Source organism: Streptodolium elevatio, from assembly GCF_040649515.1.
In the GTDB taxonomy this organism is placed as follows: Bacteria; Actinomycetota; Actinomycetes; order Streptomycetales; family Streptomycetaceae; genus Yinghuangia; species Yinghuangia elevatio.
Genome location: NZ_JBEZFP010000027.1, coordinates 1 through 56,841, shown reverse-complemented (window position 1 = coordinate 56,841; position 56,841 = coordinate 1). Strand labels below are relative to the sequence as shown.

General features: G+C 71.9%; 55 protein-coding genes and 2 pseudogenes (1 of these 57 only partly in view). 15 read left to right on the top strand and 42 right to left on the bottom strand.

What is annotated here, in order from left to right:
• From AB0C36_RS13405 to hisI, 12 genes are all read right to left on the bottom strand, one after another.
• Positions 1–718, bottom strand: partial view of a DsbA family protein gene (locus tag AB0C36_RS13405; protein ID WP_358353194.1) — the 5' portion only. It extends 98 nt beyond the left edge of the window; only the first 718 of its 816 coding nucleotides appear in the window; it begins with the start codon at positions 716–718; its stop codon lies beyond the left edge, outside the window.
• 149 nt (positions 719–867) lie between these two features.
• Complete coding sequence (locus AB0C36_RS13400) at positions 868–1,413, bottom strand: MauE/DoxX family redox-associated membrane protein (RefSeq protein ID WP_358353192.1); 546 nt, start codon at positions 1,411–1,413, stop codon at positions 868–870.
• Positions 1,414–1,615: 202 nt separating this feature from the next.
• Positions 1,616–2,416 carry a tryptophan synthase subunit alpha gene (gene trpA, locus AB0C36_RS13395; protein WP_358353190.1) on the bottom strand — a complete coding sequence of 267 codons (801 nt, stop codon included), beginning with the start codon at positions 2,414–2,416 and terminating at the stop codon, positions 1,616–1,618.
• The gene (gene trpB, locus AB0C36_RS13390) at positions 2,413–3,654 is read right to left on the bottom strand and encodes a tryptophan synthase subunit beta (protein ID WP_358353188.1); all 1,242 of its coding nucleotides are present in this window, start codon (positions 3,652–3,654) and stop codon (positions 2,413–2,415) included. The genes trpA and trpB overlap by 4 nt, the downstream gene beginning before the upstream one ends.
• A 139-nt stretch (positions 3,655–3,793) precedes the next feature.
• A complete protein-coding gene (gene trpM / locus AB0C36_RS43215; protein ID WP_435839036.1) occupies positions 3,794–3,946 on the bottom strand; it encodes a tryptophan biosynthesis modulator TrpM in 153 nt (50 codons plus the stop codon).
• 19 nt (positions 3,947–3,965) lie between these two features.
• The gene (gene trpC, locus AB0C36_RS13385) at positions 3,966–4,775 is read right to left on the bottom strand and encodes an indole-3-glycerol phosphate synthase TrpC (RefSeq protein WP_358353186.1); all 810 of its coding nucleotides are present in this window, start codon (positions 4,773–4,775) and stop codon (positions 3,966–3,968) included.
• Positions 4,776–5,059: 284 nt separating this feature from the next.
• The gene (locus AB0C36_RS13380) at positions 5,060–5,527 is read right to left on the bottom strand and encodes a DUF2752 domain-containing protein (protein WP_358353184.1); all 468 of its coding nucleotides are present in this window, start codon (positions 5,525–5,527) and stop codon (positions 5,060–5,062) included.
• Positions 5,528–5,572: 45 nt separating this feature from the next.
• A complete protein-coding gene (locus AB0C36_RS13375) occupies positions 5,573–6,001 on the bottom strand; it encodes a CD225/dispanin family protein (protein WP_358353182.1) in 429 nt (142 codons plus the stop codon).
• Positions 6,002–6,214: 213 nt separating this feature from the next.
• A complete protein-coding gene (locus AB0C36_RS13370; RefSeq protein ID WP_358353180.1) occupies positions 6,215–6,421 on the bottom strand; it encodes an HGxxPAAW family protein in 207 nt (68 codons plus the stop codon).
• A gap of 566 nt (positions 6,422–6,987) precedes the next feature.
• On the bottom strand, positions 6,988–7,674 hold the full coding sequence (locus AB0C36_RS13365; protein ID WP_358353179.1) for a TIGR02234 family membrane protein: 687 nt from the start codon (positions 7,672–7,674) through the stop codon (positions 6,988–6,990).
• 26 nt (positions 7,675–7,700) lie between these two features.
• Entirely contained in the window at positions 7,701–9,242 is a 1,542-nt protein-coding gene (locus tag AB0C36_RS13360) for an anthranilate synthase component I (protein WP_358353178.1), read from the bottom strand.
• Positions 9,243–9,331: 89 nt separating this feature from the next.
• Positions 9,332–9,760, bottom strand: a complete 429-nt coding sequence (gene hisI / locus AB0C36_RS13355) for a phosphoribosyl-AMP cyclohydrolase (RefSeq protein ID WP_358353176.1) — start codon at positions 9,758–9,760, stop codon at positions 9,332–9,334.
• Positions 9,761–9,961: 201 nt separating this feature from the next.
• Here hisI and AB0C36_RS13350 point away from each other — a divergent pair, with 201 nt between their 5' ends.
• Together AB0C36_RS13350 and AB0C36_RS13345 are read left to right on the top strand one after the other, a co-directional pair.
• Positions 9,962–10,837: a septum formation family protein gene (locus tag AB0C36_RS13350; RefSeq protein ID WP_358353175.1), complete on the top strand. Its 876-nt coding sequence runs from the start codon at positions 9,962–9,964 to the stop codon at positions 10,835–10,837.
• A gap of 46 nt (positions 10,838–10,883) precedes the next feature.
• A complete protein-coding gene (locus AB0C36_RS13345) occupies positions 10,884–11,795 on the top strand; it encodes a septum formation family protein (protein ID WP_358353173.1) in 912 nt (303 codons plus the stop codon).
• A gap of 101 nt (positions 11,796–11,896) precedes the next feature.
• Here the strand turns inward: AB0C36_RS13345 and AB0C36_RS13340 are convergent, their stop codons facing one another.
• Positions 11,897–13,717 carry an ABC transporter ATP-binding protein gene (locus AB0C36_RS13340; RefSeq protein WP_358353172.1) on the bottom strand — a complete coding sequence of 607 codons (1,821 nt, stop codon included), beginning with the start codon at positions 13,715–13,717 and terminating at the stop codon, positions 11,897–11,899.
• Positions 13,714–15,561 carry an ABC transporter ATP-binding protein gene (locus AB0C36_RS13335; RefSeq protein ID WP_358353170.1) on the bottom strand — a complete coding sequence of 616 codons (1,848 nt, stop codon included), beginning with the start codon at positions 15,559–15,561 and terminating at the stop codon, positions 13,714–13,716. The genes AB0C36_RS13340 and AB0C36_RS13335 overlap by 4 nt, the downstream gene beginning before the upstream one ends.
• A 262-nt stretch (positions 15,562–15,823) precedes the next feature.
• Here AB0C36_RS13335 and AB0C36_RS13330 point away from each other — a divergent pair, with 262 nt between their 5' ends.
• Entirely contained in the window at positions 15,824–16,468 is a 645-nt protein-coding gene (locus tag AB0C36_RS13330) for a TIGR03085 family metal-binding protein (protein ID WP_358353168.1), read from the top strand.
• A gap of 12 nt (positions 16,469–16,480) precedes the next feature.
• On the opposite strand, the gene AB0C36_RS13325 is transcribed toward AB0C36_RS13330, so the two are convergent.
• Positions 16,481–17,929, bottom strand: coding sequence for an MFS transporter (locus AB0C36_RS13325; protein ID WP_358353167.1), 1,449 nt, complete (start codon positions 17,927–17,929; stop codon positions 16,481–16,483).
• 149 nt (positions 17,930–18,078) lie between these two features.
• Positions 18,079–18,717, bottom strand: a complete 639-nt coding sequence (locus AB0C36_RS13320; protein WP_358353165.1) for an ArsR/SmtB family transcription factor — start codon at positions 18,715–18,717, stop codon at positions 18,079–18,081.
• Between the two features lie 176 nt (positions 18,718–18,893).
• Between AB0C36_RS13320 and AB0C36_RS13315 the strand changes: the two genes are divergently transcribed.
• Positions 18,894–19,742 carry an undecaprenyl-diphosphate phosphatase gene (locus tag AB0C36_RS13315; RefSeq protein ID WP_358353163.1) on the top strand — a complete coding sequence of 283 codons (849 nt, stop codon included), beginning with the start codon at positions 18,894–18,896 and terminating at the stop codon, positions 19,740–19,742.
• Between the two features lie 76 nt (positions 19,743–19,818).
• On the opposite strand, the gene AB0C36_RS13310 is transcribed toward AB0C36_RS13315, so the two are convergent.
• From AB0C36_RS13310 to AB0C36_RS13265, 10 genes are all read right to left on the bottom strand, one after another.
• On the bottom strand, positions 19,819–20,190 hold the full coding sequence (locus AB0C36_RS13310) for a YbjQ family protein (protein WP_358353161.1): 372 nt from the start codon (positions 20,188–20,190) through the stop codon (positions 19,819–19,821).
• A gap of 139 nt (positions 20,191–20,329) precedes the next feature.
• Positions 20,330–21,100, bottom strand: a complete 771-nt coding sequence (gene hisF / locus AB0C36_RS13305) for an imidazole glycerol phosphate synthase subunit HisF (RefSeq protein ID WP_358353160.1) — start codon at positions 21,098–21,100, stop codon at positions 20,330–20,332.
• The gene (locus tag AB0C36_RS13300; RefSeq protein ID WP_358353158.1) at positions 21,097–21,501 is read right to left on the bottom strand and encodes a RidA family protein; all 405 of its coding nucleotides are present in this window, start codon (positions 21,499–21,501) and stop codon (positions 21,097–21,099) included. The genes hisF and AB0C36_RS13300 overlap by 4 nt, the downstream gene beginning before the upstream one ends.
• Complete coding sequence (gene priA, locus AB0C36_RS13295) at positions 21,498–22,232, bottom strand: bifunctional 1-(5-phosphoribosyl)-5-((5-phosphoribosylamino)methylideneamino)imidazole-4-carboxamide isomerase/phosphoribosylanthranilate isomerase PriA (protein ID WP_358353156.1); 735 nt, start codon at positions 22,230–22,232, stop codon at positions 21,498–21,500. Before priA ends, AB0C36_RS13300 begins: the two co-directional genes overlap by 4 nt.
• A 68-nt stretch (positions 22,233–22,300) precedes the next feature.
• A complete protein-coding gene (gene hisH, locus AB0C36_RS13290; RefSeq protein ID WP_358353154.1) occupies positions 22,301–22,930 on the bottom strand; it encodes an imidazole glycerol phosphate synthase subunit HisH in 630 nt (209 codons plus the stop codon).
• A 14-nt stretch (positions 22,931–22,944) separates the two neighbouring features.
• The gene (locus tag AB0C36_RS13285) at positions 22,945–23,097 is read right to left on the bottom strand and encodes a CG2302 family histidine operon protein (protein ID WP_358353152.1); all 153 of its coding nucleotides are present in this window, start codon (positions 23,095–23,097) and stop codon (positions 22,945–22,947) included.
• A gap of 80 nt (positions 23,098–23,177) precedes the next feature.
• Positions 23,178–23,774 (bottom strand): imidazoleglycerol-phosphate dehydratase HisB, encoded by a 597-nt coding sequence (hisB, locus tag AB0C36_RS13280; RefSeq protein WP_358353151.1) that lies wholly within the window; start codon positions 23,772–23,774, stop codon positions 23,178–23,180.
• Complete coding sequence (locus AB0C36_RS13275; RefSeq protein ID WP_358353149.1) at positions 23,774–24,904, bottom strand: histidinol-phosphate transaminase; 1,131 nt, start codon at positions 24,902–24,904, stop codon at positions 23,774–23,776. The genes hisB and AB0C36_RS13275 overlap by 1 nt, the downstream gene beginning before the upstream one ends.
• Positions 24,905–24,975: 71 nt before the next feature.
• Positions 24,976–26,304, bottom strand: coding sequence for a histidinol dehydrogenase (hisD, locus tag AB0C36_RS13270; protein ID WP_358353147.1), 1,329 nt, complete (start codon positions 26,302–26,304; stop codon positions 24,976–24,978).
• Positions 26,305–26,386: 82 nt separating this feature from the next.
• The gene (locus AB0C36_RS13265; RefSeq protein ID WP_358353145.1) at positions 26,387–26,860 is read right to left on the bottom strand and encodes an ATP-binding protein; all 474 of its coding nucleotides are present in this window, start codon (positions 26,858–26,860) and stop codon (positions 26,387–26,389) included.
• 144 nt (positions 26,861–27,004) lie between these two features.
• On the opposite strand from AB0C36_RS13265, the gene AB0C36_RS13260 reads away from it, so the two are divergent.
• From AB0C36_RS13260 to ybaK, 5 genes are all read left to right on the top strand, one after another.
• On the top strand, positions 27,005–27,886 hold the full coding sequence (locus AB0C36_RS13260; RefSeq protein WP_358353143.1) for a helix-turn-helix domain-containing protein: 882 nt from the start codon (positions 27,005–27,007) through the stop codon (positions 27,884–27,886).
• Between the two features lie 124 nt (positions 27,887–28,010).
• Positions 28,011–28,202 (top strand): DUF397 domain-containing protein, encoded by a 192-nt coding sequence (locus AB0C36_RS13255; protein WP_358353141.1) that lies wholly within the window; start codon positions 28,011–28,013, stop codon positions 28,200–28,202.
• Positions 28,199–29,728 carry an oxidoreductase gene (locus tag AB0C36_RS13250; protein WP_358353139.1) on the top strand — a complete coding sequence of 510 codons (1,530 nt, stop codon included), beginning with the start codon at positions 28,199–28,201 and terminating at the stop codon, positions 29,726–29,728. The genes AB0C36_RS13255 and AB0C36_RS13250 overlap by 4 nt, the downstream gene beginning before the upstream one ends.
• Before the next feature lie 165 nt (positions 29,729–29,893).
• Positions 29,894–30,580, top strand: coding sequence for an LON peptidase substrate-binding domain-containing protein (locus AB0C36_RS13245; protein ID WP_358353137.1), 687 nt, complete (start codon positions 29,894–29,896; stop codon positions 30,578–30,580).
• A 49-nt stretch (positions 30,581–30,629) separates the two neighbouring features.
• Positions 30,630–31,145 carry a Cys-tRNA(Pro) deacylase gene (ybaK, locus tag AB0C36_RS13240; RefSeq protein ID WP_358353136.1) on the top strand — a complete coding sequence of 172 codons (516 nt, stop codon included), beginning with the start codon at positions 30,630–30,632 and terminating at the stop codon, positions 31,143–31,145.
• Positions 31,146–31,232: 87 nt separating this feature from the next.
• Here ybaK and AB0C36_RS13235 read toward each other — a convergent pair whose 3' ends face one another.
• The 4 genes from AB0C36_RS13235 to AB0C36_RS13220 form a co-directional block, all read right to left on the bottom strand.
• Complete coding sequence (locus tag AB0C36_RS13235; protein WP_358353134.1) at positions 31,233–31,991, bottom strand: hypothetical protein; 759 nt, start codon at positions 31,989–31,991, stop codon at positions 31,233–31,235.
• Positions 31,992–32,076: 85 nt separating this feature from the next.
• Positions 32,077–32,895 carry an ABC transporter permease gene (locus AB0C36_RS13230; RefSeq protein ID WP_358353132.1) on the bottom strand — a complete coding sequence of 273 codons (819 nt, stop codon included), beginning with the start codon at positions 32,893–32,895 and terminating at the stop codon, positions 32,077–32,079.
• On the bottom strand, positions 32,892–33,950 hold the full coding sequence (locus AB0C36_RS13225; protein WP_435839037.1) for an ABC transporter ATP-binding protein: 1,059 nt from the start codon (positions 33,948–33,950) through the stop codon (positions 32,892–32,894). The genes AB0C36_RS13230 and AB0C36_RS13225 overlap by 4 nt, the downstream gene beginning before the upstream one ends.
• A 111-nt stretch (positions 33,951–34,061) precedes the next feature.
• Positions 34,062–34,730: a hypothetical protein gene (locus AB0C36_RS13220; protein ID WP_358353130.1), complete on the bottom strand. Its 669-nt coding sequence runs from the start codon at positions 34,728–34,730 to the stop codon at positions 34,062–34,064.
• Between the two features lie 567 nt (positions 34,731–35,297).
• On the opposite strand from AB0C36_RS13220, the gene dnaE reads away from it, so the two are divergent.
• The 3 genes and pseudogenes from dnaE to AB0C36_RS13205 form a co-directional block, all read left to right on the top strand.
• Entirely contained in the window at positions 35,298–38,858 is a 3,561-nt protein-coding gene (gene dnaE, locus AB0C36_RS13215) for a DNA polymerase III subunit alpha (RefSeq protein WP_358353128.1), read from the top strand.
• Entirely contained in the window at positions 38,855–39,268 is a 414-nt protein-coding gene (locus AB0C36_RS13210) for a DUF6300 family protein (RefSeq protein WP_358353126.1), read from the top strand. Before dnaE ends, AB0C36_RS13210 begins: the two co-directional genes overlap by 4 nt.
• 405 nt (positions 39,269–39,673) lie before the next feature.
• Positions 39,674–40,732: pseudogene (locus AB0C36_RS13205) on the top strand (mechanosensitive ion channel family protein); the annotation flags it as partial.
• 339 nt (positions 40,733–41,071) lie between these two features.
• Here AB0C36_RS13205 and AB0C36_RS13200 read toward each other — a convergent pair.
• From AB0C36_RS13200 to AB0C36_RS13170, 7 genes and pseudogenes are all read right to left on the bottom strand, one after another.
• Positions 41,072–41,545, bottom strand: a complete 474-nt coding sequence (locus tag AB0C36_RS13200) for a DUF4240 domain-containing protein (protein WP_358353122.1) — start codon at positions 41,543–41,545, stop codon at positions 41,072–41,074.
• A gap of 36 nt (positions 41,546–41,581) precedes the next feature.
• Positions 41,582–42,163 (bottom strand): dienelactone hydrolase family protein, encoded by a 582-nt coding sequence (locus AB0C36_RS13195; RefSeq protein WP_358353121.1) that lies wholly within the window; start codon positions 42,161–42,163, stop codon positions 41,582–41,584.
• A 311-nt stretch (positions 42,164–42,474) separates the two neighbouring features.
• Positions 42,475–44,079 (bottom strand): Na+/H+ antiporter, encoded by a 1,605-nt coding sequence (locus AB0C36_RS13190; RefSeq protein WP_358353120.1) that lies wholly within the window; start codon positions 44,077–44,079, stop codon positions 42,475–42,477.
• Between the two features lie 210 nt (positions 44,080–44,289).
• A complete protein-coding gene (locus AB0C36_RS13185; RefSeq protein ID WP_358353118.1) occupies positions 44,290–45,237 on the bottom strand; it encodes an RluA family pseudouridine synthase in 948 nt (315 codons plus the stop codon).
• A gap of 178 nt (positions 45,238–45,415) precedes the next feature.
• Positions 45,416–46,042, bottom strand: a pseudogene (lspA, locus tag AB0C36_RS13180) (signal peptidase II); the annotation flags it as partial.
• 145 nt (positions 46,043–46,187) lie between these two features.
• Positions 46,188–46,826, bottom strand: coding sequence for a TraR/DksA family transcriptional regulator (locus tag AB0C36_RS13175; RefSeq protein WP_358353226.1), 639 nt, complete (start codon positions 46,824–46,826; stop codon positions 46,188–46,190).
• Positions 46,827–47,147: 321 nt separating this feature from the next.
• Entirely contained in the window at positions 47,148–47,444 is a 297-nt protein-coding gene (locus AB0C36_RS13170; RefSeq protein WP_358353117.1) for a DUF167 domain-containing protein, read from the bottom strand.
• 386 nt (positions 47,445–47,830) lie between these two features.
• On the opposite strand from AB0C36_RS13170, the gene ileS reads away from it, so the two are divergent.
• From ileS to AB0C36_RS13155, 3 genes are all read left to right on the top strand, one after another.
• The gene (gene ileS / locus AB0C36_RS13165) at positions 47,831–50,983 is read left to right on the top strand and encodes an isoleucine--tRNA ligase (protein WP_358353115.1); all 3,153 of its coding nucleotides are present in this window, start codon (positions 47,831–47,833) and stop codon (positions 50,981–50,983) included.
• Between the two features lie 243 nt (positions 50,984–51,226).
• Positions 51,227–52,339 (top strand): helix-turn-helix transcriptional regulator, encoded by a 1,113-nt coding sequence (locus AB0C36_RS13160; RefSeq protein ID WP_358353114.1) that lies wholly within the window; start codon positions 51,227–51,229, stop codon positions 52,337–52,339.
• Positions 52,340–52,400: 61 nt separating this feature from the next.
• Complete coding sequence (locus AB0C36_RS13155) at positions 52,401–52,583, top strand: hypothetical protein (RefSeq protein ID WP_358353113.1); 183 nt, start codon at positions 52,401–52,403, stop codon at positions 52,581–52,583.
• Between the two features lie 277 nt (positions 52,584–52,860).
• On the opposite strand, the gene AB0C36_RS13150 is transcribed toward AB0C36_RS13155, so the two are convergent.
• The 5 genes from AB0C36_RS13150 to pgeF all read right to left on the bottom strand — a co-directional run bounded on the left by AB0C36_RS13150 (position 52,861) and on the right by pgeF (position 56,594).
• Positions 52,861–54,000 (bottom strand): DivIVA domain-containing protein, encoded by a 1,140-nt coding sequence (locus tag AB0C36_RS13150; RefSeq protein WP_358353111.1) that lies wholly within the window; start codon positions 53,998–54,000, stop codon positions 52,861–52,863.
• Between the two features lie 46 nt (positions 54,001–54,046).
• Positions 54,047–54,331 carry a YggT family protein gene (locus AB0C36_RS13145; protein ID WP_358353109.1) on the bottom strand — a complete coding sequence of 95 codons (285 nt, stop codon included), beginning with the start codon at positions 54,329–54,331 and terminating at the stop codon, positions 54,047–54,049.
• A gap of 81 nt (positions 54,332–54,412) precedes the next feature.
• Entirely contained in the window at positions 54,413–55,039 is a 627-nt protein-coding gene (locus AB0C36_RS13140) for a cell division protein SepF (RefSeq protein WP_358353108.1), read from the bottom strand.
• Between the two features lie 68 nt (positions 55,040–55,107).
• Positions 55,108–55,842, bottom strand: coding sequence for a YggS family pyridoxal phosphate-dependent enzyme (locus AB0C36_RS13135; RefSeq protein WP_358353107.1), 735 nt, complete (start codon positions 55,840–55,842; stop codon positions 55,108–55,110).
• 23 nt (positions 55,843–55,865) lie between these two features.
• Entirely contained in the window at positions 55,866–56,594 is a 729-nt protein-coding gene (gene pgeF / locus AB0C36_RS13130; protein ID WP_358353105.1) for a peptidoglycan editing factor PgeF, read from the bottom strand.
• Positions 56,595–56,841: the final 247 nt, after the last annotated feature.

The following is a 56,841-nucleotide window of genomic DNA, read 5'->3' as shown; positions in this document are numbered from 1 at the left end:
TCATGGCCAGCGTGGGCGTACCGGTGACCTGTTCGGTCCCGACCTTGGCGTTGTTGAAGTCCTCCTGGGACTGCTTCACCCAGGGCGCGTACGCGAGGTCGTTGACGCACTGGTCGAACGCCGGGCTGCGCAGGCCGTCCACCTTGCTCGCGAGGTCGAGCAGGTAGGAGTTCTTGCCGAACTTGTCGCTGCTCTCGTCGGGCTGGTTCGCGTACAGGACGTCGTGGTACGCCTTGAACTTGCCGGCGTCCTGCGCGCACGCGGCCGCGTTGGCCGCGTACTTGGACCCGTTGCCGCCGAGGTTGCGGTCCAGGAACGACGCGATGTGGAACTCCAGGCGGATGGTCCCGGCGTCGGCGAGCTGCTGGATGGTCGCGCCGAGCTTGGTCTCGACCTGCTCGCAGATCGGGCAGCGGAAGTCCTCGTAGATGGTGAGGACCGGGGCGTTGGGGTTGCTGCCGTACGGCACGACGGTGCCGGTGACGCCCGCGGGCTGCTTGAGCGGCTGGTCCGCGACCGAGGCCCAGTTGGACTCGTTCTTGTCCGACTTGTTGTTGCCGACGATGATCCCGATGCCCGCCGCGACGGCGAGGACCGCGACGACCGACCCGCCGATGATGAGGGCACGCTTGCGCTTGTCCGCCTGTTGCTGGCGGGCCCGCTCCGCCTGCATACGCTCGCGGGCGGTGCGCTTGCCGTCGTCGTTCTTCTTGCTCATGTCCTCAGGTCACCGTCTATCTGTCGGTCGGATCTCGGTCTTAGGCATGAAATGTCGGGCGGTCGATGGGCCGGCGGGTCCCTTGTCCAGTTGGTCGGACGCGGGTGCCGGGGAGTTCCCGCGGATTCGGCGGGACCCCGGGTGCCGGGTCAGTCCTCGTCGGTGTCGGTGTCGTCGTCGGCCGGGTCGTCTATGGCCAGCCACGAGTCCGCCGAGAGGCGCGTGCGCGGGAACAGCAGGAGCCACACGGCCGGGACCATGAAGGCCAGGTCGCGCAGGATCTCCTGGAGGTACTTGGTCTGGTCGGGCGCGATCGGTCCGCCGCCGCCGAAGCAGCCGCAGTCGATGGCCAGGCCGCGGGCCCACGCCTGGGCGATGCCGGCGATGAACACCAGCAGCAGGACCGCTGAGATGCCCGCGACGATGCGGGTGCCGAGGCCGATGACCAGGAGGGCGGCGAGGCCCAGTTCCAGGTAGGGCAGGGCGTACCCGATCGGCTCGACGAGGCTCTCGGGGAGCACGTCGAAGGCCCGGACCGCCTGGGCGGCCTGTGCGGGGTTGACGGCCTTCTCCCAGCCGGCCCACGCCCAAACGACGGCCAGGCCGAGGCGGGCGGCGACGCCGATCCACGGGAAGGCGCGCCTGAGGCTTGAGGGACCGCGGGTGGGGCGGTCCACGGCGACGGCCGCGTTCATGGGTCTGACCTCCATCACGGATGGGTGGGGTGCCCTTGTTTAACCGTTTTGGAGGGCCCGAGGTTCCTCGTTCGGAGTAACTCGTTGAGGTCAAACGGCGACGGGCGGCTATCACTCGAAAGCAACAGTCGCCCGCCATGATGCCATCTAGATGGCTATGTCCAAATTTCCGCAGTCCGGATTCCGGGACCGCCGACGTCGGTCAGCGCCCGGCCCGCACACCCTCCGCGAGCTCCGCGGCGAGCGCGCGGACCGCCTCGACCCCGGCTTCGGGGGTCGGGGCGTCCAGGAGCGCGCGGACGAAGGCGGAGCCGACGATCACACCGTCCGCGTACGCCGCGATCTCGGCGGCCTGGGCCGCGTTCGAGACGCCGAGGCCGACGCAGATCGGCAGTTCGGTGACCTCGCGGGTGCGCGCGACCAGTTCGGCGGCGCGGTTGCCGACGCTGGTTCGGGTGCCGGTGATGCCCATCGTGGACGCCGCGTAGACGAAGCCGCCGCACACGTCGGTGGTGAGCTTGAGGCGCGCGTCGGTGGACGACGGGGCGACCAGGAAGATCCGGTCGAGCCCGTGCTTGTCGGTGGCGGCGATCCAGTCGGCGGCCTCGTCGGGGATGAGGTCGGGGGTGATGACCCCGGCTCCCCCGGCGGCGGCCAGTTCCTCGGCGAAGCGGTCGACGCCGTACCGCTCGACGGGGTTCCAGTACGTCATGACCAGGGCCGCGGCCCCGGTCTCGGCGACGGCGCGCGCGTTGTCGATGACGTGGTGGGTGTTGACGCCGTTCGCGAGCGCGTGCTCGACGGCGCGCTGGATGACCGGGCCGTCCATCTGCGGGTCGCTGTAGGGCAGGCCGATCTCGATGACGTCGCAGCCGCCGTCGACCATCGCGCGGGCGGCCTCGGCCGAGCCCTCGGCGCTCGGGTATCCGGCGGGCAGGTAGCCGACGAGTGCGGCGCGGTTCTCCGCCCGGGCCGCGGCCAGGACTTCGGTAAGGCGGGTCACTGCTGGTCCTCCTCGCGGACACCGGCGTCGAACAGGTCGAAGTAGCGCGCGGCGGTGTGCATGTCCTTGTCGCCGCGCCCGGACAGGCTGACCAGGATGGTCGCGTCCGGGCCGAGTTCCTTGCCGATCTCGATGGCGCCCGCGAGCGCGTGGGCCGACTCGATGGCCGGGATGATGCCCTCGGTGCGGCACAGCAGGCGGAAGGCTGCCATGGCCGCGTCGTCGTTGACCGGGCGGTACTCGGCGCGGCCGGTGTCGTGCAGCCACGCGTGTTCGGGGCCGACGGCGGGGTAGTCGAGGCCGGCGGAGATGGAGTGGCTCTCGACGGTCTGGCCGTACTCGTCCTGGAGCAGGTATGTGCGGGCACCGTGCAGCACGCCGATGGCGCCGCCGGTGATGGACGCCGCGTGGCGGCCGGTCTCGACGCCTTCGCCGCCCGCCTCGAAGCCGTACAGGCGTACGCCTTCGTCGGCGATGAAGGGGTGGAAGATGCCGATCGCGTTGGAGCCGCCGCCGACGCACGCGGCCACCGCGTCGGGGAGCTTGCCGGTGAGGTCGAGGACCTGCTGCCGGGCCTCGACGCCGACGATGCGCACGAAGTCGCGGACCATCGCGGGGAACGGGTGCGCGCCGGCGGCGGTGCCGAGCAGGTAGTGCGTCGTGTCGACGTTGGTGACCCAGTCGCGGAGCGCCTCGTTGATGGCGTCCTTGAGGGTGCGGGACCCGATCGTCACGGGGATGACCTCGGCGCCGAGCACGCGCATGCGGGCCACGTTGAGGGCTTGGCGCTGGGTGTCGGCCTCGCCCATGTAGACGACGCATTCCAGGCCGAGGAGCGCGCACGCGGTGGCGGTCGCGACGCCGTGCTGGCCGGCGCCGGTCTCGGCGATGACGCGCGTCTTGCCCATGCGCTTGGTGAGCAGGGCCTGCCCCAGCACGTTGTTGATCTTGTGGGAGCCGGTGTGGTTGAGGTCCTCGCGCTTGAGGATGATGCGGGCGCCGCCGGCGTGCTCGGCGAAGCGCGGGGCCTCGGTGATGATGCTCGGGCGCCCGGCGTAGTCCTTGAGGAGGCCGGTGAACTCGGCCTGGAACTCCGGGTCGGTCTTGGCCTTCTCGTACGCGGCGGTGAGCTGGTCGAGTGCGGCGATCAGCGCCTCGGGCAGGAAGCGGCCGCCGAACACGCCGAAGTGGCCGGACGGGTCCGGCTGTGCGGTCTCGTGGGACGTCTCGGTAGACATGGTGGTGATCCTCTTGGGGAGGGATGGCTCGGACGCCGCCCGACACTCGGCGCACCCGGGTGGTGTGCGGCGCGCGGTCGGGGGGCGGGGCGGTCACCGGTACGGGTGACGGCCGCGGTGGACGGCACTGCTGACGGGGTCAGCGGTGACGCCATCGCCTCCCCTGGACCTGGCCGGGCTCGCAGCCGATCACGAACCGGACCCGCCGGCCGAGCACGCGGCGCGCGGGCGCGCGGCACCCGCGCGGCTTCGCGCCGCGGGCGAGGCGCCCGGCGAGGTCACGGCAGTTCATGGTGGCAGCGTCCTTCGGTTCAGCCGCGTCCGTGGCGCAGCGCGGGGTGCGCGCCGGCGGCGACGAGGTCGGCGACGCTGCTGCGCGGGTCGCGGCCGGTGACCAGGGACTCGCCGACCAGAACCGCGTCGGCGCCGGAGTTGGCGTACGCGATCAGGTCGTGCGGGCCGCGGACGCCGGACTCGGCGATGCGCACGACGGTGTCCGGGATCATCGGGGCGATCCGCGCGAAATTGGCGCGGTCGACCTCGAGGGTCTTGAGGTTGCGCGCGTTGACGCCGATGATCTGGGCGCCGGCCTCGAGTGCGCGCTCGGTCTCCTCCTCGTCGTGCACCTCGACCAGCGGCGTCAGGCCGATGGACTTGGCCCGCTCGATGAGGGAGACCAGGGCGTTCTGGTCGAGCGCGGCGACGATCAGGAGCGCCAGGTCGGCGCCGTGCGCGCGGGCTTCCCAGAGCTGGTAGCTGGTGACGATGAAGTCCTTGCGCAGCACCGGGATGTCGACGCGGGCGCGGACCGCGTCGAGGTCGTCGAGCGAGCCGCCGAAGCGGCGCTGCTCGGTCAGGACGCTGATGACGGCCGCGCCGCCCGACTCGTAGTCGGCGGCCAGGCCGGCCGGGTCGGCGATGGCGGCGAGTGCGCCCTTGGACGGGCTGGACCGCTTGACCTCCGCGATGACCGCGACGCCGCCGGCGCGCAGGGCGCCGAGCGCGTCCTTGGCGGGAGGTGCCGCCGCCGCCAGGTCCTTGATTTCATCAAGGGATACGCGGGCCTGTCGCTCGGCGAGGTCGGCGCTCACACCGTCGATGATCTCGTCGAGCACGCTCACGCTTTGCTTCCCCTCGTCACAGGTGACGGACTGGAGTGGTCCGACCGGGTCGCCCCGGGCCGGGCGGCGGACAACGCGTGGCGGTGTCCGATCGTTCCCGGCCCTTCGATGGTATCGGCCTGCCGAAGGGCTCGGCTTCCCGCGTACCTTCGAAGAGGTGGGGGCAGCATACGGCGTCGCACGGAACCCACGTCCCGCAGGTCCACAAGGCGGGCAATCCGGAGCAGATGTGCGGCGCGGGAGCGTGCCCCGGGGGCGTACCGGAGCCGCGGGCAGGGTGGGGCTCAGGGGGCGAGTGCCGCGCCGAAGGGCAGATTGCGCACGACGGTGAAGACCACGATGGCCGCGACGAGCAGGCGTACGAGCCGGGGGTCCGCCGCCGACATGCGCACCCGGCCGCGCGCCGAACGGACCGTCCAGCGCAGCCAGATGAGGACCAGCAGCGGCACCGTCGCGACGGCGAAGGCGTTGTACGCGAGCGCCTCCGGCACGTCGAGCCGGACCAGCGCGTTGGCGCACCGCAGTCCGCCGCAGCCGGGGCAGTAGGCCCCGGTGAACTTCAGGAACGGGCAGACCGGGTAGTGGCCGGGCTCGTTCGGGTCGACGGCCGCGACGTACGCGCCGACCGCGGCCACCGCGGCGGCCACCGCTACCGGGCCGGCCATGCGCCGCACGAGGCCGCGCGGCGGCGGGGGCGGGGCGGGATACGCGCCCCATCCGGGGGCGGTGTCGGGCGGCGGGGCGGCGGTCACGCCCTCATCCTGCACCGGCGTGGCGCCGGGCGGGCAGAGGACGGCTCACAGGTCGCCCAGCGTGTCCTTCCACCCGAGGACGAAGACCCCGACCATCCAGGTCGTCCAGAAGACCATGCCGAGCAGGACCGCACCGATCGTCCAGTTGCGGGCCCGCAGCGACGCCTCGCGCGCACCGGCCTGGTCACCGCGCATCCAGCGCTCGTTGACCGACGTCGCGGCCAGCAGCGCGGGGATCCCGGCCAGGAAGCAGCAGAAGACGGTGGCTATGACGGCCCAGGCCAGGTAGTTGTCCGGCGGCGGGGTGGGGACCGGGCCCTGCGGCGGCATGCCGAATCCGGGCGGCTGCGTCGGGCCCGGGTAGCCGTACGGCGTGGTGGGCGGCAGCGGGGCGGATCCGCCGAACGGCGGCGGCGCCCCCCAGCCGGGGGGCTGCCCGCCGGGAGGCGGCGGGGGCGGATAGCCCTGACTCATGTGCGTGCGATCCCCTTCGCGCCCGCCCGGCCGCCGAGCGGCGAAGGCCCCCGGCGCGGATGTCCCGCCGACTCGGCTCCCATATGCGGAGTGCCGACCGGCAGGCCCACAGTATCGACCACATCCAGCCCGCGCGGGGCTCCGGCCACCGCGAAAACGCGCCCGGCCTCCCCTGCGACACCGGGAAGGCGGGGCGCGAGGCCCGGAGCCGGGTCAGCGACGCGCGGTCGCGGTACCCATGCCGGCCATGCGCATGGCCTGGCCCGCGATGCAGCCGACGGCGACGACGGCGATGCCGACCCAGAACAGGACGGCGCTGGTGGCGATCAGCGCGACACCCGAGATGGTCGACCCGATCAGCGCGAGGATCGTAAGGGTCCAGGCGGCGGGGGTGTTCCCGTGGTCAACGCCCTGCGACATCGTTGCTCCTTGATCTGTGGTGACGGGCGGCGGGCCCGTGGCGTCCATTGTCCCCATGGCACCGGCCCCTCTTTGACGCGGGGTCGGGCACGACGTGCAACGAGCCCACCCACCCCCGATGCGGCCCCGCACAGGCGGGCCGACGGAGGGACGAGCCGCAACGCGGAGACCTGCGGCAAAGCGACGACCGACCCGCGCGGTGGTCGGCAGGGGACGAGGCTCCCGAAACGGACTCAGGTCCCAACACAGAGTGCCCGCCGAGCCCCGGCCGCGACGCGAAAGCCCCGGGTGGAGCGGCGACGACCCGCGCAGGGTCGGCAAGCGACGGCAGGGCGACGGTACGCCGAGGCGGGATCGGCCGGGCGCGGGGGTGTCCTACCAGTCCCGTCGGCCAGGTGGGGTGCGGGTTGGGCCGGGTTATTGGCGGCGCGGTCTGTGACGCGGCGAGTGGACGTACACGGTTCGCGTGATCGCGATGCCTGGCGTTGGGGGGTTGCCGTCGGCTGCCGGGCGGGCAGGCGGTGCCGGGGTGTTTGCGCGTCCTGGCTTGGCGGGGGTTGGTGGTGTCAGTGGGTGGGGTCTTCGCCTCGGTCTAGGGCGTTCCACATTTCGGCGGAGGTAGTCGGGCGCTTGGGGGTGCGTGGGCCGGGGGTCTCGTAGCGGCTGCCCATGCCGGGCCAGGTGCGGCCTCGGGCGATGACGGCGAGGCCGGCGAGGAGGATCAGCACGCCGCCGACGAGGGTCACCCAGGGCCACGCGGTGTGGGTGACGTCGACGGCACGCACGCCTTCGATCGCGGCCTTGGACGCCGCCTTGGAGTCGAGGGCGGAGCGGTCGCTCGCGCCGGAGGCGGCCGCCGCGGCGATGCCGGCGCCGGCGAGGGCCAGGAGCGCGCCGACGACGACGCGCCAGGCGCCGCGGGTGGCCAGGACGGCGACGGCGGCGGCGAGGGCCAGGAGGGCGAGGGCGGTGGGGAGCTTGGTGACGGCGGAGCCGGTCGCTTCGATCGGGAAGCGGGTGCCGTGCGCGACGGCGGCGCCTTCGGCCCACACGCGGCCGGAGAGCGACAGGACGAGTGCGGCGCCGGCGGCGACGAGCAGGAGTGCGGTGCCCAGTTCGCGGCGGGCCGCCTTGCGCGCGGGGTCGGCCGCGGTCTCGGCGACCTCGGGGGCGGGTGCCGTCGGGCCGTCGGCCGGCTCGGTGGTCGGCTGGGCTGCGGCCGACTGGGCTGCGGCCGGTTGGGCGGGGGGCATGGCGCGCTCCTCGGGAGCAGGGTCGGTCATCGGGCGGGGGTCAGGGTCGCGGCTGTGGCGACGGCCCGCAGGACGGCTGCCGCCTTGTTGCGGCACTCGGTGTCCTCGCCGACCGGGTCGGAGTCGGCGACGACGCCCGCGCCCGCCTGGACGTACGCGACGCCGTCCCGGATGAGCGCGGTGCGGATCGCGATCGCGGTGTCGAGGTCGCCGGCGAAGTCGACGTAGCCGACGCAGCCGCCGTACAGGCCGCGGCGGGTGGGCTCGAGCTCCTCGATGATCTCCATGGCGCGCGGCTTGGGCGCGCCGGAGAGGGTGCCCGCGGGGAAGCACGCGGTCAGGACGTCGAGGGCGGTGCGGCCTTCGTCGAGTTCGCCGACGACCGTCGAGACGATGTGCATCACGTGGCTGTAGCGCTCGACGGACATGAAGTCGACGACTTCGACGCTGCCGGGCGCGCACACGCGGCCGAGGTCGTTGCGGCCGAGGTCGACGAGCATCAGGTGCTCGGCGCGTTCCTTGGGGTCGGCGAGGAGTTCGGCGGCGAGTTCGGCGTCCTCCTCGGGGCCCGCGCCGCGGGGGCGGGTGCCGGCGATCGGGTGCAGCATCGCGCGTCCGGAGGTGACCTTGACCAGCGCCTCGGGGCTGGAGCCGACGATGTCGAAGCCGCCTTCGGCGCCGCCGTCGGGGCCGGGCAGGCGGAACAGGTACATGTACGGGCTGGGGTTGCTGGTCCGCAGCACCCGGTAGATGTCGAGCGCGCTCGCCGCGGTCGGCATCTCGAAGCGCTGCGACAGCACGATCTGGAAGGCCTCGCCGGCGCGGATCTCCTCCTTGGCGGCGTCCACCGCCTTGCGGTATTCGGCGCCGCCCCAGGGGCTGGTCCATCTCGGGTCCACGCCGCCCTGGACGTACGACGCGGTCCCCTGCGCGGGCCGGGCGAGGTCGGCGGTCATGGCGTCGAGCCGGGCGACCGCGTCGCGGTAGGCCTCGTCGACGCCCGACTCCAGGCCGTTCCAGTTGATCGCGTTGGCGATGAGCAGGACCGTGCCGTCCGCGTGGTCGAGCACCGCGAGGTCGGTGGCCAGCATCATCATCAGCTCGGGTACGCGCAGGTCGTCGCGCGTCAGCGAGGGCAGCCGCTCCAGCCGCCGGACGATGTCGTAGCCGAGGTAGCCGACCATGCCGCCGTGCAGCGGCGGCAGGTCCGGCAGGCCGGGGATGTCGTGCGGCGTGTGCAGCGCCTCGACGGTCGCGCGCAGCACGTCCAGCGGGTCGCCTTCGCGCGGGATGCCGACCGGCGGGTCGCCGAGCCAGCGGGCGGCGCCGGCGGATTCGGTGAGCGTGGCCGCGCTGCGTACGCCGACGAACGAATACCGCGACCAGGTGCGCCCGTTCTCCGCGGATTCGAGGAGGAATGTCCCGGGTCGTTCCGCGGCGAGCTTGCGGTAAAGACCCACCGGGGTGTCACCGTCCGCGAGGAAGCGCCGCGTTACGGGGATGACCCGGAGCTCCCGCGCGAGGTCGCGGAAGGCGTCGAGGTCGGGGGTGACGGTGCCGGTGGTCATGGTGCGGGCTCTCCCGGGACGCAGGTGGCGCTCGTACGTGCGGCGGCTGGTGCGGTGAACTGGGCCCCGGCAAGGGGCAAAAGCGTGCGCTACGCGGGAGCCGAGACCGGCAGCGCGCCGGCGTCGAAGCAGGTGCGGTCGCCGGTGTGGCAGGCCGCGCCCGCCTGGTCGACCTTGACCAGGACGACGTCGCCGTCGCAGTCCAGCGCCGCGGAGACGACCCGCTGGGTGTGGCCCGACGTGTCGCCCTTGACCCAGTACTCCTTGCGGCTGCGGCTCCAGTAGGTGCAGCGGCCGGTGGTGAGCGTGCGGTGCAGTGCCTCGTCGTCCATCCAGCCGACCATGAGCACTTCGCCGGTGTCGTACTGCTGCGCGACCGCGGCGACGAGGCCGTTGTCGTCGCGCTTGAGCCGGGCCGCGACCGCGGGGTCGAGGTCCGAGGGACGCACCGGGGGCACGGCCGAGGCGGATCCGGACGGTTCGGACGGCGGGTCGGAGGGTGTGGAGGCACCGGTCATCCCGGCATTCTCGCAGACCTGCCGGGCCGATCCCGAGGCGCTACCCGAGCGCTACCCGGGAGGCGTCCCGGCTGCCGCGCGGTGCCCGGCGGTCTCGGATCGGTGTGCGTTGCGGTACCGGCTCGTCACGGGGCTATCACGGCGGGGTGATTAAGGGAACCACCCGTGCGGGAGGTTCACCCGATCAGGCAAGCTTTGCGCATGACGATGCCGCCGCCGCCGGGGCAGGGAGGCTTCCCGCCCGGCTATGGACAACAACCCGATCCGGGTTACCAGAACAATCCCTCCTACCCGGGCAGCTACTCCGGGGGCTCCTACCCAGGGAGTCCCCAGTACCCGAGCGGTCCGCCCACCGGCGGTCCGCAATACCCCAACGGTCCGACGTACCCCGGGGGCGGGTACGGCGCCGGGGGTCCCGGTGGCCCGGGTGGCTACCCGGGCCCGCCCGGCCCGCCGCCCGGCGGCGGCCGCGGACCGCTGATCCTGACCGTCGTCGGTGCCCTCGTGGTCGTCGGCGGTGTGATCGCCGCACTCGTGTTCCTCCTGGGCGGCGACGACAAGAAGAACAAGACGGCCGCGACGACGTCGCCGCCCGCGCCGTCGACGTCGCAGAGCTCCTCGAAGTCGCCGACGCCGACGGAGACCGAGACGAAGACCTCGCGGCCGCCCACGCCGACGAATACCCGTACCAGCAGCCGTCCGACGGCGAGCCCGACGGACACCGACGGGGGGACCGTCGAGGACGTTCCGCTCAGCGTCGGCGAGTGCATCAACGTCGATGTCGGGGGCACCGGGGAGATCGACAAGGTCTCCTGCACGACGCCGCACGACATGCAGGTGCTCAAGAACTTCAACCTCACCGGCAGCACCTACCCGACGGACGCGGAGCTCCGCAGCCAGGTCGCGGCGGCCTGCGAGTCGGCGTTCAACTCGGCGGTCTCGAAGGAGCCGAACCCGAACAAGTACACGCTCCAGTACAGCTATCCGCAGGAAGCGAGCTGGGACCGCGGCGACCGCGAGGTCACCTGCCTGGTGCAGGACGTGAACGAGGCCAAGATCACCAAGAAGCTGGGCTGACCCCGCACGGCGGCCGAGCCATGAGTGGACGAAGCGAGGTGGGGGCGTGAGTACTCCGCAGAACCCCGGTTCCGGGTGGCCCCCGGGGCCGCCGCAGGGCGGCGGTTACGGCGGAGCGCCGTACGGCGGGGGTGGCGCGGCCGGACCGTACGGGAGCGGAGGCCCGTACGGCGGGGGCTATCCCGGCGGCCCGAGCGGCGGTTACCCCGGCGGCCCGAGCGGCGGCTATCCGGGCGGTCCCGAAGGCCCCTCCGGACCGGGCGGCTTCGGCGGCCCGCCCGGTTACCCGCCCGGTCCGCCGGGCGGCAGCGGAGGCAACAGCGGCAGGATCGTGGCCTGGATCGTGGCGGGCGCGGTCGTGGTGGCCGGCATCGCCATCGCCCTCGTGTTCAGCCTGGGCGGCGACGACAAGGACGACTCCGCGGGCGGCGCGTCCGGCTCCCCGACGAAGTCGTCGGCGTCCGGATCCGCGTCGAAAGGTGCGTCGAAGAGTCCCTCGAAGGACCCTTCCGACGACCCGTCGACCGAGACCCCGAGCGAGACGCCCACCACCCGTACGACGTCCGCCCGGCCGACGACTTCGTCGCCCGCGCCGAACCCCACGGACGACAATACGGTCGACAAGATCACGCTGGTGCCGGGCGACTGCGTGACGTTCCCGGCCGGGACGGGCGAGGTCAAGAAGGTCGACTGCACCACGCCGCACGACGCCGAGCACGTGCGCAACGTGTTCATGCAGGACGGCCCGTGGCCCGGCGACGACGAGGCCGAGCGTCAGGCGGGCGACCTGTGCGACGCGGCCATCGCCGGCGTCGTGGCCAAGCAGTCGAACGCGTCCAGCCTCACGTCGGACTTCATCTTCCCGTCCGAGGCAAGCTGGGACGAGGGCGACCGCGAGGTGCAGTGCATGGTGCAACTACGCGGCAGCGGGCAGCTGACCGCACCGCTCACGAAGTGACCGCCGCGGCATCGACAGAACCGGCAAAACCTGTGGGGCCCGGCCGAATCGGCCGGGCCCACACACGTTCCGGGCGGAAGCGCCGCGGCGGGGAGGCGTCGTCAGGACCCGGCGGGCCGCTGCTGCGCGGTCCACGAGGTGTGCAAGCGGCTGTAGACCCCGCCCGCGCCCGCCAGTTCGTCGTGTCCGCCCCGCTCCACCAGCACGCCCTGGTCGAACACCAGGACCTCGTCGGCCGATTCGGCGGTCGACATGCGGTGCGCGATGAACACCGCGGTACGCCCGCGCGTGAGGCCGTCCAGCGCCCGCTGGATCCGCACCTCGGTCGCCGGGTCCACCGCCGAGGTCGCCTCGTCCAGCACCAGCAGGTCCGGATCGGCGACGTACGCCCGGGCCAGCGCGACCAGCTGGCGCTCCCCCGCGGACAACGACTCGCCGCGCTGCCCGACCGGCGTGTCCAGGCCGAGCGGCAGCCCGCCCAGCCAGTCGCCCAGGCCGAGGTCGCCGAACGCGCCCAGCACCGCCGCGTCGTCGGCGTCGGGCCGCCCGTAGCGCACGTTGTCGCGGATGGTCGCGTCGAAGAGGAACCCGTCCTGCGGCACCATGACCACGCGCGCCCGCAGCGACGCGAACCGCACGTCGGGCAGCGGGATCCCGTCCAGGAGCACACGGCCCTCGTCGGGGTCGACGATGCGGGTCAGCAGCTTGGCGAAGGTCGTCTTGCCGGAGCCGGTCTCGCCGACGACGGCGACGCGGCTGCGCGGCGCGAGGCGCACGTCGACGTCGTGCAGCACGCGCGGGCCGCCCGGGTACGCGTACCCGACATGCTCGAACCGCACCTCGACCGGCCCGCGCGGCAGGTCGGCCCCGCGGTCCCCCGGGTCGGCGATGTCCGGTTCGGCATCCAGGATCTCCAGGACGCGCCGCCACCCCGCGAGGGCGTTCTGCGCCTCGTTGAGCACCTCGACGCCGAACTGCACGGGCATCACGAACAACGTGACCAGGAACAGGAACGCGACCAGCTCGCCGAGCGTCAACTGACCGTCCACACCCAGGAGTACGCCCACCACGACCACCACGGCGTTGGCCAGGCCCACCGCGACCTCGCCCATCGGGAAGGTCAGCGCGACCAGCGTCTGCGCCCGGGTCTGGGCGGCGCGATGGCCGTCGATCGCCTCGTCGATACGCGCCGCCGTGCGGTCCTCGATGCCGTGCGCGCGCACCACCGCGGCGCCGACGACCGGTTCGGAGATCGCACCCAGCATGCGCCCCGCGTGCACACGTACCGAGTCGGCGGCCGCGGCGACGCGCTTCTGGAACGACTTGAGCAGGAAGAACAACGGCGCGAAGCACACCCACACGAGCAGCGTGAGCTGCCACGAGTAGGCCAGCATCAGGGCCGAGACGACCAGGAGTTGGCCCGCGCTGATGACGACCATCAGGCCGCCCTGCTGGATGAACCGGGTGATGGTGTCGACGTCTCCGGTCACCCGGGAGACGAGCGAGCCGCGCCGCTCGGTCTGCTGGTGCAGGGTGGACAGGTCGTGCACGTGCCGGAAGGCGCGTACGCGCAGCGTGGCGAGGCCGCGCTCGCTGGCGTTGTACACGCGTACGTTCATGCCGTACGACGCCACCGCCGTCACGATCACCGCGACCGCCGCGCCGGCGACCATCCACCGCACCACGGCGAGGTCCGGGCCGCCGTCCGCGCGCAGGCCGTTGTCGATCGTCTGCTGCACCGCGAGCGGCACCACGATGCGGCCCGCGGTGGCGATCGCCGCGAGGAGGAGGGTGACCGCGATGCCCTGCTTGAACTCGGGCGACAGCGCGAGGCCGCGCCGCAGCACCGCCCAGCCCGACTCGCGCGGCTTGCCGGCGCCGACACCGACGTTCTTGACCTCCGGGGCAGTTGCCGTGCTCATGCCGACACCTCCTCGTCCTCGTCGGCGAGCGCCGCGGCGGCCGCCGCGGCCTGCTCGCGGTCGCGTGCGGCACGCTCGTACGCGTTGACCAGCCGGCGGTAGCCCACCGACGTGTCGATGAGTTCGGCGTGCGGGCCGCGCCCCGCGACCTTGCCGTCCTCGATGTAGACCACTTCGTCGGCGAGCGCGATCGTCGCCTTGCGGTACGCCACCACCACGACCGTCGACGGGCCCGTCCCGCCGTCGCGCAGCCCCGCGAGGATCGCGGCCTCCACGCGCGGGTCCACCGCCGACGTGGCGTCGTCCATGACCAGCAGGCGCGGCCGGCGCACGAGGGCGCGGGCGAGGGCGATGCGCTGGCGCTGGCCCCCGGACAGCGACGTGCCGCGCTCGCCGACCATGGTGTCCAGGCCGTTCCCGAGCCGGTCCACGAACCCGTCGGCCTGCGCGATGCGCAGCGCTTCGTGTACGTCGTCGTCCGAGACGTCCAGGCCCAGCGTGATGTTGTCGCGGATGGTGTCGTCGAACAGGAACGCCTGCTGCGGCACCAGCGCCGCCGCCGAGGCCAGCCCGCCGCGCCGGAAGTCGCGCAGGTCGGTGCCGTCGAGCAGGACCTCGCCGCTCGCCGGGTCCACCAGGCGGACCAGGAGCGAGACGAGCGTGGACTTGCCCGATCCGGTGGGGCCGACGACGGCGACGGTGCGGCCGGGCTCGACGTCGAAGGTGACGTCGGAGAGCACGTCGGCGCCGTCGAGGTAACCGAACCGCACGGCGCGGGCCTGGAGGCCGGCGGGGCCGGTCTTGTCGGCGGCGGAGTCGCCGTACACCGACTCGCCCTCGGCGTCGAGGACGTGCCGGACCCGGTCGTAGCCGACGATCGCGCGGGGCATGTCGCCGAGCAGCCAGCCGATCGCCCGTACCGGGAAGGCGAGGAGGGTGAACAGGTAGGCGATCTGCACGAGTTCGCCGGGGTTGAGGTCGCCGTGCGAGATGCGCACGCTGCCGGCGAGCAGGACCATCAGCACGCCGAGGCTCGGCAGTGCCTCCAGGAGCGGGTCGAACACCGCGCGTACCCGGCCCACCGCGACGTTCGCGTCCGCGAGTTCGCGCGAGGTCGCCTCGAAGCGCGCCGCCTCCTCGTCCTCGCGGCCGAGCGTCTTGACGACGAGCGCGCCGTCGAAGGACTCGTGCGCGATGGCGCTCACGTCGGCACGCAGCTCCTGGGCGCGCATCGCGAGCGGGCCCTGGCGGCGCTGGAACATGATGTTGAGGACGAAGATGGCCGGGAAGATCACGAACCCGACCAGGGCCAGCGCCCAGTCCGTGACCAGCATGGAGACCGCCGCGATCACCAGCATGACGACGACGCCGGTGGCCATCGGCAGCGGGGCGATGGGGTACCAGGCGGCCTCGACGTCGGCGTTGGCGTTCGACAGCAGCGCGCCGGTGGGGTGGCGGTGGTGCCAGGCGAGCGGCAGACGCAGGTACTGGCGGGTCACGCGGCGGCGGTACGTCGCCTGGAGCCGGTACTGCATGATCCCGGCCCACAGGCGGCGGCCGACGATGCCGAGCGCCTTGAGGAGGGCGATCCCGAGGACCACGAGGAAGGTCGCGGTCAGCGCGCCGGCGGTGGTGTCGCCGTCGCGGAAGGCGGGGACCACGACGCGGTCGGTGACCTCGCCGAGGGCCAGTGCGGAGGCGACGGTGGTGGCGCCGTAGAGCGCGCTCGCACCGACGGCCGCCGCGAAGACGCGCGGTTCCTCGCGTATCGCGACGGCGAGGACCCGCATGCCCCGTCTCAGGACGTCCTTCTCGTCTGTGTCTTCGCTCGCGCGGTCGGTCACGCGTTCTCTCTTTCGGCGCGGGGGCGATGCGCCCGATGGCCCGCATGGCGGTGGCCGGCGTCGGGTGACGCCGGCCGCGGAGGAGCGGGATGCCTGCTCGTCGGTCAATTCATCTGCTGTTCACAAGTGTGGCGGGCCTGCGGGCATTCCCCGGGAGCGGGGGCGCTCGGGCGCATGCGGGGGCGCCTCCGGCGCACGACGCGTGCGGTCGCGCGGCGGGCGTGCCTTGACCTCGGCACGCCGCGCCGGAACGATGCGGCGCATGGCCTCCTACGCCCGTACGGAACGCGCCGCACTCGCCGACCTGCTCTCCCAGGTCGGCCCCGACGCCCCCACGCTCTGCGCCGGCTGGACCACGCGCGACCTCGCCGCCCACCTCGTGGTGCGGGAACGCCGCCCGGACTCCTCCCCCGGCATCCTGTTCAAGCCGCTCGCCGGGTACACCGACAAGGTGCGCCTGAAGAAGGCGGCGCTGCCGTACGAGGAGCTGATCCACCTTGTGCGCACCGGTCCCCCGCGGCTGTCGCTGTTCGGCATCCCCGGCGTGGACACGGCGGCCAACACGATGGAGTACTTCGTCCACCTGGAGGACGTGCGCCGCGCGCAGCCCGACTTCAAGCCGCGCGACCTGGAGCCGGGGCTGACCGAGTTCCTGTGGAAGCGGGTGCGGACGGGCGCGAAGCTGATGCTCCGCAAGGTGCCGGTCGGGGTCGAGCTGCGGCGTACTGACACGGCCGAGGAGGCGCAGCCGGTGCGGGTGCGCAAGGGCGCTCCGCTGGTGACGCTGGCCGGCCCGCCCGCCGAACTGCTGCTGTACGTCTACGGCCGCAAGGGGCAGGCCCTTGTCACGGCGGAGGGCGACGCGGACGCGGTGCGGCGGCTGGAGGAGACCCCGACGGGGTTGTGACGGGGTATCCCGTCACCCGTACGTGCCGGGCCGGGGCAGTTCGAAGGTGCGCAGCGGCCGGCACACCGCCCCGATGACCACGCCCACCGCGGACACCGCGGCGCCCACCACGAACACCGCCCCGGGCCCGACCGCACCGGCCAGCAGGCCGGCGAGCGGGTACGTCATCGGGGCCAGGCCGATGGCGCCGAGCATCTGCACCGAGACCACGCGGCCGAGCATGGGGCGTGCCGCGGTGGTCTGGATGAGCGCGCCGCACAGCCCGCCCCACAGGCCGGAGCCGACGCCGAGGACGGCCGCACCGGCGGCGGCGGAGACCAGTCCGGGCGCGAGCCCCGTCGCCGCGATGCCGGCGGTGGACAGGACGAGGGCGCCCAGCATCACGCGTCCGGCGTGCGGCACGTGGCCGCGTACGGAGAGGATCAGGCCGGTCGCGACGGCGCCCACGCCCCACGCGCCGATCAGCAGGCCGAGGCCGCCGGGTCCCCAGCCGCGGTCGGCGGCCAGCAGCACGACGCCGATGTTCATCGGGGCGCTGAAGCCGAGTTCGGCGATGACCGCGACGATGAGGGTGTATTTGAGCAGGGGGATGGACCAGGCGTAGCGCAGCCCGGCGCGTACGCCGCTGTCCTCCGTGGGCTTGGACGCGTCGGTGCGCTCCGGTGCGTCGTCGCGGTTCGGTGTGTTTTCGCAGTCTGGTGTGTTTTCGCAGTCCGGTGTGTCGGCCGCCGCCGAGTCGGCGACCAGGCGTGGTGCGGGCCGCAGTTGCCACAGCAGCGCCAGTGAGACCGCGAAGAGCAGGGCGCTTGCCGCGAACGCGCCCGCAACGCCCCCGTGTGCGAGGGCAAGGCCGCTCACCGGTCCGCCGGCCACGGCCGCGCAGCGGTTGGCGAGGCTGCGCAGGCCCTGCACGCGGGCGTATTGGTCGGGTGTGGTCAGCGTCGCGGGCATCGCGCCGACGGCGGGCATGAACAGCGCGTCGACGGCGCCGAAGAGCAGCGCCACGACGGCGAGCAGCGCGATGCCGGGTGCGGTGAGGGCGACCGTCGCGGCGGCGGCCACCATGACGAGGCAGCGGACCAGGTCGCTGGCGATGACGACGCGGCGCGCGCCGAAGCGGTCGGCTATGGATCCGCCGGGCAGCATGAGGATCGCCCGGGGCACGGTGCCGAGCGTGACGACGATGCCCGCCGCGGCGGGTCCGGAGGCCTCGACGGCCTGCCAGGACAGAGCCATGAACCACAGTTGGTCGCCGACGAGCGAGACGCCGAAGGCCGCGAGCCAGCGGTAGACGGCGGCCCCGGGGCCGGTACGCCGCGGAGCGCCCGGCCCCGCGCCCGGCCCCGGCTCCGGCCCGACGCCCGCGTCCTCGCGGGTCTCGGTGCCGGCGGCCTGAGCCGCGCGGGCGGTCGTGGTGGCGGCCGCGGTGGCGGTGTGCTTGGTGCGCGACGGGCGGTTCACGGTCACCTCGCGAGGGCTGGTCGGCGGGTCAGGTCCACGGGACTGGCTGATCGGACTGGCTGATTGGACTGGTTGATTGGACTGGTTGATTGGACTGGTTGTGGGGCTGGTTGGTGGGACCAGTTGCCGGGACTGGTCGGTGGGACGGTTCAGGGCGCGGGCGCGTACGGGAACCCGAGCAGTTCGAGCTGGACGCGCTCGCGGCGCCCGCCGTCCGCGTCGTGGTCCTCGGCGCGGCCCCGGAAGCGGTCCACGACGGCGAACAACTCCTCGTAAAGCGCCTGGAGTTCGGCCGCCGAGAGGCGGAGCGCGGGGGCCGCGGAGAAGGACGCGTTCTGCCAGTCCAACCCCATGCTCTTGACGTGGCGCAGCGACTTCTCGAACAGGTCGGTGATGTCCGAGTGCGCGGTCATGACCACGGCGTCGGCGACCTCGACGGCTACCTCGTCGCCGCTGAAGTCGGCGGTGCTGAACCGCAGGTCGTTCAGCGCGATCCAGCGCCGCTCGCGGCCGTCGCTGGACGCCTCGGGATCCTCGGCGATGAAGCCGTGCTTGGCCATCGCCCGCAGGTGATAGCTGATCAGCGACGGCGTGGTGCCGAGCACGCGGGCCAGGCCGGACGCGGTGGCCGCCCCCTCCGAGCGCAGCAGGCGCAGCACCCGCAGGCGCAGCGGGTGGGTGAAGACCTTGAGGGCCTCTATGTCACGGGTGTTCCGTACGCCCCGGGCGTCCGGCGCGCCGGGGTCGGCCGGGTCGTCGTGCGGATCGTGCGGCGGGTTCTCGGGCATGCCTCCACGGTAGAACCGAAGGAAGTCTTTCGCAATATTTATTTCGCAGTTTCTCTTTCGGAACCCCCGACGCGGCCACCCGGATAGCCGTACGTTGACCCGGAGTCCTTGTCCCGTTCACCTCGCAATGCAAGGATCCGCACGCCAATTGATCACCCCCTGAGGAGACTTCGTTCGTGAGTTCGAACATCGGCGTCATGGACGCGGTCATCCTGGGCGTCGTCGAAGGACTCACCGAGTTCCTGCCGGTCTCCTCGACCGGCCACCTGAAGATCACCGAAGGCCTGCTCGGCATCGACGTCGACGACAAGTCCGTGGTCGGCTTCACCGCGGTCATCCAGGTCGGCGCGATCGCCGCCGTGATCGTCTACTTCATCAAGGACATCGTGCGCATCGTGTCCGCCTGGGGCCGGGGCATCGCGCACAAGGAGCAACGGCACGACCGCGACTACAAGTTCGCGTGGTGGGTGATCTACGCGACGATCCCGATCGTGATCGTCGGCATCGCGATGAAGCCGCTCATCCACGGCCCGCTCGCCTCGTTGTGGGTGGTCGCGGGCTCGCTCATCGTCGGCAGCGGCGTGATGTGGTACGCCGAATCGGTCGGCGGCAAGCGCGGCCGCCGCCGCGGCGAGGACGAGGTCACCCTCAAGGACGCGATGGTGGTGGGCAGTTCGCAGATCCTCGCACTGCTCTTCCCGGGCTTCTCACGGTCCGGCGCGACCATCTCCACCGCGCTCATCCTCGGCCTCGACCGCGTCGCCGCGACGCGCCTGTCCTTCTTCCTGTCGATCCCCGCCCTCACCGGCGCCGGCATCTACGAACTCAAGGACGCCACCGAAGGCCACACCAGCGGCCTCGCCATCGCGGTCGGCACCGGCGTGTCGTTCATCGTCGCGTACGCGTCCGTCGCATGGCTGCTCAAGTTCGTCTCCAAGCACACCATCAACGGCTTCGCCGTCTACCGCGTCCTCGTCGGCCTAGCCCTCATCGGCATGCTCGCCTCCGGCTTCCTCGACGCCTGACCCGCAGGGACACGCGGGTGCGCGGGTGCGCGGGGACGCGCGCGCCGCAGCGTTCGCGGCACCTCAGGCGGGCCGGTCAACCGACTGGGGTGATCACTGCGGCTGTGCCGTAGGCGCAGATTTCGGTGCCGTTGCCGGCTTCGGTGACGTCGTAGCGCATTGCCAGGACCGCGTTGGCGCCGCGTGCCCGGGCCTGGTCGACCAGGCGCTGCATCGCCTCGCTGCGGCTCTCCACGAGCGTCTTGGTCAGGCCGCGCAGTTCGCCGCCGACCATGGACTTGAGGCCCGCGCCGATCTGGCTGCCCAGGTGCCGGGAGCGTACGGTGAGCCCGAAGATCTCGCCGACCACCGAGTCGACGCGGTGGCCCGGCACATCGTTGGTGGTCACGACGAGTACGCCGGAACTGTTGTCGATTCCGCCCCCGTACGCGCTCAGGTCTTCGCTCACGACGCGCCTCCGCCGACCGTGCGGCCCCCGGGATGCGGGCCGCCCATCCCGCCAGCTTGTCGCGGCATGGCGGCGGCCGCACCCGCGGGCACCCGTTCGGGCATGCGGTGCACGTACCTGGCCCGGCACCGGTCCGGGGTCAGCGGACGGGCTGTCCGGCGGCCTTGAGGGCGTCCTTGACCTGCGGGATGCGCAGGTCGCCGAAGTGGAAGACACTGGCCGCGAGGACCGCGTCGGCGCCGGCCTCGACCGCGGGGGCGAAGTCGCCGAGGGCGCCCGCGCCGCCGGAGGCGATGACGGGGATGGTCACCTCGGCGCGGACCCGACGGATCATCTCCAGGTCGTAGCCGTCCTTGGTGCCGTCGGCGTCCATCGAGTTGAGCAGGATCTCGCCCGCGCCCAAGTCGGCGGCGCGCGCGGCCCATTCCACGGCGTCGATCCCAGTGCCCTGGCGGCCGCCGTGCGTGGTGACCTCGAAGCCCGAGTCGGTGCGCACGCCCTCGGGGCAGCGGCGCGCGTCGACCGAGAGGACCAGCACCTGGGCGCCGAAGCGGTCGGCGATCTCGGCGATCAGCTCGGGGCGGGCGATGGCGGCCGTGTTCACCCCCACCTTGTCCGCGCCCGCGCGCAGCAGCTTGTCGACGTCCTGCACGCTGCGTACGCCGCCGCCGACGGTCAGCGGGATGAAGACCTGCTCGGCGGTGCGGCGCACCACGTCGTACGTCGTCTCGCGGCTGCCCGAGGACGCCGTGATGTCGAGGAACGTCAGCTCGTCGGCGCCTTCCGCGTCGTACACGCGGGCCATCTCGACCGGGTCCCCCGCGTCGCGCAGGTTCTGGAAGTTGACGCCTTTGACCACCCGGCCGGCGTCGACGTCCAGGCAGGGGATGACGCGTACCGCGAGGCTCACTTCGCCCCCCGGTAGGCCTCGACCTCGACCTCGACCAGCATCCGCGAGTCGATCAGCCCGGCCACCACGACCATGGTCGCGGCCGGCCGGGCGGTGTCGAACATCTCCTTGTGCGCGCGGCCGACCGCGTCCGAGTCGCGCGCGTGGGTGATGTACATGCGGGTGCGCACGACGTCGTCGCGCGTCAGCCCGATCTGCTGGAGCGCCTTTTCGGCCACCTGGAAGGCGGTCAGCGTCTGCTCGTAGGGGTCGCCCTCGCCGATGAACAGGCCGTCGACGATGCTCGTGCAGCCGGACACCAGCACGAGGTCGCCGACGACGACGGCGCGCGAGTAGCCGATGACGTCCTCGTACGGTCCTCCCGAGGAGATCCGCTGCACTTCGTCACGCGCTTCGGTCATCGCGACACCGCCTCCAAGGCCTCTTCGAGAGTGAACGCCTGCGCGTAGAGCGCCTTTCCCACGATCGCGCCCTCCACACCGAGCGGCACGAGCTCGGCGATGGCGCGCAGGTCGTCGAGCGACGAGACGCCGCCGCTGGCCACCACCGGGCGATCCGTCGCGGCGCAGACGTCGCGCAGCAGCTGCAGGTTGGGGCCGGTGAGGGTGCCGTCCTTCTTGACGTCGGTGACGACGTAGCGGGCGCAGCCGTCGGCGTCGAGGCGGGCCAGCGTCTCGAACAGCTCGCCGCCCTCGCGGGTCCAGCCGCGGCCGGCGAGCGTGGTGCCGCGTACGTCCAGGCCGACCGCGATCTTGTCGCCGTGCCGGGCGATCGCCGAGCGCGCCCAGTCCGGCGACTCCAGCGCGGCGGTGCCCAGGTTCACCCGGTGGCAGCCGGTCGCGAGCGCGGCCTCCAGGGACGCGTCGTCGCGGATGCCGCCGGACAGCTCGACCTTGACGTCCAGCTTGCCGGTGACCTCGGCGAGCAGGTCGCGGTTGGAGCCGCGGCCGAAGGCGGCGTCGAGGTCCACCAGGTGGATCCACTCGGCGCCGGCGTTCTGCCAGGCCATGGCCGCGGCCAGCGGGTCACCGTACGAGGTCTCGGAACCGGCCTCGCCCTGCACGAGCCGGACGGCCTGGCCGTCGGCGACGTCCACGGCGGGCAGCAGTTCCAGGCGACGGGTCTCGCTCATGTTCTCAACGATCCTTCGGAGGGCTCGGGTGCCAAGTCGGGTGCCAGGTCGGGTGCCCGGTCGGGGGGTCAGAGGGTGGCAAGCCAGTTGCGGAGCACGGCGGCCCCGGCGTCGCCGGACTTCTCGGGGTGGAACTGGGTGGCCGAAAGGTACCCGTTCTCGACGGCGGCGACGAACGGCGTGCCGTGCGTCGACCAGGTGACCAGCGGCGGAGCCAGGTGCTCGGAAGGCGGCAGCTCCCACTTGCGTACGCCGTAGGAGTGCACGAAGTAGAAGCGGGTGTCGGCGTCGAGCCCCGCGAACAGCACGGTGTCCTCGGGCGCGTCCACGGTGTTCCACCCCATGTGCGGCACGATCGGCGCCTCCAGGCGCTCCACCGTGCCGGGCCACTCGTCGCAGCCCGGGGTCTCGACCCCGTGCTCGACACCGCGCTCGAAGAGGATCTGCATGCCCACGCAGATCCCGAGCACGGGCTGCCCGCCGGCGATGCGCCGGTCGACGATGCGGTCCCCGCGTACCGCCTTGAGGCCTTCCATGCACGCGGCGAACGCGCCGACCCCGGGCACGATCAGCCCGTCGGCGTTCAGCGCGGTCTGGTAGTCCGCGGTGACCTCGACCTCGACCCCGAGGCGCGCCACCGCGCGCTCGGCCGAGCGGAGGTTCCCCGATCCGTAGTCGAGGATGACGACCTTCTTCATGACGTGATCCCCTCCTAGACGCGCAGCAGCCCGGCCGCGAGCGACATCGCCCCGCACAGCCCGAGCAGCACGATGACGCCCTTCGGCATGCCCTGCTTGACGAACGAGACGACCCCGCCGATCAGGAACAGCCCAAGGGCAATGAGAACGACGGCGATACCACTCATGAGACGCCTTCTGTGATTGCGGCACGGAAGGTGCCCGCCCGTACAGGCCGTACAGGGATGTGCTGGTACGACTGCCCCATCTACAGCGCGCCCTTGGTGGAGGGGATTACGCCGGCGCGGCGGGGGTCGAGGACGCAGGCGTCGGAGAGGGCGCGGGCGAGGGCCTTGAACTGGGCCTCGACGATGTGGTGCGCGTTGCGGCCGTACGGCACGTGCACGTGCAGGCAGATGTGCGCCTGGGCGACGAACGACTCGAGGATGTGGCGCGTCAGGGTGGTGTCGTACGCCGGGCCGATCATCGGCGCCATGCCCTCCGGCTCGCTGTGCACGAGGTACGGGCGGCCGGACAGGTCGACGGTGACCTGCGCGAGCGCCTCGTCCAGCGGCACGGACGCGTTCGCGAAGCGCCGGATGCCCGCCTTGTCGCCGAGGGCCTGGCGGAACGCCGCGCCGAGCGCGAGGGAGGTGTCCTCGATGGTGTGGTGCGAGTCGATGTGCAGGTCGCCGTCGGTCTTGACGGTCAGGTCGAACAGGCCGTGCTTGCCGAGCTGGTCGAGCATGTGGTCGAAGAACCCGACGCCCGTGGCGACCTCGACCTGGCCGGTCCCGTCGAGGTTGACCTCGACGAGGACGGACGTCTCCTTGGTGGCGCGTTCGACGCGGCCGATCCGGGCCATCAGCTGATCTCCTTCAGTACGGCGCGCATCGCGTCGAGGAACGCCGTGTTCTCCTCGTCGGTCCCGGCGGTCACCCGCAGCATCCCCGGCACCCCGTTGTCGCGGACCAGGACGCCGCGGTCGAGGATCGCCTGCCATACGGCACGCGTGTCCTCGAAGCGGCCGAACTGCACGAAGTTCGCGTCGGAGGCGGTGACTTCGCAGCCCATGCCGGCCAGTTCGGCGACGATGCGGTCGCGCTGGCGCTTGAGCTCGGCGACGTAGCCGAGCAGTGTGCCGGTGTGCTCCAGGCAGGCCAGCGCGGTCGCCTGGGTGACGGCGGACAGGTGGTACGGCAGGCGTACGAGCTGCACCGCGTCGACCACCGCCGGGTCCGCCGCCAGGTAGCCGAGCCGCAGCCCCGCCGCGCCGAAGGCCTTGGACATCGTGCGCGACACGACCAGGTTGGGGCGGCCGTCGAGCAGCGTGAGCAGCGACGCGTGGTGCGAGAACTCGACGTACGCCTCGTCGACGATGACGAGGGAGGGCCGGGCCGCCTGCGCCGCGCCGTACACCGCCTCGACGACCGCACCGTCGAGCGCGGTGCCGGTGGGGTTGTTGGGCGAGCACAGGAACACCACGTTGGGGCGGTGTTCGGCGATCGCCGCGAGCGCGTCGTCGAGGTCGATGGAGTAGTCGTCGCGGCGTGCGCCGGAGATCCACTCGGTGCCGGTGCCGCGCGCGATGAGTGCGTGCATCGAATACGACGGGTCGAAGCCGAGCGCGCTGCGCCCCGGGCCGCCGAAGGCCTGGAGGAGTTGCTGCAGCACCTCGTTGGAGCCGTTGGCCGCCCATACGTGGCGCGTGGTGAGCGGGACGCCGCCGTTCTCCGAAAGGTATTCGGCGAGGCGGGTGCGCAGCTCGACGGCGTCGCGGTCCGGGTAGCGGTTGAGGTGCCGCGCGGCCGCGGCGACGCGCTCGGCGATGCGGTCCACCAGCTCGTCGGGGAGCGGGTACGGGTTCTCGTTGGTGTTGAGCAGCACGGGGACCTGCAACTGCGGCGCACCGTACGGCGATTGGCCGCGCAGCTCGTCGCGGATGGGCAAGTCGTCGATGCGGGTGGCGGGTGCGCTCGTCGCGGGCACGTTCATTGCGGGTGTGCTCGTCGCGGGCCGGCTCACTGCGGGTGTGCTCGTTCCGGGGTTGCTCGTTCCGGGGTTGCTCATTCCGGCACCGCCCATCCGAAGCGCGCCTTGATGGCCGCGCCGTGGCCGGGCAGGTCCTCGGCTTCGGCGAGGGTGACGACGTGGTGCGCGACCTCGGCGAGGGCGCTCTCGCTGTAGTCGATGACGTGGATGCCGCGCAGGAACGACTGCACGGACAGGCCGGAGCTGTGGCACGCGCAGCCTCCGGTGGGCAGCACGTGGTTGGAACCCGCGCAGTAGTCGCCCAGCGAGACGGGCGCCCACGGGCCGACGAAGATCGCGCCCGCGTTGCGCACCCGGGCCGCGACGGCGGAGGCGTCGGCGGTCTGGATCTCCAGGTGCTCGGCGGCGTACGCGTCGACGACCTTGAGGCCGTCGTCGACCGAGTCGACCAGGACGAGGCCGGACTGACGGCCGCCGAGCGCGGTGGTGACGCGCTCGACGTGCTTGGTCGCGGCGACCTGGGCCTTGAGTTCGGCCTCGACCGCGTCGGCCAGCTCCGGCGAGTCGGTGACCAGGACGGACGCCGCGAGCGTGTCGTGTTCGGCCTGGCTGATCAGGTCGGACGCGACGTGCACGGGGTCGGCGGTGGCGTCGGCGAGCACCGCGATCTCGGTCGGGCCGGCCTCGGAGTCGATGCCGATGCGGCCCTTGAGCAGGCGCTTCGCGGACGCGACGTAGATGTTGCCGGGGCCGGTGACGAGGTTGACGGGGTCGCAGGAGCCGGCTCCGTACGCGAACATCGCGATCGCCTGGGCGCCGCCGACCGCATACACCTCGTCGACGCCGAGCAGCGCGCACGCGGCGAGGATCGTGGGGTGCGGCAGGCCGCCGAATTCACTCTGCGGGGGTGACGAGACTGCGAGCGAGGTGACGCCGGCCTCCTGGGCAGGGACGACGTTCATGACCACGGACGAGGGGTAGACGGCCAGGCCGCCGGGGACGTACAGCCCCACGCGCTCGACCGGCAGCCACCGCTCGGTGACCGTGCCGCCGGGCGCGACCTGCGTGGTCACGTCGGTACGCCGCTGGTCGCGGTGCACGATGCGGGCGCGGCGGATGGTCTCCTCCAGCGCGGCGCGCACCTTCGGGTCCAGCTCGGCCAGGGCCCGGTCGATCGCCTCGGTCGGGACCCGGATGTCGGTCAGCCGCACGCCGTCGAAGCGCTCGGTGATCTCGATCAGCGCCTCGACCCCGCGATGGCGCACGTCGTCGCAGATGGGACGGACCTTCTCCAGGGCCGCCTCGACGTCGAACTCGGCACGGGGCATCACGTCGCGCAGGGCCGCGGGACTGTCCAGGACAGCCCGGCCGGCGGCGCCGCGCAGATCGATACGGGAGATCACCTGTCCCAGTGTAGGGAGGGCGCGGAGCGCGGGTCCGCGTGTGTCGGGTCGTGAGACGCGGATTCCGGTCGGGTGAGCGGCGTCACTCCCCCGGCCAGGGCAGCCGTACCCAGAGGGTCTTGCCGTCGGGGTGGCGTTCGACATGGGTGGTTCCGCCGGCCTCGGCGGCGAGCGTACGGATGATCAGCCGGCCGCGGCCGGACGTGTCGTCGGCGCAGGGGTCGTCGGCGCCGTCGCGCGGTTCGGGGAGGAAGGGGTGGCCGTCGCGTACGCCGAAGGAGACGGTGCCGTCGGCGAGTTGGAGCGTGACGGTGAGGTCGGGGGCGGAGTCCGCCGCGTGCTCGATGACGTTGGCGACGAGTTCGGTGGCGATGAGGCGGAGGTCGTACGCGAGCTCGTGGCCGGACGGGAGGCCCCAGGCGAGGAGAAGGTCGCCGAGCAGGCCGCGGACCTGGGGAACGACGACGGGGGCGCAAGGGAATGTCAGCGATTGGCTGCGGCCGGCCGCGGGCCCCGGTCTTGCGGGCACTGCCGGTCTCGGGATGGGCGATGACATGAGGCGACCCCTCGCAGCAACGGGGCGCGGGCACGCCGACGCCCCGCCATTCAGCGTGACGACAGGCCTACACAGCGCAACCAACCTGCTACGATCGTGGCCGCCACCCGTTTATTTCGCAAGTCTCTAATATCCAGATCACGCATGAACGACGAGGAGTCCGTCATGCCCGCGCTTCCTGGACCATCCGTCCGACGGCGTCAGCTCGGGAATGCGCTCCGGAAGTTCCGCGAAGGCGCCCACCTCACCGCCGAGGACGCCGCGCGCGTGCTGGACTGCCACGCCTCCAAGCTCAGCCGGATCGAGAACGGGCAGTCGGGTGTACGCGCCCGTGACGTCAGGGACCTGCTGGACCGCTACGGCGTCGACGACGCGGCGGCGCGGACCGCGCTGGAGGCACTGGCGCGGTCCAGCTACCAGCGTGGTTGGTGGCACGACTACAGCGACGCGCTCGATCCGGGCTACACCGACCTGATCGCGCTGGAGGCGACCGCTTCCGACGTACGGAACTACCAGACCCTGCTGGTGCCCGGCCTGCTCCAGACCGAGTCGTACCTCCGCGCGGTGATCGACGCCCACCCGAACGGGTACGCGGAGGAACAGGTCCGGCAGCGGCTGGACGTCCGCGCCGCGCGGCAGCAGGCGCTCACCCGCGAGTCGAGCCCGCTGCGCCTGTGGACGGTCGTACACGAGGCGGCCTTGCGGCACGCGATCGGCGGCGCTCGGACGATGCGCGAACAACTCGCGCACCTCCGGGAGTTCGCGCGGGTGCCGAACGTCACGTTGCAGGTGCTGCCGTTCGAAGTCGGCGCCCATCCAGGGCTCAACGGGCCGTTCGCGCTGATCGGCTTCCCCGAGCTGCGCGACCTCGATGTGGTCTACCTGGAGACCCTCACCAGCAGCCTCTACGTCGAGGCACCCGAGCAAGTCCGCCAGTACGCGGACGTGTTCGAGCACTTACGAGCGGTTGCCGCCTCACCTAAGCGGTCACTGGCCTTCATCGACCGTTTGCGCGACGATCTGTGACAAGGGCGTCGAAGGCGGGGAGCGGATGGGGCACGGCATAGCGGGGCGCAAGGGTGCGCACACCGGCGTTGAACGCGGTGTTGAACACGGGGTCGAACGCACTGTTGAACACAATTGCGTCGAAGTGGCGGCGACCGAGCCCCCTGCCGCGTGGCGCACGAGTTCGTACAGCGGCGCGAACGGCGATTGCGTCGAGGTGGGTTGCGAGCCCTCGGCCGCGCTCGTCCGGGATTCCGAGCAGCCGGCGTCCCCGCACCTCCGCTTCTCCCCCGACTCCTGGAACGCCTTCCTCGCGCACAGGGCCGCGACCGCGTGACCCCGAATGATCTCAGCGCCGCCGAACGGCAGGTCTGGGAGGCGTACCGCAGCGGCGAGGAGTGCGTGTTCGGGGCGGTGGCCGGGCCCACCTCCTCCGACTGGCCGCTGCCCGACGCCGACATGGGCGACGATTGGGGCGCCGAACGCACCGTACGCGCCGAGGTGTTGGCCCGCCTGCTGCTCGGCGAGGCGGAGCCGGTCCCGGGGCGCACGCCCGCCCTCGAAGTGATCGGCGCGCGTATCACCGGCCCGCTCAACCTGCGGGGCGCGCGCGTCGACGCGTACGTCGACCTGCGCGGGTGCCGCTTCGACGACCGCGTGATCCTGAACGACGCCAACACCGGCACGATCCGCTTCATCGGCTGCACGATCGACGCGGTACGCGCCCGCCGGGTACGCGTCGACGGCGACCTGTGCCTGAGCACCTGCCGAATCCGCGAAGGCGTCATCCTCACCGACGCGCAGATCGCCACCGACCTCGTACTGCACGGCTCCCGTCTGACCGCGATGCGCGACGGGCGCTCACTCGGCGCGGACGGCGTCAACGTGAGCGGCGACCTCAGCGCCCACGGGCCGTTCCACGCCTTCGGCACGGTCAGCCTGCGCAGCGCACGCATCGGCGGCCGGGCGACTTTCTATCGCGCGCACATCGACGCCGAGCCGGGCGTGAACGCGCGCGGTCACCGCCATCTCGCCTTCGACGGCGCGGGGATGTACGTCGAGCAGACCCTCCACTTCAGCGACAACTTCACCGCCACCGGCTCGATCCGCATCAACGACGCCCGCTTCGGCGACGCGCTGGTGATCGACCAGGCCGAGATCCTCCGCGACCCGGCGGAAGAGCTCTTCCTCTGGCGCGTGACCGCGCGCACCCTGTCGCTCGTACTCGTCCCCGACCCGCAAGGCGACATCCGGCTCAGCGGCGCCCAACTCGGCGCGCTGACGGACACCCCGGACACGTGGCCGGGAGCGGGCCGGGTCTCGATCGGCGGCATGACGTACACCGTCCTGCGCTCGACTTCACCCATGACACTCCGCCAGCGCCTCCGCTGGCTCGCGAACGCCACGCCCGAATACGAGCCGCAGCCGTACGAGCAACTCGCCGCCGCCTACCGCGCCTCCGGCCAGGACGAGGAGGCCCGCTACGTCCTCCTCGCCAAACAACGCCGCAACCGCGAAACCCTCCGCCTGCCCGGCCGCATCTGGGGCTACCTCCAGGACGCCGCCATCGGCTACGGCTACCGCCCCGCCCGCGCCCTCGCCTGGCTCGCCGCCCTGATCGCCCTCGGCACCATCGCCTTCGCCATCGACCGCCCCACCCCCGTCAAAGCCGACGAAGCCCCCCACTGGAACGCCTTCTTCTACACCGTCGACCTCTTGATCCCCGTCGTCACCGTCGGCCAGGAAGCAGCCTGGAACCCCGGCGGCTGGGCCCAATGGCTCGCCTACACCCTCGTCCTCCTCGGCTGGGCCCTGGCCGGCGCCGCCGCCGCAGGCGCCACCCGAGTCCTCAACCGCCCCTGATATCGGGGCGGAGCCGAACCGCACCGAAACCGGCGGCCGACCTCCCGACCCTCACCGTACGCGCGGCCCTGCCGTGGCCCCGTCCTCTCCGGCGCGGCCGGGGCGGAGTGTGGTGTGGGTCGATCGGGGAAACCCGGTCGGGGGTTTGGGGGTGAGCCCATAGTCTTGGTTTCCGTGACCGACCGGCTCCCGCTCTTCCCGCTCAACTCGGTGCTCTATCCGGGTCTTGTGCTGCCCCTGAACATCTTCGAGGAGCGCTATCGGCGCCTGGTGCGGGACCTGCTGGCCCGTCCCGAGGGCGAGCGGCGGTTCGGGGTGATCGCCCTGCGCTCCGGGCGCGAGGTGGGCGACCTGCCGGTGGACGCGGTCGACGCGTTGTTCCCGGTGGGCTGCATTGCCGAGGTCGCGTCGATCCGCCCGCACGCGGACGGGCGGTTCGACGTCGTGGCGACCGGGGCGAAGCGGTTTCGGCTGCTGGCCGTGGACGACTCCGGGCCGTATCTGGTCGGCGAGGTCGAGGCGATGGCCGAGCCGCGGGGCGACGACGCGGAGGTACTGGCCCTTGCGGTCTCCCGGGCGTTCGCCGACTACCAGCACAAGCTGGTGGGCGCGCAGGGGCGCGGGCCGGTCGAGCTCCCGGAGCTGCCGGACGACGCGGTGGTGCTGTCGTACCTGGTCGCGGCGGCCATGGTGCTGGATCTGAAGGACAAGCAGGGCCTGCTGGTCGCCGACGACGGCACGGTACGCCTGCGCGCGGAGCTGTCCCTCCTGCGCCGCGAGAGCGCGCTGCTCGAACACATCCGCGCGCTCCCGGCCGTCGAATTGCTCCGCCAGGGCGCCGAGCCGAACTGACGCGCGACGTGGCAGCAACAACGTACGAACACAGCTAGGGGAACGCACCGTGGCGAAGGCCAAGTCCGGTACGAAGGGCAAAGCGTCGCAGGGCGGCACGCCCGCGACCGTCGCACTGACGCGCGAGGGCGTCGCCTTCACCCTGCACGCGTACGCGCACGACCCCGACGCCGCCTCCTACGGCGAGGAGGCCGCCGCCGCCCTCGGCGTGACCGCCGACCGGGTGTTCAAGACCCTGGTCGCGGACGTCGACGGTGCGCTGACCGTCGGCGTCGTCCCGGTCGCGGGCAAACTCGACCTGAAGGCGCTGGCGGCGGCGGTCGGCGGCAAGCGCGCCGCGATGGCCGACCCGGCCGCGGCCGAGCGCACGACGGGGTACGTCCTCGGCGGGATCTCCCCGCTCGGCCAGAAAAAGCGCCTGGCCACGGTCGTGGACGCGAGCGCGCTCAGCCACGGGACCGTGTTCGTGTCCGCCGGCAAGCGCGGCCTGGAAATCGAGATCGCGCCGGCCGACCTCCTGCGCATGACCGCCGCGAAGACCGCCGACATCGGCCGGACGTCGTAGGCCCTGCCGCCTCCGACGCCCCCGACCGCCCTTGACGCCCCCAACGCCCCTGACGCCCCTGACGCCCCTGACGCCCCTGACGCAGCGTCAGTCGGAGCGCTTGGTGAGGTCGGGGCCGGCGGCCGAGCCCGGTGCGGTACCGGGGGTGGGCGGCGCGGCGTACGGCATCTGCGACTGCGCGTGCGGCTGCATCTGACCCTGCTGTTGCGGGGGCCACGGGAACCCCTTCGGGGTGCGGTCGCGCGGGCCGAAGCCGGCGGTGAGGCACAGGAAGAGAATCACCGACGCCATCGGCCACAAATAGAGGACACCCTTGGCCTGGATGCGCAGCGGTTCCTCGAACTCGATGCGGCCGTCGCGCGCGAGCAGCTGCTCCCCGAAGGTGTCCGGGCCGAGTGCGCCGCCGACCTTGTAGGCGATGTACGAACCCAGCATCCCGCCCGCCCCCAGGCCGATCGCGACGCCGATGCCGTACTTGCGGCCCTTCCAGAACGCCAGGATCGCCAGCACCAGGCCGACGACCGACCCGATCAGCGCGAACCAGCCGTCGCGCGCGATCTCGGCCTCCGGGGGCGCGCTGGGCCGCAGGTACTCGAGGTGGTCCACGATGATCTTGGGGATGTCCGGGGCGATGGCGTACCAGAGCGCTCCGGCGGCCACGCCGAGCAGAAGGCAGGTCCCGAAGACGATGCCGCCCGCGATGACGTCGCCGCGCGCGGCGTCCCATCCCGACTCCTTCGAGTCGTTCGAGTCGTTCGCGGACTGTCCGGGGCCCTGCGGGTGGGCGGGCAGGGCGGCGGACGGGGCGGCGGCAGAGTTCTGGTCGAACTGCCAGGGCGACGTCATGCGGTCAGAATCCCATGCTCGTGGTCGGAGTGCCGGTCGGCGGGCGCGGTGTCCGGCCGGTTCAGCCGGGTGCCGTACGCACTGCTCATCCCCTCGATGTGCGCCGGAACGCCCACGTCGCGAGAGTGAGCATCGCCACGCCGACCCCCGCGCACACCGCGAGGTTCGTGGCGAAGGCCGTCCAGTCCGGGGTGCCGTACGTGGCGATGAACGCGTCCACGCCGTACGACGACGGCAGCAGGTCGCGGCCCAGCTCGATCACGCGCGGCATGCGGTCGGCCGGGATGACGCCCAGCAGCAGCGCCGCCGACATCCCCAACTGACCGAGCAGGGTGGCCAGTTCCTGCCGTGGCGCGAGCAGCCCGAAGACCGCGCCGACACCCGCGAGCGCGGCCCCGGACAGCGGCACGACCAGGAGCAGGGCCCACAGGTTCGCCAGCGGCAGCTGGAACATCAGCGCGCCGGTGACGGCCGTCGCGATGGTGCCGGGGAGAGTGAACGACGCGTACGCCGCCGCCATGCCCAGCACCACCGCGGCCGGGCGTACCGGCAGCGTCATGTAGTAGTCGAGCGCGTTCGCGGCGCGCAGCGCGCCGAAGTGCTGGGCCAGCAGGTTGAGCGCCACGAACGCGACGACCAGCACGCTGGATCCCGCCACGACCGCCTCGCGCGCGCTGTCGGAGCCGGTGTCGACGACGCCGCGCATGAGGATCATGATGCCGACGGACTGGAAGACCGCGACGAAGAGCAGCGGTACGCGGGAGACGCGCGTACGCGACAGTTGCGCGCGGTACACGGCGACGAGGCCGGCCCACAGCGGCGTCGTGGGGGCGAGGTCCGCCTGCGGCACGCCGCGCTCGGGTGCCTCCCTCGACGCGGACCTCGGTGTGCCGACCGTCGTCATCCCTTGACCAGCCCCTCGTGGCGCCCGCCCAGGGCGAGGTACGCGTCTTCCAGGCTCGGCGTCGACAGCGTGAAGTCGTCCAGCACGCCGAACGCCGGCCCCGCCGTGACGGCCGCCAGCAGCTCGCGCGCGGTGGCCGGGTCCATCCGGGTCGTCCAGCGCCGGCCGATCCGTACCGCGTCGCGTGCGAGCAGCGCCACCGTGGGGTCGTCGAGCGGCGGGTCGCCGCGCCAGACGAGTTCGAGCCGGACCTCGTCGCCGACCGTCGCCTTGAGTCCGCCCGGGGTGTCGCACGCGATGACGCGTCCCTCGTCGAGCACCGCGACGCGGTCGAGGACCGTCTCGGCCTCGATGACGTTGTGGGTGACCAGGACGACCGTGGTGCCGCTCTCCGCCCGGCGCCGGTCGATCGCGGCCCACACCGCGCGGCGCGCGACCGGGTCCATGCCGACGGTCGGCTCGTCCAGCACGAGGACCGGCCGGTCGCCGACCAGCGCGGTGGCGACACACGCGAGGCGGCGCTGTCCGCCGGACAGCTTCTTGATCGGACGCTCCGCGAGGTCGCGCAGCCCCAGCTCCTCCATGACCTCGGCACGCGCGCGGCGGGCCGCCTCGGCGCTCAGCGCACGCAGCCGCGCGGTGGTCTCGATCGCGAGGGACACCGTCAACTCGTCGAGCGCGCCGCACTCCTGGCCGAGGTACGCCACCAGCCGCGCGGCCGCCTCCGGCCTGCGCACCACGTCGTGGCCGAGCAGGTCGATCGATCCGGCGTCGGGCCGCAGCAGCCCGGTGAGCTGGCGGACCAGGGTGGACTTGCCGGCGCCGTTGGGGCCGAGCAGTCCGAAGATCTCGCCGCGCCGGATGTCCAGGTCGATGTCGGCGTTGGCGTGCACGGTGGTGGCGGCGACCCGGCGGCCGGTGCGGTACTTCTTGGACAGCCCGGCGACCCGGTAGCAGGCCGCGTCGGAGCGGCGCGCGGGGGCGGGGTCGGAGGTCGGGGAGTGCCCCTCCCGTCCCTCCCCCTGGTGCTCCCCTGTGAACGCTGCGCCGAGAATGGCCACGTCGTGCCTCTCCTGCCCGTGCCGCCGCCGCGGGCGCGCCGGGGTGTCGTCTGTCGCTTGCGGATGCTGTCGGTGTGGCAGGGACGGAATCCGTGCCCCAAAACTCTACGTGGCGGAAGGGGCTCCCCGTGCCGCGCCCCTGGCCAGGGCCTGCCGTGCGCGGGTCCACTGGTCGCGCGGGAGCACGGCGCCGCGCCACTGGATGCCGCGGATGGCCCGCTCCTGGTCGGCGGGCAGGCGGCGGGCCGTGAAGGCGGCGCCGAGCTTGAGGAGGGCCCAGGGTCTCGTGGGGAGGCCGACCCGGAGCAGCTCGCGCTTGAGGTTGGGCCACCAGACGGTGGTGGCGTCCATGAGCGCGTCCTCGGCCCCGGCCAGGCGCTTGAAGCCGGCCAGCTTCCCGACCGTGCGGGAGATGAGCCACTGCGCGAGGACGGCCAGCGCGAAAAGGACGAGGAGCACGATTCCGAGCGGGATCGTGACACCGCCGAAGAGCAGCAGGATGCCGAGGGCGAGCAGGACGTACTTGAGGAGGAAGAGCATCTCCAGCCGGCCGAGGACGAGCCGGCCCGCGATGTAGCGGATCAGGAGCACGGCCTGAGCGGTGGTCAGCTTGGTGTCGACATCCGGCGTCCCGTCGGCCGCGCGGTCCTTGTCGTATGCCTGGTACCCGCCGGCGGCGTCGCGCCGCTCCGCGTCCCGCGCGGCCTGCTGCAGTTTGCGGCCGCTCTTGGCCGCCGCGATCCCGGCCTTGCCGAGTCTCGACCAACCGGCCATGGGCGTGTTCCTCCATCGGGTCGCGCGGTCGTGCCGACGGGCGGGTGTCCGGTGTCCCCCGCGGACTCTTACCGCCCATCGTGCCACGGCCGCGCGCCCGTGATACGGACCCGAAGGCCCGTCCGCGCCTCTGTCAGCCGTTCTTGCCCGGCCGCGGGTCCGGCCGCTCGGTACGCAGGTCGGGCTGCGGTGCGGGCTGCTGATCGGAGGGGTGGGTGTGCTGTCGGCCGTTGGTCATTTCGGCGTCCCCGTTCCCCCCGGACCTCTCGGGCCCGGGTCTCCGTGGCCGCACCCGGCCGTGCGGCTACATAGGAGACAACGACTCTACGTGCACAAGAGTTCACGCAAGAGGCATTTGGCAGTATCGATATGTGCAACTTGCGGGGGTGTAAGGCCCCTTCGCGATCAACCGGACTGTTGCTTTGTGTGATTTCACGCCACTCGCCGCTCCTTCGACGAACGCCCTCGCGACCGGGCTAGAGTGAAGGCTTCCTCGGCCCGGGCGTCCCCTCGGACGGGGTGTTCGCCGTACCTCGTAAGTACATCGAAAACAGTGACGGAGGGCTCGTGTCCACTGACAGCTTCGTCCACCTGCACGTACACACCGAGTACTCGATGCTCGACGGTGCGGCGAAGAACGGCAAGATGTTCGCCGAAGTGGAACGGCTCGGCATGCCGGCGGTCGCGATGTCCGACCACGGCAACATGTTCGGGGCCTTCGAGTTCTTCCAGATCTCCAAGAAGTCGCCGGTGAAGCCGATCATCGGCATCGAGGCGTACGTCGCACCGAGTTCGCGCCACAACCGCAAGCCCGAGTTCTGGGCCACCGCGGGCGCGCGCAACACCGACGACGCGAGCGGCGAGGGCGGCAAGGACGTCTCCGGCGGCGGCCGCTACACGCACATGACGATGTGGGCGGAGAACGCCCAGGGGCTGCGCAACCTGTTCCGGCTCTCCTCGCTGGCGTCCATCGAGGGCTATTACATGAAGCCCCGCATGGACCGCGAGATCATCTCGCAGTTCTCCGAGGGCATCATCGCGACGACCGGCTGCCCGTCCGGCGAGGTGCAGACGCGGCTGCGGCTCGGCCAGTTCGACGAGGCGATCGCGGCGGCGTCGGCGTACCAGGACATCTTCGGGAAGGAAAACTACTTCCTGGAGCTCATGGACCACGGGCTCGACATCGAGCGCACGGTCCGCGAGGACCTGCTGCGCATCGCCAAGCAGCTGGACATCCCGCTGCTGGCCACCAACGACTCGCACTACGTGACCGAGGACCAGGCCGACGCGCACGACAACCTGCTGTGCGTCGGCGTGGGCAAGAACAAGGACGACCCCAACCGCTTCAAGTTCAACGGCACCGGCTACTACATCAAGTCGTCCGAGGAGATGCGCTCGCTGTTCGGCGAGCTGCGCGCGGCGTGCGACAACACGCTGCTGATCGCCGAGCGCATCCAGCCGTACGACGAGGTCTTCACGTACGTCGACCAGATGCCGCAGTTCGACGTGCCCGAGGGCGAGACGCAGGCGTCCTGGCTGCGCAAGGAGTGCGAGCGCGGTCTGACCATGCGCTTCGGCCCCAACCCGAGCCAGGAGGTCCTGGACCGCCTGGAGATGGAGCTGTCGGTCATCTCGCCGCTCGGCTTCGACTCCTACTTCCTCGTGGTCGCCGACATCTGCAAGTACGCCCGCGACAACGGCATCGCGGTCGGCCCGGGACGTGGTTCGGCGGCGGGGTCGCTGGTCGCGTACCTGACCCGCATCACCGAGCTGGACCCGCTGGAGCACGGCCTGCTGTTCGAGCGCTTCCTCAACCCGGAGCGCGTCAGCCCGCCCGACGTCGACATCGACTTCGACGACCGCCAGCGCGACCAGATGGTCCGCTACGTGTCCGACAAGTACGGCGCCGAGTACACCGCGCAGGTCAACACCTTCGGCACGATCAAGGCGAAGGCGGCGGTCAAGGACGCGTCGCGCATCCTGGGCTTCCCGTTCTCGACCGGCGACCGCATCACCAAGGCGATGCCGCCGGACGTCATGGGCAAGGGTGTCCCGCTCGCGGACCTCTTCAACCCCGAGCACCCGCGCTACAACGAGGGCATGGAGATCCGGGCGCTCTACGAGAGCGACCCGGAGGTGAAGAAGGTCGTCGACACCGGCATGGGGATCGAGGGCCTGATTCGCGGCACCGGTGTGCACGCCGCCGCGGTCATCCTCTCGCGCACGCCGCTGCTCGACCTGATCCCGCTGCACCGCCGCGACAAGGACGGCGTGATCATCACGGGCTTCTCGTACCCGCAGTGCGAGGACATGGGCCTGATCAAGATGGACTTCCTGGGGCTGCGGAACCTGGGCATCATCGACCATTGCATCAAGATCATCAAGGAGAACCGCGGGGTCGACGTCAAGACCGAGGACATGCCCCTCGACGACCCCAAGACGTACGAACTCCTGGCCCGCGGCGACACCCTGGGCGTCTTCCAGCTCGACGGCGGCCCCATGCGCGCGCTGCTGAAGCTGATGAAGCCCACCGAGTTCGCCGACCTTTCGGCCGTGAGCGCGCTGTACCGCCCAGGCCCGATGGGTATGAACTCGCACATCAACTACGCGCTGCGCAAGAACGGGCAGCAGCCGATCGAGCCGATCCACCCGGAGCTGGAGGAGCCGCTCAACGAGGTCCTCGGCCCGACGTACGGCCTGATCGTCTACCAGGAGCAGGTGCAGCTGGCCGCGCGGGTGCTGGCCGGCTACACGCTCGGCGGCGCGGACCTGCTGCGCCGCGCGATGGGCAAGAAGAAGAAGGAAGTCCTGGACAAGGAGTTCATCCCCTTCCAGGAAGGCATGCGCAAGAACGGCTACTCGGACGAGGCCATCAAGGCGGTGTGGGACGTCTTGGTCCCGTTCGCCGGGTACGCGTTCAACAAGTCGCACTCGGCGGCGTACGGCCTGGTCTCGTACCACACGGCCTACCTGAAGGCGAACTACCCCGCGGAGTACATGGCCGCGCTGCTGACGTCCGTCGGCGACGACAAGGACAAGATGGGCGTCTACCTGTCCGAGACCCGCAGGATGGGCATCAAGGTGCTCTCCCCCGACGTCAACGAGTCCGCGGTCGAGTTCACCGCCGTCGGCGACGACGTGCGGTTCGGCCTGACCGCGGTGCGCAACGTGGGGGCGAACGTCGTCGAGTCGCTGATGAAGACCCGCAAGGCGAAGGGCAAGTACACCTCCTTCCAGGACTTCCTGTCGAAGGTCGAGATCACGGTGTGCAACAAGCGCACGATCGACTCGCTGATCAAGGCGGGCGCCTTCGACTCGCTCGGGCACAGCCGCAAGTCGCTGTGCGCGGTGCACGAAACCGCGGTCGACGCGGTGATCGGGCTCAAACGGCAGGAGGCGAACGGCCAGTTCGACCTGTTCGGCGGCGGCTCCGACGAGCCGGACGACAAGCCCGCCGTCGGCCTCGACTTCAAGCTGTCGGACGACGAGTGGCCGCGCAAGCAACTGCTGTCCACCGAGCGGGAGATGCTGGGCCTGTACATCTCCAGCCACCCGCTGGACGGCGCCGAGCACATCCTCGCGCGCAACCGCGACATGTCCATCGCGGACCTGGTCGGCTCGGGCCAGACCGAGGGCTTCGTGAAGCTCGCGGGCCTGATCACCGGCGTCGACCGGCGCATCAACAAGGGCGGCAACCCCTGGGCGATCGTCACGCTGTCCGACCACGACGCGTCGATCGAGGTGCTGTACTTCCCGAAGAACTACCTGCTGTTCTCGCAGGAGTTCATCGAGGACAACGCCGTCGCGATCCGCGGCCGCATCAACGAGCGCGACGGCGCCCTGTCGGTCTTCGGCGAGGAGCTCGTGCCGCTGGACATCTCCGCGGCCGAACACGGCGGCAAGCCGCCGGTGATCCTCAAGGTCCACGAGCGCCGCATCACCCCGGAGCTGGTTGGCCGGCTCAAGTCGGCCATCCTGGCGCACCCCGGCGACACCGAGGTACGCCTGCGCATGGAGAACCGCCTCGGCGGCACCACGCTGTTGCGGCTGAATCCGACCGTGGAGAACAACACCGCGTTCGCCTCGGAGATCAAGGTCCTACTCGGACCCGATTCGTGGGTGGTATGACCCCGCCCGACGAACCAGGCGAGACGGACGAAGTACCGCTGCACGGCTACGGCGGCACGAACGACCCCTACCTCGACAACGAGGCGCACCGCATGCACGGCGTCGACATCGCCGTACAGGCCGACGCGCCGCTGTGCCTGCGCTGCGAGGGGCCCGGAATCCTGGAGGCCCGGGTCCCGCACGTGTGGGACAACGGGTTCGGCGAGCCGCTGCCGTGCGTACGCGTACTGGTCCTGTGCCCCGCGTGCGACCACGCCGATCCGGACGCCGCCGACCTGCTCGCGCTGTTCCGGGTGGACGACCGCGTCGACGGCGGCAACGCGGCGCTCTTCGCGGAACTCGCGGGCGACTGGGTGACCGCGGTGGCGGCCCGCCCGGCCGATCCGGCGACGCTCGTCGAGGCGGACTGACCGCCGGGCCGGCTGCGCCGGACTGACCGCGCCGGGCCGTCGGCGGTCCGGCCGGGGGGCGGACTGACTGCTGCCTTTCCGCCACCCTCACAGCCGCCTCGACCGCCGAGTCGGCTCCCGGCGGCGGCCGATCGTCCGTCGCTTCGGCCGTCGGCCGACCGACGATTGCCCGTCTCGTGAACACTTGGCGAGCACAACCACCCGATTCCGATTGGAACGATTCGAGGTCGCCGAGCAGTTGTGACCATGTCCGACCGAATTGGGTGTCGCGCCGGATGGACCCGGGCAGCGGGAGTTGGACGTCACTCGAACGGGTGGCTAGCGTGACAAGTTCGTGATGCCGCGTTCGCCGACGCGATCGGCCGAACCGTTCACCGCTACCGAGTCTCAGGGAGAACAGCAACCGTGGACGTCTGGGAGATTCTGCGCCCACTGATCGTTCTGGTCGCGGTCCTCGTCCTCACCGGGGTCGTCTCGTGGCTACTGGCCAGGGTGGCCCGCGAGGTGCAGACCAGAAGGCCCAGCTCCGGGCCGCTGTGGCCGATGCTGCGCAGATCCCGGGCATCGTGCGTCGTGACGCTCGCGACGGTCCTCGCGCTGCTCGCCGAGCCGGCCGCCGACCTTCCCGACGGCACGAGCGGCACCGTCCGGCACGTCCTGGTCCTGTGCGTCATCGGCGCCTGCGCCTGGCTCACGATCCACGCCGCGAACGTGCTGGTCAACACCTCGTTCGAGAAGTACGCCGCGGTCGCCACCGACGCCGGCAAGGTACGCCGCGTCCGCACCCAGATCGACCTGATCCGCCGCGTCGGCTCGGCCATCGTCGGGGTGATCGCCATCGCGTCGATGATCATGACGTTCGACGGCATGCGTACGGTAGGCACCAGCCTGCTGGCCTCCGCCGGCCTCATCGGCGTCGTCGCCGGCCTCGCCGCGCAGAGCACGCTGGCCAACCTCTTCGCCGGGCTCCAGATCGCCTTCAGCGACATGGTCCGGATCGGCGACTCGGTCGTGGTCAACAACGAGATGGGCACCGTCGAGGAGATCACGCTGACGTACCTCGTGGTCAACACGTGGGACCAGCGCCGCATCGTGATGCCCGTGTCGTACTTCACCAGCCGCCCGTTCGAGAACTGGTCGCGCACCGACACGCGGATGACCGGCACGGTCTTCCTGCACCTCGACCACTCGGCGCCGGTCTCCGAGCTGCGCGACGAGCTGCACCGCATGCTGAAGGACTCCGGCCTGTGGGACGGCCAGGGCTGGAGCCTCTACGTCACCGACACGACGCCCACCACGGTCGTGCTGCGTGCGGTGGTGACCGCGCGCGACGCCGACGACGTGTGGACGCTGCGCTGCGAGGTGCGCGAGAAGCTGCTCGACTACGTGCGCCGCAAGCACCCGTACGCGCTGCCGCGCGTGGCGACCGCCCCGGCGGCGACCGGTCCGGCGTACGGGGACGACGCCTGGGGCCACGGCCAGAACGCCACCATCCCGGCGCAGACGGGGCCGAAACGGTTCGTCGAACTCGCGAAGAAACCGAAGGTCGACCTGGGCAAGCCCGGGGCGGACGCGGCCGATCCGCGGCCGACCGACTCGGACCGGGCCGACGCGGCCAGGTCCGACGTTTCCACGGTCAAAGCCGGCAGCCGGGCCGGCTCCGGGATGCGCGAGCGCGAGGAAGCCGGGACGGACGCGGCCGGAATGGCCCAGGCCGACCACTCGGGGCCCGATCCCGGCAAGTGAGGGTGCCCGGCGAGGGCGGCCGGTCAGAGCGGGGTTCAGAGCGGGTTCAGAGCGGGTTCAGAGCGGAGCCGAGCCCGGCCAGCCCTCCGGGTTCGACCCGGTCTCGTAGTCGAAGGGCTCCTCGTGCCGCCACGGCCGCCCGGTCAGCTCCTCCCACGCGTCCTCCGCGACGTAGAGAAGGGCTTCCCCGTCGTACTCGGCGGCCGTGTAGCGGCAGAACTCGGACGGCTCGGCGAGCACGTGGGCGTACGCCTCCCGCCCGGCCGCGACGACACCGCACCGCGCGTACAGGAATCCGTCGGCGGACATCGGCACGGGCACGCCCTGACGATCCGTCACGTCGATGTAAGGCAGCGCCGCGAGATCGGCGCGGTCCAGTCGGTACAGCGCCTCCGCCAGGAGGTCGGCGAACCCGATGATCGCCGACTTCGAGCGGGTGGCGAGCACCTCGGTCAACCGCTCACAGGCGTCGTCGTCCGCACGACCGCCGAGCAGGTCGATGAGCTCCCAGAATTCGTCCCATCCCAACACCCGTAAATCGTCACATGCCGACGGGCGAGCCGCCTGCTACGCCGCGTTTGCATCCATCTCTTCGAGGAACGCCAGCGCCGCCGCCCACGCCCGGTCGGCCGCCTCGGCGTCGAAGTCGGGCAGGTCGGGGTCGGTGAAGACGTGCCCGGCGCCCCGGTAGCGGTAGACCTCGACGTCGGCGCCCGCGGCGACCATGCGCAGGTACCAGGCGTTGAGCCAGTCCTCGGTCTCGAACGGGTCCGGGTCCGCGACGTGCAGCTGTACGGCGGACTCGGTCTCCGCCTCGTCGCGCAGGTCGGACGTGCCGTGGAACATCAGCAGGCCGCCGGCGTGCTCGTCGGCGAGCGCCAGGTTCTGGGCGAGCGAGGCGCCCATCGAGAAGCCGGAGTAGACGACGCCCTTGCCGAGCGGGGCGGCGGCCGCGACCGCGCGGCGCAGCAGCTCTTCGGTGCCGATCTCGTCCTTGATCTCCATGCCTTCCTCGACGGTGTCGACGACGCGGCCGTCATAGAGGTCGGGGGCCTCGACCTCGTGGCCCGCGGCGCGCAGGCGCTCGGCGGCGTCGAGGACGGCCGGGCGCAGTCCGTACGCGGAATGGAACAGGATGATGCGGGCCACAGGGGTCCTCGTCTCTCGGTGCTGCGATGTCGTGCGGGCGAGCGCTGGTTCGTTCGTGCGAGCTCGTACGAGTGCATGCAGGTGTGTGCGGGTGCACGTGGGTGATGTGCGGGCGCAGTCCGCCGGTGTGCGGGTGCGTGTTGCCGACCCCATGATCCCCGCCCGCCCGCCGGATGGGCCACCAGGGCACCACACGACGCCTGTGTGTCAGGGCCGGGGAGTGTCAGGGCCGGGTGCGTCTCCGGAGTCGCGGGGACTTCCCCGCGCCCGGTCCGCCCGATGGTCCGACCGGCGGCCGGGGCTCCACACGTTCAGACGATCCGGCGCAGGTCGATGCGGCGCATGATGCGGTCGACGGCCACCGGGTCCTGGCCCGGCTCCGCGCGGGCGCGCTGCAGTTCCTCTCGTGACGCCTCGGCAAGCTCCTCCTCGACCCGCCGCAGCTGCCTCTTGCGGCGGCCGCTCTCGGCGAGCGCCTTGCGGGCGTCCTCCTCGTACGCGTCCGGCCGCACCCGCGCGATGATCGCCTGCTGGCGGGCGCGCAGCGTCTCGATGACCTCGTCGGGCAGTTCGCCACCCGCCTCCATCTCGCGCAGCCGGGCGAGGGCGGCTTTCGCGCAGCGCACCCGCAGGGCCTCCTCGGCGGCACCCGCCGCGTCCTCCGACTCGCGGACGCCGAGCCGCTTGACCAGCCAGGGCAGCGTCAGCCCCTGGAAGACGAGCGTCACCATCACCACCGCGAACGCGATCACGATCAGGCGGTCGCGCCCCGGGAAGGGGTCGCCCGCGTCGGTGGTACGCGGCAGGGCCAGCACCAGCGCGACGGTGGCCACGCCGCGCATGCCCGCCCACCACAGCACCGCCGTCTCGCGCGGACCGACCGGCGCGAGGTCCTTGACGTCGGGGTCGTCCTCGTCCGCCGCGCGCCGGTTGCGGCGCCGGGCCAGGACGGCGGTGGGGAAGAGCCAGACGCCGCGTACCACGATGACGGTCGCGACCACGGCCGCGGCCTCGGCGAGGACGTCGCCGGTGTCGTCGCCGAGGGCCTGCAGGACCACTCTCAGTTCCAGGCCGATGATGCCGAAGGTCAGCCCGGTGACTATGAGTTCCAGGACCGCCCAGAAGACGCCGCCGGAGACGCGGCCGATCGGCTCGTCGGGCTCGACGTTCTTCGCCCGCATGATGAGCACGTTGACGATGACCGCGAGCACGCCCGAGCCGCCGAGTTCGTCGGAGCCGATGTAGGCGACGAACGGGACGATGAACGAGCCCATCACGCGCAGGCGCTCGTCGTTCAGGTAGCGGAAGCCCCATCGGGCCACCATCGAGACGCCCCAGCCGACCGCGACCGCGACGGCGGCCGACAGGAAGAACTTGCCGACCGCCTCCCCGGCCGAGAACGAGCCGGTGACCGCCGCCGCGACCGCGACCTGGTAGAGCACGATCGCGGTCACGTCGTTGAAGAGGCCCTCGCTCTCCAGGATCGACAGCAGGCGCCGGGGCAGGCGCAGCGTCGACGCGACGGCCGACGCCGCGACCGGGTCGGGCGGGGCGACCAGCGCGCCGAGCGCCAGGGCGGCGGCGATCGGCAGGCCGGGCACGACCTGGTGGGCGACGAACGCGACCGCCGCCGTCGTGACGAAGACCAGCGCCACCGCGAGCAGCAGGATGGCCTTGGCGTTGGCGAGGAACTCGCGCCAGCTCGTCCGCCATCCGGCGGTGTGCAGCAGCGGGGGCAGCAGGAGCGGGAGCAGCATTTCCGGATCGAGCCGCAGTTCCGGCAGGCCCGGCACGACGGCGAGCAGCAGTCCGCCGATGGTGATGACGACCGGGTACGGCATCCGGATCCACGACGCCACCGGGACCGCGACGAGCGTGACCAGGAACAGCAGGAACAGGACGGTCAGCTGGTCCACGGGACTCCCCCACGCGCCGCCGGAACACGGGTGGGGTCACGCTACGCCGGAATTATCCGTTTTTGCGGGAGGCGCCCCGCACCGGCCGCGGCCGCGTCGTCGGCAGCCGACGCCGGAGCGCAAGACGGTCCGGTCGAGGGCGGTCCGGCCAACGGCAATCGGGCCGGCGGTAGTCCGACCGCCGGCGGTCGGCAGGCGGCCGCCGCGGGCCTACTGCCCGTCGGAGACGCGTTCCAGCGCCCGGGCCAGGTCGTCCGGGTACGTGCTGTCGAACTCCACCCAGTCGCCGCTGCCCGGGTGCTCGAAGCCGAGGTGCACCGCGTGCAACCACTGCCGGTCCACGCCGAGGCGCTTGGCGAGGGTGGGGTCGGCGCCGTACATCATGTCGCCCACGCACGGGTGGCGCAGCGACGACATGTGCACGCGGATCTGGTGGGTGCGCCCGGTCTCCAGCTTGATGGACAGCAGGCTCGCGGCGCGGAACGCCTCGACGGTGTCGTAATGCGTGACGCTGGGCTTGCCGCTCGCGACGACTGCCCACTTCCAGTCGTGCTTGGGGTGCCGGTCGATCGGGGCGTCGACCGTGCCGGACAGCGGGTCGAGGTGGCCCTGCACGAGCGCGTGGTAGCGCTTGTCCACGGTGCGGTCGCGGAACTGCTGCTTGAGTAGGGTGTACGCGCGCTCCGACTTGGCCACCACCATCAGCCCGCTGGTCCCGGCGTCGAGGCGGTGCACGACGCCCTGGCGCTCGGCGGCGCCGGAGGTGGAGATGCGGTAGCCGGCGGCGGCAAGGCCGCCGACGACGGTGGTGCCCTGCCAGCCGGGGCTGGGGTGGGCGGCGACGCCGAGGGGCTTGTCGACGACGACGATGTGCTCGTCGTCGTGCACGACGGCCATGCCGGGCACCGGCTCGGCGACGATGCGTACCGGTGCGGGGGCCTCGGGCATCTCGACCTCCAGCCAGGCGCCGCCGGCCACCCGGTCGGACTTGCCCGCCGGCTTGCCGTCGACCAGCACCTTCCCGGCCGCGGCCAGTTCGGCGGCCCGGGTGCGGGAGAACCCGAACATCCGGGCGAGCGCGGCGTCGAGGCGCTCGCCTTCGAGGCCGTCGGGTACGGGCAGCGTGCGGATTTCGGGCGAGCCGGTGGAGGAGGTCACCCGTCGAGTATGCCGGGTGCGGGGATCAGTCCGTCTTCTCGCCCTGGTCACGGCGGGCGTCCCCGCGGGGATCGCCGCTCTCGGCGCCCTCCGAGGGGTCGGCGGGGTCCGCGGGTTCGGCGGGTTCGGCGCGGTCGGCGGCATCCGCCCGCTCGGACTCGTCGGCGTCCTCGGGCTCGTCGCCCTCCCGCGTCCCGTCCGGCTGGAGGCCCAGGAAGGACAGCAGCACGATCAGGCAGCCGCCGACCACGATGGCCGAGTCGGCGAGGTTGAAGACCGCGAAGTGCTTGGGGGCGATGAAGTCGACGACGTGCCCGCGCAGGAACCCGGGCGAGCGCAGCAGCCGGTCGGTCAGGTTGCCGAGCGCGCCGCCGAGCAGCAGGCCGAGCGCGATCCCCCACGGGAGGCTGTAGAGCTTGCGGGCGAGCCGCAGGATCACCACGATGACCGCCGTCGCGATCAGCGTGAAGACGATCGTGTACGCCTGGCCCATGCCGAACGCCGCACCCGGGTTGCGGGTGCCGCGGAACTGGAGCCAGTCGCCGATCACGTCGATCGGCGCCTCGCCCTCCAGCTTCGCCACCACGACGAGCTTGGTGACCAGGTCGAGGGCGTAGGCGAAGGCGGCGACGCCGAGCAGGACGGCGATGCGGGGCCGGCGTACGCGCTGCGACGGCGCGGCGGAGGAGTCCGCCGCGCCGTCGTCGGAATCGGCCGGACGACCGCCCCCCGAGTCGGCGGGGCGGTCGTCGGCGGGCCCGGAGGTCGCTCCCGTGCCGCTGTCCGTGGTGCCGTCCTTCGCGATGTCCTGCCGGGTGCCCGGGCGGGCGCCCCTGTCCGTGTCCTGGGCGGCGAGGGGCGTGCTGCCGTCCCGCCGTTCCGCTCCGGTGCCGATGGCTCGCTCCGCTCCTAGGTCCAGCGCGGAGCAGCCGTCCGGGGCGGCCCGGTCGTTATCGGCGTTCCTCGCGCTCTTTGCAGGTGACACACAGGGTCGCACGCGGGAAGACCTGGAGTCGCGCCTTCCCGATGGGCGATGCGCACGACTCGCAGGCACCGTACGTGCCGTCGGCGAGCCTGCGCAGGGCCCGCTCCGACTGGCTCAGCATGCCACGGGTCTGGTTCGTCAGGGCCATCTCGTGCTCGCGCTCGAAGTTCTTGGTCCCGGCGTCCGCCTGGTCGTCGCCCGCGCCGTCGCCGGAGTCGCGCAGCATGTCGGCGATCTCGTGCTCGGCGTACTGGATCTCGCTGTTGAGCCGGGCGACCTCGTCGATGAGGCCGTCCCGCAGTTCGCGCAGCTCGTCTTCGGTCCACGGGTCCTCGCCCGGACGGACCGGGTACGTGGCCGCCTCGTGAATACCGCCCGGTGGCGGGGCGACAGCCGTGGCCGTCGCGGTACGCACCGGGGCGCCGGTGGTTGCGGCCACCGGGGCGGCCTTGGCCTTGGCCGCCGACGTGGCCGCGCGCGCCGTTGTGGAGCGGGTGCTCCTGGTCGGCCCGCCGGACGCTGCGGCGCTTCCCGCGGTCTTGGTGGACCTGGCCGTCGTTGTGCTGCGGGCCCGTCCTCCGGCCGCCTTGCCGCTTTCCGCCATGGTCACGGCCCCCTCGTTCCGTAGGGTCTTTCCGGACATACTGCACAAAATTCACAAAACAGCTCGGGAAGCTTACGCCCACCCCATGCCCCCGACAACAGGGCGCGCTGCCGGGTCCGGGGGCTTCGGCTGCCCCGGCGACCGGCAACGTAAGTCGGTTGTGCCCAGAACCGGGCGTGACTATCCCTAGTTGTGCGTGTCCGCTTCGTTACCGGATGCCGGTTGGATCGTTAGGCACCCTTGAACGCAGCGCTACCGAGCGGTAACTCCACGGAAACACCGGACCGGGCAGACCGCGGGCCGAAAGCAGGCGTACGCGGGTCAGCCGCGCAGGTCTGCGAGGGCCGCGTCGAGGCCGGCCGGGGGTTCGGCGACCTCGACCACCTTGTCGCGGCTCGTCGCACCGGTCACGAGCACGATCTGACGCCGGCGTACCCCGAGCGCGTCCGCGAGCGCCTTCAACGCGGCCTCGGTGGCCTTGCCCTCGACCGCCCGCGCGTTCACCGCCACCACCAGCGCGTCACCGTGCGTGCCCCCGACAGCGGTACGCGACGCCCCGGGCTTGACGCGGATCGCGATTCGCCGCGGCTCCGGGTCGGGGACGGGGGCGGGACTCATGCCGACCATCATGCCCGCGCGGCCGCACCCTCCGGCGTGCCCCGGGCCGCCCGGACCCGGGAAGCCCGCGAAACCCGGGGGCGGGCGGGTCGCGCGTGGCCGTAGAATTCCGGGAAGCGAGACGGTGTCGATGGGGACGAGTACGTCCGCACGCAGCCTTGAGCGATCCGGGGACGGTGGGAGCCCGGAGGTGTGCGCGGTCCGAAGATCACCCCGGAGCCGCCGGAAGAGCGGTCCCCCGTGGACCGGGTAGAACCGGCGCTCGCTGACCTCGAGAGGGTCGTGCCGCATCACCGGCACGGCCAAGAAGGGTGGTACCGCGGGGCGTTCGCCGCCTCGTCCCTTCGGCCGGCAGCTTTTCACGAGCCCGCGGAAGGAAGGCACGTATGTACCGCCCGGTACCGGCGCAGGTCGATCTGCCCGCCATGGAACACGACGTTCTCGCGTTCTGGCAGGAGCACGACATCTTCGACCGCACCCTGGAGCGCACGGCCGAGGGACCGAACTGGGTCTTCTACGAGGGCCCGCCCACCGCCAACGGCATGCCGGGTGCGCACCACATCGAGGCCCGCGTCTTCAAGGACGTGTTCCCGCGCTTCAAGACCATGAAGGGCCACCACGTCCGGCGCAAGGCCGGGTGGGACTGCCACGGTCTCCCGGTGGAGCTCGCCGTCGAGAAGGAGCTGGGCTTCTCCGGCAAGCAGGACATCGAGGCGTACGGCATCGCGGAGTTCAACGCGAAGTGCCGCGAGTCGGTGCTGCGCCACGTGGACGCGTTCGAGGAACTGACCACCCGCATGGGCTACTGGGTCGACATGTCCCAGGCCTACCGCACGATGGACCCCGAGTACGTCGAGTCGGTGTGGTGGTCGCTCAAGGAGATCTTCGACAAGGGCCTGCTCGTGCAGGACTACCGCGTCGCCCCCTGGTGCCCGCGCTGCGGCACCGGGCTGTCCGACCACGAGCTCGCGCAGGGCTACGAGACGGTCGTCGACCCGTCGGTGTACGTGCGCTTCGCGCTCACCTCCGGCCCGCTGGCCGACCGCGCCGACCTGCTGGTGTGGACCACCACGCCGTGGACGCTGGTCTCCAACACGGCCGCCGTCGTGCACCCCGACGTCACCTACGTCATGGCCGCCAAGGACGGCGAGCGCCCGGTCGTGGTCGCCGAGCCGCTGGTCGAGAAGGCGCTGGGCGAGGGCTGGGCGGCGACCGGCGAGCGGTTCACCGGGCGGGAGTTGGAGCGCTGGGCGTACCGCCGCCCGTTCGACCTGGTCGAGCTGGAGGGCGCCAACTTCGTGGTGCTCGCCGAGTACGTGACCACCGAGGACGGCACCGGCATCGTGCACGCGGCCCCCGCGTTCGGCGCGGAGGACCTCGCCGCGGTGCGGCCGTACGACCTGCCGGTCGTCAACCCGGTGCGCACCGACGGCACCTTCGAGGAGGGCCTGCCGCTGGTCGGCGGCGTCTTCTTCAAGAAGGCCGACGAGGCGCTGGTGGCCGACCTCCAGGCACGCGGGCTGCTGTTCCGGCACATGGAGTACGAGCACACGTACCCGCACTGCTGGCGCTGCCACACCGCGCTCATCTACTACGCGCAGCCGTCCTGGTACATCCGCACCACCGCGGTCAAGGACGCCCTGCTGCGCGAGAACGAGCGCACGAACTGGTACCCGGACACCGTCAAGCACGGCCGCTACGGCGACTGGCTGGACAACAACATCGACTGGGCGCTCTCGCGCAACCGCTACTGGGGCACGCCGCTGCCCATCTGGCGCTGCGCCGAGGGCCACCTGACGTGCGTGGGGTCGCTCGCCGAGCTGTCCGAGCTGACCGGGCGCGACGTGTCGGGCCTGGACCCGCACCGGCCGTACATCGACGAGGTCGTCTTCGGGTGTCCGGCGAAGTCGGGCGACGCGGCGTGCGGTGCCGAGGCGGTGCGCGTGCCGGAGGTGATCGACGCCTGGTACGACTCGGGTGCGATGCCGTTCGCGCAGTGGGGGTACCCGTACCGCAACCGGGAGATCTTCGAGCAGGCCTACCCCGCCCAGTTCATCAGCGAGGCGATCGACCAGACGCGCGGGTGGTTCTACACCCTCATGGCGGTCGGCACGATCGTCTTCGACCGCAACTCGTACGAGAACGTGGTCTGTCTCGGCCACATCCTCGCCGAGGACGGCCGCAAGATGTCCAAGCACCTGGGCAACATCCTGCAGCCGATCCCGCTCATGGACCAGCACGGCGCCGACGCCGTGCGCTGGTTCATGGCCGCCGGTGGATCGCCTTGGGCCGCGCGGCGCGTGGGCCACGGCACGATCCAGGAGGTCGTCCGCAAGACGCTGCTGACGTACTGGAACAGCGTCAGCTTCCAGGCGCTGTACGCCCGGACGAGCGGCTGGACGCCCTCGGCCGACGACCCGGCGCCCGCGGACCGCCCGCTGCTCGACAAGTGGCTGCTCTCCGAGCTGCACCAGCTGGTCGCCGACGTCGACGCGGCCATGGAGGCCTTCGACACCCAGCGCGCCGGCAAGGCGCTGTCGGCCTTCGTCGACGACCTGTCGAACTGGTACGTCCGCCGCTCCCGCCGCCGCTTCTGGAACGGCGACGCCGCCGCGCTCGCGACGCTGCACACCGCGCTGGAGACGGTGACGCGGCTGATGGCGCCGCTCGTGCCGTTCATCACCGAGCGCGTGTGGCAGGACATCGTGCGCCCGGTCGACGCCGCCGCCCCCGAGTCGGTGCACCTGGCCGCCTGGCCGGTGTCGGACAGTGCGCTCGTCGACAAGGAACTGTCGGCGCAGATGCGGTTGGTGCGCCGCCTGGTCGAGCTGGGCCGGGCGACGCGCGCCGACTCCGGCGTCAAGATCCGCCAGCCGCTCGGCCGCGCGCTCATCGGCGCGCAGGGCTGGGACGCGTTGTCCGACGAGCTGCGCGCGCAGATCGCCGAGGAGCTGAACGTCGTCTCGCTGGCGTCCCTCTCCGACGCGGGCGGCGACCTCGTGGAGTTCTCCGCCAAGGGCAATTTCCGGGCGCTGGGCAAGCGGTTCGCGAAGGAGACGCCGAAGGTCGCGGGCGCCGTCGCGGCGGCCGACGCCGCGGAGCTGTCGGCCGCGCTCAAGGCGTCCGGCACCGCGACGGTGCTGCTGGACGGCGCGCCGGTCGAGGTCTCCGCGGACGAGGTGATCATCACCGAGACGCCGCGCGAAGGCTGGGCGGTCGCGAGCGAGGCGGGCGCGACCGTCGCCCTCGACCTGCACCTGACGGACGAGCTGCGCCTCGCGGGCACCGCCCGCGAGGCGATCCGGCTGATCCAGGAGGCCCGCAAGACGTCGGGCTTCGACGTCGCCGACCGCATCGCGGTCTGGTGGAGCGCGGACACGAGCGAGCACACCCGGTCGGCGCTGCTGGCCCACGGCCCGCAGATCGCCGAGGAGGTGCTCGCGCTGCAGTTCGCCGAGGGTGCCCCGGAGGACGAGGAGCTGCCGCTGCACGGGGACGAGAACCTCGGCCTGCGCTTCTGGCTGCGCCGGATCACCTGATCACTCGATCACCTGATCTGTCGTGGTTACTCGATCACCTGATCCGTCGATCGCATGATCGCCTGATCAGGTGATCGCGATCCGGAAACGCGCCATGCGGTGGGGTACGGCCAAGCTCCGTACCCCACCGCATGGTTGCCCCAGAACCCTGGTATTTCGGACCTTTACTCCATTTCTCCGGCGAAGTGCCTATGCTGGCCGGTTATGACCGCTATACCGCCTCAGAGCCGGAGCTCGGCACGCGTGGAGATCGCACGCCTGTGCGACTCCGGGCTAGACGGCGACCGGCTGCTCGCGGAGGTCACCACCCGGCTGCGCGAGGTCGTGCCGTTCGACGGCTGCTTCATCTCCTCGACCGACCCCGACACGCTGATGTGCACGCATCACGCGGTGGCCGACGGCCTTCCCCCCTGGGTGTGCGGCCCGTTCTTCCACAACGAGTTCCTCGACAACGACTTCAACAAGTTCGCCGACCTGGCCCGCATGCCGGCGGGTGTGCGTACGCTCGGCGAGGCCACCGGCGGACACCTCGGCCGCAGCGCCCGCTACATCGACATCAACTCGGGGCTCGGTTTCGGCCACGAGGCGCGCGTCGCCTTCTCGGTCGGCGACCGCACCTGGGCCATCGGCAACTTGCTGCGCGAGAAGGGCAGCAGCGACTTCACCGAGGCGGAGCGGCAGTTCCTCGCCCTGGTCTCGGAGGACGTGGCACGCGGCATGCGGGCCGCGGTGCTCGGCGAGCGCGAGCCCGAGGTCCTGGCTCCCGACAGCCTTCCCGCCGGCCCCGGTGTCGTCGTCTTCGACGCCGAAGGGCGCCTGATCAGCGCGACCGACGAGGCCGCGGCGTGCCTGCGGAGCATCGACCCGCGTACGCCGACCGCCGGTGCCGCGACGCCCTTCGGGTTCCCGCTGCCGCTCGCGGCGTCCATGCTCGTCGCCCGGGCCCGGGCACACGCGGCGGGGCGCGGCGCACCCCCGGCGAGCGTACGGCTGCGCACCCGCAACGGTGCGGGGCTGCGGCTCCAGGCGGCGTGCACCCGGACCCCCGACGGCGCTCCCGGCGGTACGGCGCTGACCATCGCACCGTCCGCGGCCGCGGAGCTCGCGCCGACGGCCGTGGGGACGTACGACCTGTCGCAGAGCGAGCAGGCCGTGACCGCGTACCTGGCACGGGGGTTCGCGCCCGCCGACATAGCGGCCAGGCTCGGCCTCGCCGCGGAGGCGGTCGACCTGGACGTGCGGAGCGTGCTGCACAAGACCGGCTCGGCCAACCGCGGCCAGCTCACCTCGCGCCTCTTCAACGACCACTACTACCCGGCCCACAACGCGGGCTGCCGTCCGCTGGTCGCAGCGTAGGCAGCCCGCGAAGTCACCGGGCCCGGCGGGTCGTTCGCACCGGGCGGCCGGCCACGGGGTGGTGATCGCGAAGTCCTCGTCGAAGGTGTCGAGGCAGTCCGGCGAACCGCTGGAGCGGTTCGACGGTGCCACCGGCGGGCTTGATCTGCCCGGACGCGCACAGATGCTCGACCGTGGCCCGACCGGTCACCAGGCTGTCGAACGCCCCGCGGCCGAGCAGGTGGACGGCGTCCTCCCCGACTGATCCTTTCGGTACTTCTCCACCCGGACGGATAGCGCCGACCACCCGCCCAGGACGGTCGCATCGGGCCGCGACCCGGGCAGCATCCCCCCGGATCTGGCAGGCGCCGCGCCCTGGTGCCGCCCCGCTTTCGGAGACTTGGCCGCGGTTCACTCGAAGGTGTGGGTCAATTTGTTGCTAAACGCGCCGAGGCCCGCCCCTTGCCAAGGGCGGGCCTCGGCGTATCTGCGGATGTCGACCGGGGTCGGGCGGCGAAGCCGTCGTCAGGTCTGACGGTGACTCAGTTGTCGCCGTCCTCGTCGATCAGGAAGCCGCGCATCGGCGTGGCCTGCTGCATCGGCTGCGGCTGCGGTGCCTGCGGGCGGACCGGAGCCATCTGCTGGGTCATCGGCTGGCTCATGGCGGGCGCCATCTGCTGGCCGATCGACGGCGTCATGGCCGGCGTCATCGACGACGGGACCGGCGACGACGACATCGCGGGCGGCAGCGAAGCGGTGGCCGGGGTACGCGGCGGGGCGAGCGAGTCGTCCGCCTGCGACTCCAACTGCCGCAACTGGCTGTCGAGGTACGACTTGAGCCGCGTGCGGTACTCACGCTCGAACGCGCGCAGGTCGTCGACCTTGCGCTCGAGGGTGGCACGCGCGCTCTCCAGCGAGCCCATCGCGACGCGGTGCTTCTCCTGCGCGTCCCGCTCCAGCGCGTCGGCCTTCGAGCGCGCGTCGCGCTCCATGCCCTCGGCGCGGGTGCGTGCCTCACCGACGATCTTGTTCGCCTCGGAACGCGCCTCGGCGATCGCCTGGTCCGCGGTCTGCTGCGCGAGCGCGAGCACGCGGGCCGCGCTGTCGCCGCCCGGGCTCTGCATCTGGCCGCCGCCGAGCTGCGGCGGGCCGCCCATCTGGCCCTGCTGCTGCATCTGGTGCTGCTGCGGCTGGAGCTGCCCGCCCATGTGCTGGCCCTGCATCTGCTGCTGGCCGGGGAACTGCCCGCCCTGCAACTGGTGCTGCTGCGGCTGCCCCTGCATACCGCCCGGGCCCAGCTGCGGCTGTCCCTGCATACCGCCGGGGCCAAGCTGGGGCTGGCCCTGCATCGGGTGCTGCTGGGGACCGCCGTGCATCTGCTGCGGGCCGCCCATCTGCTGCTGCGGGGGCGGCGGAACCGGGGTGGGCCCGGATATGGCAGCCGGAACAGGGGCGTCGGGGCGTTCACGCTCCTTTCGCTGCTGCGCCTGCTGCTGACTCTGCGCGGCAGCGCGCGTCGCGGCTGCGAGTTTGGCCCGCAGGTCTTCGTTCTCGCGAAGCAGGCGGGTCAGTTCCGCCTCGACCTCGTCGAGGAACGCATCGACCTCGTCCTCGTCATAGCCCTCGCGGAGACGGACGGTCGTGAACTGCTTGTTACGCACGTCCTCGGGGGTCAACGGCATTTCTTCACCTCAACGTGATCGTCGGCATCCGGACAGACCGTACCGCTTACAGCCTGCCCACGACGGAGATCAGGATGTAGACGATGATGATCAGTACGAAGAAGGACAGGTCGAGCGCTACGCCCCCGAGGCGCAGGGGAGGAATGAACCTGCGCAGCAGCTTGAGCGGCGGATCCGTGACGGAGTAGGTCGCCTCCAAGATGACGACCATGGCCCCTCGGGGTTCGTAGGACCGTGCGAACTGAAACACGTAGTCCATCACCAAGCGGAAGATCAGCAGGAACAGAAAGCAGTACAGGACGATGGTCAATACCTCGCCCGCGACGCTCATGCCTCTGCCCCCTCATACGCGTTCCCGGGAGACCCGGTTCCTCTCCTCAGTTCTCGCACCCCTCTGACATCAACCAGGGTTTCAGCTCTGGTTGAAGAACCCGCCCTCAGCGATGCGGGCCTTGTCCTCTGCTGTCACGTCGACGTTAGCAGGCGACAGCAGGAAGACTTTCTGGGTCACCCGCTCGATGCTGCCGTGAAGACCGAAGACGAGTCCGGCGGCGAAGTCGACGAGTCGCTTCGCGTCGGTGTCCTCCATCTCGGTCAGGTTCATGATGACCGGTGTGCCTTCACGGAAGTGCTCACCGATCGTACGGGCTTCGTTGTAGGTACGGGGGTGCAGCGTCGTGATGCGGTAGGGCTCACGCTCGCTGACGACTTTGTGTACGGTCACCGGTGCACTGCTCTCGGGGCGGCGGTCGGGGATGGTCGACACGGTTGCCCGGTGCTCGTCGAGGCCGCGCTCGACGTGCAGTGCGGGCACGGGCCGGGGGAGCTCTTCACGGCGTTCGCGGGGCTCGCGGGTTTCGCGAGGTGGTTCGCGGAGTTCCTCCCGCCGCTCCTCGCGGCGCTCCGGACGAGGCTGCTCGGAGCCCCGTTCGGCACGGCCGTCCGGGCCGATGTCGTCCTCATCGTAGTCGTCGTACTCGTAGACATCGTCCTCCACGAGGCCGAGGTAGACCGCCATCTTGCGCATCGCGCCGGCCATAGTCAGGGTCCTCCATGGTGGATCGGCTGTGGGTCACCGTGGGTCGTGCGATCCACTTCATGGCGACGCTACCGGAGCAAGCGTCTGACGCCGAGCACCGCAGTACCGACGCGTACATGTGTCGCTCCGGCCCCGACGGCCTGCTCGAGGTCGTTGCTCATCCCCGCCGAAACCATGGTTGCAGCCGGATGCGCTTCGCGCAGGCGGGTTGACATTTCCGCCAAGGCCTCGAAGGCGCGGGCGGGTTCGGCGCCGAGCGGGGCGACCGCCATGAGCCCGCCGAGCCGCAGGCGGGGTGCCTCGGCGATGGCGTCGGCGAGCGCCGGTACGTCGGCCGCGAGCGCTCCCCCGCGCCCCGCGTCGCCGTCCAGGCTCACCTGGATCAGGCAGGTCAACTCCCGTTCGCGGCGGGCCGCGCCGGCGGCCAGGGCGGCGACCAGGCGGGTCCGGTCGACCGAGTGCACGACGTCGGCGTACGCGGCCACCGATCGCGCCTTGTTGGTCTGGAGCTGGCCGATGTAGTGCCAGGTCAGATCAAGGTCCTTGCAGGCGTCGGCCTTTGGCGCGGCCTCCTGGTCGCGGTTCTCCCCCACATCGCGCACCCCGAGGCCGGCGAGCAGCCGTACGTCCGAGGCGGGGTAGGTCTTGGTCACCACGATCAGGTCCACCGCGTCGCGCGCGCGGCCCGCCGCGTCGCATGCCGCGTCGATGCGCGCCCGCACCTCGCCGAGGTTGCCCGCGAGTTCCTCGCGGCGGGCGACAAGTGCCGCGGGACCGGGGCTGTCTGTGGATTCCGAACTCATGTGCCCATCGTCCCCGAAGGTCGTCAAGCCGTCGGTGCCGGGGTTGTGGCCAGCCACACGTATCCGGCGATGCGCCCGGTCTTGCCGTCGCGGCGGTAGGAGAAGTGGTCGGCGGACTCACGCGTACACATGTGCGATTTCTCACCGACGGGCACGCCCGCGTCCGCGAGTTGCGACCAGACGCCGGCCACGATGTCGAGGGCCGAAGTGCCTTGCCTCGTCCGCGAACGAGACGCCGGCACCCGGGCCGCCACCTCGTCGCACATCGCGTCGGGGACTTCGTAGCAGGGGCCGCAGACCGCGGGGCCGGTCTTGGCGACGATGCGTTCCGGGCGGGCGCCGAGTGCCGCCATCGCCTCGATGGTGGCGGGAATCACCCCGGCGTACAGGCCCGGACGGCCCGCGTGGGCGGCGGCGACGACACCGGCGACCGGATCGGCGAGGAGTGCGGGCGTGCAGTCGGCCACCAGAACGGCCAGTGCGAGCCCGGGGGTTCGGGTGACCACGGCGTCCGCCTCGGGGGCCGCGCCGGGCCAGGGGCCGTCGACGGTGGCCACGTCGCGGCCGTGCACCTGGTTCATCCAGACGACCCGCCCGGCGTCGAACCCCAGCGCCTCCGCGACGCGGGCGCGATTGCCGTGCACGGTCCGGGAGTCGTCGCCGACGTGGCCGCCGAGGTTGAGGCTGTCGTACGGCGCCGCACCGGCCCCGCCGTGCCGGTCGGTGAACGCGAAGCCGACGCCGTGTTCCACGGTCCGCAAGGTGAACAAGGCGACTCCCACGGGACGAAGGGGGCACGGCACGGAAACGGCGACGATGTAGGACGGATGCGGGACGGATGCGGGACCGGTACGGGACGGATTCGCCCGACGCGGCCGCGGCCACCGCACCGGATTCCGGCGGCCGGACGGCGCAACGGGCCCCTACCCCGGGTCGCGGCGTACCTCGGCGCGGGCACGATGTCCCTGTACCGCCACGTCGGCGGGCGCGACGAACTCG

Coding starts and splice junctions, on each gene's coding strand:
- AB0C36_RS13400 (WP_358353192.1), bottom strand. CDS start 1,413: ATGAACGCGGCCGTCGCCGTGGACCGCCCCACCCGCGGTCCCTCAAGC.
- trpB (WP_358353188.1), bottom strand. CDS start 3,654: ATGTCTACCGAGACGTCCCACGAGACCGCACAGCCGGACCCGTCCGGC.
- trpM (WP_435839036.1), bottom strand. CDS start 3,946: ATGAACTGCCGTGACCTCGCCGGGCGCCTCGCCCGCGGCGCGAAGCCG.
- AB0C36_RS13375 (WP_358353182.1), bottom strand. CDS start 6,001: ATGAGTCAGGGCTATCCGCCCCCGCCGCCTCCCGGCGGGCAGCCCCCC.
- AB0C36_RS13370 (WP_358353180.1), bottom strand. CDS start 6,421: ATGTCGCAGGGCGTTGACCACGGGAACACCCCCGCCGCCTGGACCCTT.
- AB0C36_RS13365 (WP_358353179.1), bottom strand. CDS start 7,674: ATGCCCCCCGCCCAACCGGCCGCAGCCCAGTCGGCCGCAGCCCAGCCG.
- AB0C36_RS13360 (WP_358353178.1), bottom strand. CDS start 9,242: ATGACCACCGGCACCGTCACCCCCGACCTCGACGCCTTCCGCGACCTC.
- hisI (WP_358353176.1), bottom strand. CDS start 9,760: ATGACCGGTGCCTCCACACCCTCCGACCCGCCGTCCGAACCGTCCGGA.
- AB0C36_RS13350 (WP_358353175.1), top strand. CDS start 9,962: ATGACGATGCCGCCGCCGCCGGGGCAGGGAGGCTTCCCGCCCGGCTAT.
- AB0C36_RS13340 (WP_358353172.1), bottom strand. CDS start 13,717: ATGAGCACGGCAACTGCCCCGGAGGTCAAGAACGTCGGTGTCGGCGCC.
- AB0C36_RS13330 (WP_358353168.1), top strand. CDS start 15,824: ATGGCCTCCTACGCCCGTACGGAACGCGCCGCACTCGCCGACCTGCTC.
- AB0C36_RS13320 (WP_358353165.1), bottom strand. CDS start 18,717: ATGCCCGAGAACCCGCCGCACGATCCGCACGACGACCCGGCCGACCCC.
- AB0C36_RS13300 (WP_358353158.1), bottom strand. CDS start 21,501: ATGACCGAAGCGCGTGACGAAGTGCAGCGGATCTCCTCGGGAGGACCG.
- priA (WP_358353156.1), bottom strand. CDS start 22,232: ATGAGCGAGACCCGTCGCCTGGAACTGCTGCCCGCCGTGGACGTCGCC.
- hisH (WP_358353154.1), bottom strand. CDS start 22,930: ATGAAGAAGGTCGTCATCCTCGACTACGGATCGGGGAACCTCCGCTCG.
- AB0C36_RS13285 (WP_358353152.1), bottom strand. CDS start 23,097: ATGAGTGGTATCGCCGTCGTTCTCATTGCCCTTGGGCTGTTCCTGATC.
- hisB (WP_358353151.1), bottom strand. CDS start 23,774: ATGGCCCGGATCGGCCGCGTCGAACGCGCCACCAAGGAGACGTCCGTC.
- AB0C36_RS13275 (WP_358353149.1), bottom strand. CDS start 24,904: ATGAACGTGCCCGCGACGAGCGCACCCGCCACCCGCATCGACGACTTG.
- AB0C36_RS13265 (WP_358353145.1), bottom strand. CDS start 26,860: ATGTCATCGCCCATCCCGAGACCGGCAGTGCCCGCAAGACCGGGGCCC.
- AB0C36_RS13260 (WP_358353143.1), top strand. CDS start 27,005: ATGAACGACGAGGAGTCCGTCATGCCCGCGCTTCCTGGACCATCCGTC.
- AB0C36_RS13235 (WP_358353134.1), bottom strand. CDS start 31,991: ATGACGTCGCCCTGGCAGTTCGACCAGAACTCTGCCGCCGCCCCGTCC.
- AB0C36_RS13230 (WP_358353132.1), bottom strand. CDS start 32,895: ATGACGACGGTCGGCACACCGAGGTCCGCGTCGAGGGAGGCACCCGAG.
- AB0C36_RS13220 (WP_358353130.1), bottom strand. CDS start 34,730: ATGGCCGGTTGGTCGAGACTCGGCAAGGCCGGGATCGCGGCGGCCAAG.
- AB0C36_RS13210 (WP_358353126.1), top strand. CDS start 38,855: ATGACCCCGCCCGACGAACCAGGCGAGACGGACGAAGTACCGCTGCAC.
- AB0C36_RS13175 (WP_358353226.1), bottom strand. CDS start 46,826: ATGGCGGAAAGCGGCAAGGCGGCCGGAGGACGGGCCCGCAGCACAACG.
- AB0C36_RS13170 (WP_358353117.1), bottom strand. CDS start 47,444: ATGAGTCCCGCCCCCGTCCCCGACCCGGAGCCGCGGCGAATCGCGATC.
- ileS (WP_358353115.1), top strand. CDS start 47,831: ATGTACCGCCCGGTACCGGCGCAGGTCGATCTGCCCGCCATGGAACAC.
- AB0C36_RS13150 (WP_358353111.1), bottom strand. CDS start 54,000: ATGCCGTTGACCCCCGAGGACGTGCGTAACAAGCAGTTCACGACCGTC.
- AB0C36_RS13145 (WP_358353109.1), bottom strand. CDS start 54,331: ATGAGCGTCGCGGGCGAGGTATTGACCATCGTCCTGTACTGCTTTCTG.
- AB0C36_RS13140 (WP_358353108.1), bottom strand. CDS start 55,039: ATGGCCGGCGCGATGCGCAAGATGGCGGTCTACCTCGGCCTCGTGGAG.
- AB0C36_RS13135 (WP_358353107.1), bottom strand. CDS start 55,842: ATGAGTTCGGAATCCACAGACAGCCCCGGTCCCGCGGCACTTGTCGCC.